The sequence below is a fragment of the Arthrobacter sp. YAF17 genome, assembly GCF_052113365.1.
Taxonomy (GTDB): Bacteria; Actinomycetota; Actinomycetes; order Actinomycetales; family Micrococcaceae; genus Arthrobacter.
Genome location: NZ_JBFRDB010000024.1, coordinates 1 through 57,149 on the forward strand (window position 1 = coordinate 1; position 57,149 = coordinate 57,149).

At 67.7% G+C, this 57,149-nt stretch carries 52 protein-coding genes and 1 tRNA gene (1 of these 53 running past the window's edge); 26 read left to right on the top strand and 27 right to left on the bottom strand.

The genetic code is table 11. From position 1 onward, the window contains the following. Positions 1–290 precede the first annotated feature (290 nt). Entirely contained in the window at positions 291–1,292 is a 1,002-nt protein-coding gene (locus AB4Y67_RS16585) for a DNA topoisomerase IB (RefSeq protein WP_441406856.1), read from the top strand. Positions 1,293–1,310: 18 nt separating this feature from the next. Here the strand turns inward: AB4Y67_RS16585 and AB4Y67_RS16590 are convergent, their stop codons facing one another. Further along, entirely contained in the window at positions 1,311–2,210 is a 900-nt protein-coding gene (locus tag AB4Y67_RS16590) for a DUF1206 domain-containing protein (protein ID WP_441406857.1), read from the bottom strand. A 137-nt stretch (positions 2,211–2,347) separates the two neighbouring features. Between AB4Y67_RS16590 and AB4Y67_RS16595 the strand changes: the two genes are divergently transcribed. After that, on the top strand, positions 2,348–2,884 hold the full coding sequence (locus tag AB4Y67_RS16595; RefSeq protein ID WP_441406858.1) for a hypothetical protein: 537 nt from the start codon (positions 2,348–2,350) through the stop codon (positions 2,882–2,884). A gap of 16 nt (positions 2,885–2,900) precedes the next feature. Here the strand turns inward: AB4Y67_RS16595 and AB4Y67_RS16600 are convergent, their stop codons facing one another. The 12 genes from AB4Y67_RS16600 to AB4Y67_RS16655 form a co-directional block, all read right to left on the bottom strand. Continuing rightward, the gene (locus tag AB4Y67_RS16600; protein ID WP_441406859.1) at positions 2,901–3,476 is read right to left on the bottom strand and encodes a hypothetical protein; all 576 of its coding nucleotides are present in this window, start codon (positions 3,474–3,476) and stop codon (positions 2,901–2,903) included. A 148-nt stretch (positions 3,477–3,624) separates the two neighbouring features. Further along, the gene (locus AB4Y67_RS16605; RefSeq protein ID WP_441406860.1) at positions 3,625–4,305 is read right to left on the bottom strand and encodes a FadR/GntR family transcriptional regulator; all 681 of its coding nucleotides are present in this window, start codon (positions 4,303–4,305) and stop codon (positions 3,625–3,627) included. Further along, a complete protein-coding gene (locus AB4Y67_RS16610) occupies positions 4,302–5,621 on the bottom strand; it encodes an MFS transporter (protein ID WP_441406861.1) in 1,320 nt (439 codons plus the stop codon). Before AB4Y67_RS16610 ends, AB4Y67_RS16605 begins: the two co-directional genes overlap by 4 nt. Positions 5,622–5,652: 31 nt before the next feature. Continuing rightward, a complete protein-coding gene (locus AB4Y67_RS16615; RefSeq protein ID WP_441406862.1) occupies positions 5,653–6,432 on the bottom strand; it encodes a 4'-phosphopantetheinyl transferase family protein in 780 nt (259 codons plus the stop codon). Between the two features lie 41 nt (positions 6,433–6,473). After that, positions 6,474–7,274 carry an ABC transporter permease gene (locus AB4Y67_RS16620; RefSeq protein WP_441406863.1) on the bottom strand — a complete coding sequence of 267 codons (801 nt, stop codon included), beginning with the start codon at positions 7,272–7,274 and terminating at the stop codon, positions 6,474–6,476. Further along, the gene (locus tag AB4Y67_RS16625; RefSeq protein WP_441406864.1) at positions 7,271–8,269 is read right to left on the bottom strand and encodes an ATP-binding cassette domain-containing protein; all 999 of its coding nucleotides are present in this window, start codon (positions 8,267–8,269) and stop codon (positions 7,271–7,273) included. Before AB4Y67_RS16625 ends, AB4Y67_RS16620 begins: the two co-directional genes overlap by 4 nt. Continuing rightward, the gene (locus tag AB4Y67_RS16630) at positions 8,266–8,478 is read right to left on the bottom strand and encodes an MbtH family protein (RefSeq protein ID WP_441406865.1); all 213 of its coding nucleotides are present in this window, start codon (positions 8,476–8,478) and stop codon (positions 8,266–8,268) included. The genes AB4Y67_RS16625 and AB4Y67_RS16630 overlap by 4 nt, the downstream gene beginning before the upstream one ends. Before the next feature lie 64 nt (positions 8,479–8,542). Further along, positions 8,543–19,282: an amino acid adenylation domain-containing protein gene (locus AB4Y67_RS16635; protein ID WP_441406866.1), complete on the bottom strand. Its 10,740-nt coding sequence runs from the start codon at positions 19,280–19,282 to the stop codon at positions 8,543–8,545. 135 nt (positions 19,283–19,417) lie between these two features. Then, positions 19,418–19,690 (bottom strand): hypothetical protein, encoded by a 273-nt coding sequence (locus tag AB4Y67_RS16640; protein WP_441406867.1) that lies wholly within the window; start codon positions 19,688–19,690, stop codon positions 19,418–19,420. 96 nt (positions 19,691–19,786) lie between these two features. Further along, positions 19,787–22,555: a cation-translocating P-type ATPase gene (locus tag AB4Y67_RS16645; RefSeq protein ID WP_441406868.1), complete on the bottom strand. Its 2,769-nt coding sequence runs from the start codon at positions 22,553–22,555 to the stop codon at positions 19,787–19,789. A 25-nt stretch (positions 22,556–22,580) separates the two neighbouring features. Further along, positions 22,581–23,417 carry a polyphosphate kinase 2 gene (ppk2, locus tag AB4Y67_RS16650; protein WP_441406869.1) on the bottom strand — a complete coding sequence of 279 codons (837 nt, stop codon included), beginning with the start codon at positions 23,415–23,417 and terminating at the stop codon, positions 22,581–22,583. Between the two features lie 265 nt (positions 23,418–23,682). Then, entirely contained in the window at positions 23,683–25,125 is a 1,443-nt protein-coding gene (locus AB4Y67_RS16655; RefSeq protein WP_441406870.1) for a PucR family transcriptional regulator, read from the bottom strand. 145 nt (positions 25,126–25,270) lie between these two features. Between AB4Y67_RS16655 and AB4Y67_RS16660 the strand changes: the two genes are divergently transcribed. The 3 genes from AB4Y67_RS16660 (at position 25,271) to AB4Y67_RS16670 (ending at position 29,290) form a co-directional block, all read left to right on the top strand. Then, positions 25,271–26,701 carry a gamma-aminobutyraldehyde dehydrogenase gene (locus tag AB4Y67_RS16660; RefSeq protein ID WP_441406871.1) on the top strand — a complete coding sequence of 477 codons (1,431 nt, stop codon included), beginning with the start codon at positions 25,271–25,273 and terminating at the stop codon, positions 26,699–26,701. A gap of 61 nt (positions 26,702–26,762) precedes the next feature. Next, positions 26,763–28,118, top strand: coding sequence for a 4-aminobutyrate--2-oxoglutarate transaminase (gene gabT / locus AB4Y67_RS16665; RefSeq protein ID WP_441406872.1), 1,356 nt, complete (start codon positions 26,763–26,765; stop codon positions 28,116–28,118). A 299-nt stretch (positions 28,119–28,417) separates the two neighbouring features. Beyond that, positions 28,418–29,290 (top strand): universal stress protein, encoded by an 873-nt coding sequence (locus AB4Y67_RS16670; protein ID WP_441406873.1) that lies wholly within the window; start codon positions 28,418–28,420, stop codon positions 29,288–29,290. A 32-nt stretch (positions 29,291–29,322) separates the two neighbouring features. Here the strand turns inward: AB4Y67_RS16670 and rarD are convergent, their stop codons facing one another. Further along, positions 29,323–30,357: an EamA family transporter RarD gene (rarD, locus tag AB4Y67_RS16675; RefSeq protein ID WP_441406915.1), complete on the bottom strand. Its 1,035-nt coding sequence runs from the start codon at positions 30,355–30,357 to the stop codon at positions 29,323–29,325. Positions 30,358–30,534: 177 nt separating this feature from the next. On the opposite strand from rarD, the gene AB4Y67_RS16680 reads away from it, so the two are divergent. Continuing rightward, positions 30,535–31,983 carry an FAD-dependent oxidoreductase gene (locus tag AB4Y67_RS16680; protein ID WP_441406874.1) on the top strand — a complete coding sequence of 483 codons (1,449 nt, stop codon included), beginning with the start codon at positions 30,535–30,537 and terminating at the stop codon, positions 31,981–31,983. Here AB4Y67_RS16680 and AB4Y67_RS16685 read toward each other — a convergent pair. Beyond that, on the bottom strand, positions 31,980–32,930 hold the full coding sequence (locus AB4Y67_RS16685) for a sigma-70 family RNA polymerase sigma factor (protein WP_441406875.1): 951 nt from the start codon (positions 32,928–32,930) through the stop codon (positions 31,980–31,982). The two genes, AB4Y67_RS16680 and AB4Y67_RS16685, sit on opposite strands and share 4 nt — an antisense overlap. Before the next feature lie 207 nt (positions 32,931–33,137). Here AB4Y67_RS16685 and AB4Y67_RS16690 point away from each other — a divergent pair, with 207 nt between their 5' ends. The 5 genes from AB4Y67_RS16690 (at position 33,138) to AB4Y67_RS16710 (ending at position 39,151) form a co-directional block, all read left to right on the top strand. Further along, on the top strand, positions 33,138–34,520 hold the full coding sequence (locus tag AB4Y67_RS16690; protein ID WP_441406876.1) for a GAF domain-containing protein: 1,383 nt from the start codon (positions 33,138–33,140) through the stop codon (positions 34,518–34,520). Positions 34,521–34,653: 133 nt separating this feature from the next. After that, on the top strand, positions 34,654–36,180 hold the full coding sequence (gene exaC / locus AB4Y67_RS16695) for an acetaldehyde dehydrogenase ExaC (protein ID WP_441406877.1): 1,527 nt from the start codon (positions 34,654–34,656) through the stop codon (positions 36,178–36,180). Positions 36,181–36,214: 34 nt separating this feature from the next. Next, positions 36,215–36,625, top strand: coding sequence for a DUF779 domain-containing protein (locus AB4Y67_RS16700; protein ID WP_441406916.1), 411 nt, complete (start codon positions 36,215–36,217; stop codon positions 36,623–36,625). Positions 36,626–36,779: 154 nt separating this feature from the next. Beyond that, positions 36,780–38,390: an amino acid permease gene (locus tag AB4Y67_RS16705; RefSeq protein ID WP_441406878.1), complete on the top strand. Its 1,611-nt coding sequence runs from the start codon at positions 36,780–36,782 to the stop codon at positions 38,388–38,390. Between the two features lie 155 nt (positions 38,391–38,545). Beyond that, complete coding sequence (locus tag AB4Y67_RS16710; protein WP_441406879.1) at positions 38,546–39,151, top strand: TetR/AcrR family transcriptional regulator; 606 nt, start codon at positions 38,546–38,548, stop codon at positions 39,149–39,151. An 83-nt stretch (positions 39,152–39,234) separates the two neighbouring features. Here AB4Y67_RS16710 and AB4Y67_RS16715 read toward each other — a convergent pair whose 3' ends face one another. After that, a complete protein-coding gene (locus AB4Y67_RS16715; protein WP_441406880.1) occupies positions 39,235–39,870 on the bottom strand; it encodes a DUF2461 domain-containing protein in 636 nt (211 codons plus the stop codon). Between the two features lie 294 nt (positions 39,871–40,164). Between AB4Y67_RS16715 and AB4Y67_RS16720 the strand changes: the two genes are divergently transcribed. From AB4Y67_RS16720 to AB4Y67_RS16735, 4 genes are read left to right on the top strand one after another with little or no spacing between them, the layout of a single operon-like run. Further along, positions 40,165–41,151: an ABC transporter substrate-binding protein gene (locus tag AB4Y67_RS16720; RefSeq protein WP_441406881.1), complete on the top strand. Its 987-nt coding sequence runs from the start codon at positions 40,165–40,167 to the stop codon at positions 41,149–41,151. Continuing rightward, positions 41,148–41,990, top strand: coding sequence for an ABC transporter permease (locus AB4Y67_RS16725; RefSeq protein ID WP_441406882.1), 843 nt, complete (start codon positions 41,148–41,150; stop codon positions 41,988–41,990). The genes AB4Y67_RS16720 and AB4Y67_RS16725 overlap by 4 nt, the downstream gene beginning before the upstream one ends. Then, the gene (locus AB4Y67_RS16730) at positions 41,987–42,760 is read left to right on the top strand and encodes an ABC transporter permease (RefSeq protein ID WP_441406883.1); all 774 of its coding nucleotides are present in this window, start codon (positions 41,987–41,989) and stop codon (positions 42,758–42,760) included. Before AB4Y67_RS16725 ends, AB4Y67_RS16730 begins: the two co-directional genes overlap by 4 nt. After that, on the top strand, positions 42,750–43,625 hold the full coding sequence (locus AB4Y67_RS16735) for an ABC transporter ATP-binding protein (protein ID WP_441406884.1): 876 nt from the start codon (positions 42,750–42,752) through the stop codon (positions 43,623–43,625). The genes AB4Y67_RS16730 and AB4Y67_RS16735 overlap by 11 nt, the downstream gene beginning before the upstream one ends. Positions 43,626–43,698: 73 nt before the next feature. Here AB4Y67_RS16735 and AB4Y67_RS16740 read toward each other — a convergent pair whose 3' ends face one another. Together AB4Y67_RS16740 and AB4Y67_RS16745 are read right to left on the bottom strand one after the other, a co-directional pair. Beyond that, positions 43,699–45,198, bottom strand: a complete 1,500-nt coding sequence (locus tag AB4Y67_RS16740; protein WP_441406885.1) for a catalase — start codon at positions 45,196–45,198, stop codon at positions 43,699–43,701. Positions 45,199–45,223: 25 nt separating this feature from the next. After that, a complete protein-coding gene (locus AB4Y67_RS16745) occupies positions 45,224–45,691 on the bottom strand; it encodes a Fur family transcriptional regulator (RefSeq protein WP_441406886.1) in 468 nt (155 codons plus the stop codon). A 128-nt stretch (positions 45,692–45,819) separates the two neighbouring features. Between AB4Y67_RS16745 and AB4Y67_RS16750 the strand changes: the two genes are divergently transcribed. Both AB4Y67_RS16750 and htpX read left to right on the top strand, forming a co-directional pair. Next, positions 45,820–47,091 carry an MFS transporter gene (locus AB4Y67_RS16750; protein ID WP_441406887.1) on the top strand — a complete coding sequence of 424 codons (1,272 nt, stop codon included), beginning with the start codon at positions 45,820–45,822 and terminating at the stop codon, positions 47,089–47,091. Between the two features lie 49 nt (positions 47,092–47,140). Beyond that, a complete protein-coding gene (htpX, locus tag AB4Y67_RS16755) occupies positions 47,141–48,013 on the top strand; it encodes a zinc metalloprotease HtpX (protein WP_441406888.1) in 873 nt (290 codons plus the stop codon). Positions 48,014–48,330: 317 nt separating this feature from the next. Here the strand turns inward: htpX and AB4Y67_RS16760 are convergent, their stop codons facing one another. Next, positions 48,331–48,822, bottom strand: coding sequence for a YajQ family cyclic di-GMP-binding protein (locus AB4Y67_RS16760; protein WP_441406889.1), 492 nt, complete (start codon positions 48,820–48,822; stop codon positions 48,331–48,333). A gap of 201 nt (positions 48,823–49,023) precedes the next feature. Here AB4Y67_RS16760 and AB4Y67_RS16765 point away from each other — a divergent pair, with 201 nt between their 5' ends. Both AB4Y67_RS16765 and AB4Y67_RS16770 read left to right on the top strand, forming a co-directional pair. Continuing rightward, positions 49,024–49,278 (top strand): hypothetical protein, encoded by a 255-nt coding sequence (locus AB4Y67_RS16765; protein ID WP_441406890.1) that lies wholly within the window; start codon positions 49,024–49,026, stop codon positions 49,276–49,278. Between the two features lie 150 nt (positions 49,279–49,428). Further along, positions 49,429–49,510, top strand: a tRNA-Tyr gene (locus AB4Y67_RS16770). 303 nt (positions 49,511–49,813) lie between these two features. Here the strand turns inward: AB4Y67_RS16770 and AB4Y67_RS16775 are convergent. Continuing rightward, positions 49,814–50,299 (bottom strand): tetratricopeptide repeat protein, encoded by a 486-nt coding sequence (locus AB4Y67_RS16775; protein WP_441406891.1) that lies wholly within the window; start codon positions 50,297–50,299, stop codon positions 49,814–49,816. A 153-nt stretch (positions 50,300–50,452) separates the two neighbouring features. Between AB4Y67_RS16775 and AB4Y67_RS16780 the strand changes: the two genes are divergently transcribed. The 3 genes from AB4Y67_RS16780 to AB4Y67_RS16790 all read left to right on the top strand — a co-directional run bounded on the left by AB4Y67_RS16780 (position 50,453) and on the right by AB4Y67_RS16790 (position 51,782). Beyond that, positions 50,453–50,698, top strand: coding sequence for a hypothetical protein (locus tag AB4Y67_RS16780; protein ID WP_441406892.1), 246 nt, complete (start codon positions 50,453–50,455; stop codon positions 50,696–50,698). A 275-nt stretch (positions 50,699–50,973) separates the two neighbouring features. Continuing rightward, positions 50,974–51,429 carry a DUF6325 family protein gene (locus tag AB4Y67_RS16785; RefSeq protein WP_441406893.1) on the top strand — a complete coding sequence of 152 codons (456 nt, stop codon included), beginning with the start codon at positions 50,974–50,976 and terminating at the stop codon, positions 51,427–51,429. A gap of 32 nt (positions 51,430–51,461) precedes the next feature. Then, positions 51,462–51,782, top strand: a complete 321-nt coding sequence (locus AB4Y67_RS16790; RefSeq protein WP_441406894.1) for an SHOCT domain-containing protein — start codon at positions 51,462–51,464, stop codon at positions 51,780–51,782. A gap of 108 nt (positions 51,783–51,890) precedes the next feature. Here AB4Y67_RS16790 and AB4Y67_RS16795 read toward each other — a convergent pair whose 3' ends face one another. From AB4Y67_RS16795 to AB4Y67_RS16810, 4 genes are all read right to left on the bottom strand, one after another. Beyond that, positions 51,891–52,388, bottom strand: a complete 498-nt coding sequence (locus tag AB4Y67_RS16795) for an SRPBCC family protein (RefSeq protein ID WP_441406895.1) — start codon at positions 52,386–52,388, stop codon at positions 51,891–51,893. A gap of 13 nt (positions 52,389–52,401) precedes the next feature. Continuing rightward, a complete protein-coding gene (locus AB4Y67_RS16800) occupies positions 52,402–52,734 on the bottom strand; it encodes an ArsR/SmtB family transcription factor (protein ID WP_441406896.1) in 333 nt (110 codons plus the stop codon). A 52-nt stretch (positions 52,735–52,786) separates the two neighbouring features. Further along, on the bottom strand, positions 52,787–53,053 hold the full coding sequence (locus tag AB4Y67_RS16805; RefSeq protein ID WP_441406897.1) for a hypothetical protein: 267 nt from the start codon (positions 53,051–53,053) through the stop codon (positions 52,787–52,789). Between the two features lie 122 nt (positions 53,054–53,175). Beyond that, positions 53,176–53,364 (bottom strand): hypothetical protein, encoded by a 189-nt coding sequence (locus tag AB4Y67_RS16810; RefSeq protein ID WP_441406898.1) that lies wholly within the window; start codon positions 53,362–53,364, stop codon positions 53,176–53,178. A gap of 131 nt (positions 53,365–53,495) precedes the next feature. Between AB4Y67_RS16810 and AB4Y67_RS16815 the strand changes: the two genes are divergently transcribed. Together AB4Y67_RS16815 and AB4Y67_RS16820 are read left to right on the top strand one after the other, a co-directional pair. After that, positions 53,496–53,789, top strand: a complete 294-nt coding sequence (locus AB4Y67_RS16815) for a hypothetical protein (RefSeq protein WP_441406899.1) — start codon at positions 53,496–53,498, stop codon at positions 53,787–53,789. Between the two features lie 57 nt (positions 53,790–53,846). After that, positions 53,847–54,440, top strand: a complete 594-nt coding sequence (locus tag AB4Y67_RS16820; protein ID WP_441406900.1) for a DinB family protein — start codon at positions 53,847–53,849, stop codon at positions 54,438–54,440. Between the two features lie 9 nt (positions 54,441–54,449). Here the strand turns inward: AB4Y67_RS16820 and AB4Y67_RS16825 are convergent, their stop codons facing one another. Next, on the bottom strand, positions 54,450–54,809 hold the full coding sequence (locus AB4Y67_RS16825; RefSeq protein WP_441406901.1) for a VOC family protein: 360 nt from the start codon (positions 54,807–54,809) through the stop codon (positions 54,450–54,452). A gap of 123 nt (positions 54,810–54,932) precedes the next feature. Between AB4Y67_RS16825 and AB4Y67_RS16830 the strand changes: the two genes are divergently transcribed. Beyond that, on the top strand, positions 54,933–55,109 hold the full coding sequence (locus tag AB4Y67_RS16830) for a DUF1059 domain-containing protein (protein ID WP_441406902.1): 177 nt from the start codon (positions 54,933–54,935) through the stop codon (positions 55,107–55,109). A gap of 68 nt (positions 55,110–55,177) precedes the next feature. Next, positions 55,178–56,260 carry an EAL domain-containing protein gene (locus AB4Y67_RS16835; protein ID WP_441406903.1) on the top strand — a complete coding sequence of 361 codons (1,083 nt, stop codon included), beginning with the start codon at positions 55,178–55,180 and terminating at the stop codon, positions 56,258–56,260. A gap of 6 nt (positions 56,261–56,266) precedes the next feature. Here AB4Y67_RS16835 and AB4Y67_RS16840 read toward each other — a convergent pair whose 3' ends face one another. Both AB4Y67_RS16840 and AB4Y67_RS16845 read right to left on the bottom strand, forming a co-directional pair. Further along, positions 56,267–56,704 carry a DUF1810 domain-containing protein gene (locus AB4Y67_RS16840; protein WP_441406904.1) on the bottom strand — a complete coding sequence of 146 codons (438 nt, stop codon included), beginning with the start codon at positions 56,702–56,704 and terminating at the stop codon, positions 56,267–56,269. Positions 56,705–56,708: 4 nt separating this feature from the next. Next, a protein-coding gene (locus tag AB4Y67_RS16845; RefSeq protein ID WP_441406905.1) for an ANTAR domain-containing response regulator crosses the window boundary here: on the bottom strand, positions 56,709–57,149 show its 3' portion. It continues 177 nt past the right edge of the window; 441 of the gene's 618 nt are visible here — the last part of the coding sequence; its start codon lies off the right edge, out of view; the stop codon is at positions 56,709–56,711.

Genomic DNA, 57,149 nt, shown 5'->3' on the forward strand with positions numbered 1-57,149 from the left:
CACCGCCGAGGACCTCGAGATCATCGCCGACAAACTCAACAACCGGCCCCGTCCCACGCTCAACCTCGAGACCCCCAAACAACGCATGCGCCAACTCATTGCCACCGCGGCCTAAACCCAGTTGTTGCAACGACCAATTGACTTTGAGAGGGGGTTTTGGGCCGTAGGTGACCCCGCGTTGCTGTGTTTTGTGCGCGATTCGGGGCAGTAGTCAGTAGGCTTACCGTCATGGACACGACCAGCCGGGCCACAAACCCCGCACCGCCGTCTCACGGGCCAGGAAGCCTCGGATGAGACTCCGCCACAGCAACGCGTCCGGCCGCGGCTACCGCCGGGTCGCGGCCGGGACCGGCTTCAGCTACAAGGACCTGGACGGCTCCACCCTGGCGCCCGGGCCGGTGCGGGAGCGGCTCGAAAGCATCGGCATCCCGCCGGCATGGACGGATGTCTGGATTGCGCCCTACGACAACGGGCACATCCAGGCCACCGGGCTCGACGCCGTCGGCCGGCGCCAGTACATCTACCACCCGGGCTGGCGCGAGAAAAAGGACCGGCTGAAGTTCAACCGCTCACTCCAGCTCGCGGAAACCCTGCCGTCCGCGCGCAGGCTCGTCACCATGGACCTGCGCTCCGAGGGCCTCACCCGGGAGCGGGTGCTGGCCGCCGCCTTCAGGATGCTGGACAGCGGCTCGCTGCGCGTCGGCTCCGAGCGCTACACGAACGAAAACGGCAGCCACGGCCTCGCCACGCTGCTCTGCGCCCACGTCCGTGTGCGCAAGGACGAGCTCCGGCTCAGCTTCCCCGCCAAGAGCGGCAAGACCTGGGAGTCGCGGATCGACGACGCCGACCTTGCCGCCGTCGTCCGCCTGCTCAAGCGCCGCTGCGGCAACGCCCGCCTGCTGGCCTACAAGGACGGACGGAGCTGGCACCCGGTGTCCAGCCAGGACATCAACCAGTACGTCAAGGATCGCACCGGTCAGGACTTCACGGCCAAGGACTTCCGGACCCTGCGGGGGACGGTGGCCGCGGCGGCCAGCCTGGCGCAGACCGGACCGCAGCCCAAGGTTTCAGCCCGGAAGAGGGCGGTGAACCGCGCAATGCTGGACGCGTCCGAGATCCTCGGCAACACGCCGTCGATCGCCCGGAAGAGCTATGTGGATCCCCGGCTCGTGGACCACTTTGCCGCGGGCGAGACCATCGACCCGAAGCGGCTGGACTCCGCCGAATCCGAGGTCCGGGCCCTGCTTTATCAGGAGGGCGACGTGGTCCCGCTGCGGCAGGCGGCGGGTTAGGCGCCAGCCCGGAGCCGGTTACATCCGCCCGAAGCGTGCCCGGAGCAGCGCGAACGCCCCGTAGGCGATGAAGCCGACTCCGATCGCCAGGAGCAGGGCGGGCCCGAAGGGGTGGTCCTGCAGGGCCTTGAGGCTGCCGTCCAGTCCGGTGGACGACGCGGGATCGTTGGTGGCCGCGGCGATCACGAACAGGAGTCCCGTCAGGATCAGCGCCAGTCCTTTGGCGATGTGTCCGGCCACGCCCAGGCTGCTGATGAGGTGGCCCCGGCGGGTCCCCTCAAAATGGGCCAGCTCCTCCTTGAACTTTTTTCCCGCGCCCTTGACGATGAAGTACACGCCGATCCCGATGATGGTCAGGCCCAGGGCGACCAGCGCCGGCACTCCGTAGGGGCTGTGCACCAGAACGGTGCTGAAGTCCCGCGTGGAGTCGCCGGAATCTCCCCGGTTCCCCAGTGCGAACCCCGCGAAGCTCAGCCCCACACTCCCGTACGCGATGCTGAGGAAGCCGGAAGACACGAGTTTGCCGAGGCGCTCCCCGCGGGGAAGGTGCCTGGCGCGGAGCGTCGCCTCGCTCAACTGCCACAGCGAGAGCCCGGTGCAGGCAATGAACCCCGCCCACATGACCGCCGGGCCCCACGGGTTGGCCGCGAGCTGTTCGATGGCTCCGGTGGGCTCGGCCTGGCCCGGTGCGCCGAAGACCAGCGCCACCGCAATCGCGCCGATCACGACGTGCAGCAGGGCCATGACGGCAAAACCGGAACGGGCGACGACGTCGAGCGCCGCGCTGTCCGACGCGGCCTCAGCGGCGTCGGCGGCGCCGCCAACGGCCGCACCGAGGGACTCGCCGGTGGCCTCCTCGGTGTCGTCGCCGGCGGTTTCGCCGGACGAGGGCTGGCCGTTCGGCCCCGGTGATTCCATGGTCTCGAGTCTACGCAGGGGTGACTCCCCGCCTCGGAGTATCAAGTTGTTCATAAGTGTGCTTACTATAACCGGGTCACCGCCGTTCGCGGCAGTCGGCATTTCCGGATTCGAACTCAGACGATAGGAAGCTCAACATGGCAGGTAATCTCGTTGCCCGATCCATTCACGACCTGACGGCGGGCGCCTGGTTCGGCGGCTCGCTGATGGGAGCCATTGGGCTGAACGGGGCGGCCGCGGAAGCCAAGGATCCGGCCGAACGCACCCGGCTGTCGAGCATGGGCTGGAAGATGTGGGCACCGGTCCAGACGTCGGCCTTCGGTGCGCACTTCCTCTCCGGCCTCGCAATCATGTGGGAGAACAAGGGCCGGATGGCCAAGCAGGACGGCGTCGCCCGCCTCACGGTCGTGAAGTCCGCCGTCACCCTTGCCGGTGCCGCCGTGAGCCTGTACGCCGGGCTTCAGGGTGCCAAAGTGGACAAGCTGGCCGGCGAAGGTGCTGACGGAGCCACCGAGCCCAAGCCTGGCGCCTCCGCGGAACTCCGCTCCGCGCAGCAGCAGTTGAAGATCCTGCAGTGGGCCATCCCGGTCTTCGCCGGCCTGGTGATCGTCCTCGGCGCCAAGCACGGCGAAATGCAGCGTCCCAAGAACGTCTTCAAGGGCCTCACGCGCTAGCTGCTGGAACGGGCCATCAAAATTCGGCATTGACGAACCCGATGATGATGGCCGCCCACCAGCTCACTTGGGAGATGGCCAGGCAAGTCAGCATGTGTATCCGGTGGCCCACCGTGAGTCCCGCGAACGACGTCGTCGGCGGCATCACCACGAGCCGGCGCATGAGGGGCAGCAGCATGATGCCGTTGAGGATCAGCACAAGGACGGCCACGAGCTTGACCACCGTCAGGGGATTGCCCAGATCCGGGTTCAGGAACGCCCCGGTGGTGAGCATCGCCGCAATGCCAATCCAGATCAGCGGGGTGGCGGCACCGTCCAGCCGGATTGTCTCGGAAAGTTCACGGCGGCCCAGCAGCCACAGGAAGCCGTGCCAGTCCACGAGCATGATCGCGCCGAACGCCAGGACCATGGCCAGGATGTGCACGATCAGCGCAAACGTGTGGACCGGTCCCTCGACGCGCAGGGTGGTTGCCAGCAGGAGCGCCAGGGACCAGGCAACCACGGCGCTGACACTCAGGACGGCCACCAGCCGCCGCGATGAGTCATGGACGGCCGGTTGTTCCGAGCTCGTGCCTGCTGTGCTTTGACTCAAGGCATACCTCCAGTGGCTTGAAGGACAGAATCCGCGAATCCACGCCGGCGGAGTCCGGCGGACGCCGCGGAAGCTGAGCATCATCCCGAAGCCTTGGGAAAAGCCTGTGAACCGGCTGGCGAGGCCCTGCTCCCATGGGCAGGGGGCCTTACTGCTGGATCCACTCCGCGCAGGAGTTCAGGTTCCGGTTCACGCTGTCGACGGCGGCCGTTTCGTCATGCGCGGTGATGGCGTCCACGAGCTCGTCGTGGCCTTCGTACGGGAGGCCGTTGAAGCCGGCGCGGCCCTGCTGTCGGAGGAGGTCGGCGTGGAAGACGGCGCCGAAGCTGACGTACAGCTCGTGGAGCAGCGGATTGCCCGACGCCTGCGCCACCAGCACGTGGAAGTCCCAGTCGGCCCGCGCCCAGCCGGCGTAGTCCCCGGCCAGCCACGCGGCACGGCGCGCCTCCAGCAGCGCGCGCATCGCGGCGACGTCGTCGGCAGTGGCGTGGCGGGCGGCGAGCCGGGCCGCCTGGGTGTCCAGGCCGACGCGGACCTCCAGGATGTGGACCTGCGAGTGGTCCCGGTACATGCGCTGGGCGGCTCCGGCGATTTCGCTGGTGGCGCGGACGTAGGTGCCGTCCCCGCGCCGGACCTCCAGCATGCCGCTGTGGGCCAGGGCTTTGACCGCCTCGCGCAGGGTGCCGCGCGAGACTCCGAGGGCAGCCATAAGTTCAGGTTCGGCGGGGATCCGCTGCTGCAGCGGCCACTTGCCCGAATGGATCAGCTCCCGCAGCTTCGCGGTGACCTCCTCCACGAGCGGCGGCCGGTGGGACGTGGTGAGTGTCATGACTGTCCCTCTTCCGTGGATGTGCCGGCGAACGCAGCGGCTGCCTGCGGTTCCGGCGGGTGCGGTTCCGGCGGGTGCGGTTCCGCCCGCTGGGGAGCCTTGGGCCGGGCGGTGAGCAGGTGCCCGACGGCGATCTGGCCCAGGGCCACCGCCAGCAGCAGGATCACAGGCAGCGTCCAGGAGTTGGTGGCGCTGTGCAGCAGCCCCATGCCGAAGGGGCCGAGCGTCGCCAGCAGGTAGCCCGCGGACTGCGCGACCGTGGACAGGGCGGTGGTTTCGGCGGTAGTGCGGCCGCTGCGGCTGATCATGACCATCACGAGCGGGAAGATGCCGAGCCCGAAACCGAGGAGCACCGCCGTCAACGGGGCCCAGGAGACGGGCAGGACCAGCAGGGCCAGGACGCCCGCGGCCATCGTGACAGTGGCCAGGTAGAAGGCCGTGCGCTGCATCCGGGGGCGTGAGCCGATGGCGACCAGCACCATGCCGGCCGGGACGGAGACCAGCTGCATCAGGCCGAACATCAGCCCGCCCTCGGCGGCGGTCAGGCCCAGCGTGACCAGCATGTAGGGGAACCAGCTGAGCACGGCATAGGCCAGCAGCGCCTGGACGGTGAAGCCGAGGGTAATCAACATACCGGTGCGGGTCCGCAGCAGGGGCCAGGGGGATACCCGCCCGGCCTTCACGGCGGGCGCGTTGCGGTGGGCGTGCAGGGCGATCGGCAGGAAGCCGAGGCACGCGCCCAGCGCCAGGAAACCGATCGCTCCGACCCCGGCGGAGGGCGAGCCGAGCTGCTGCGCCACGGGGACGATCAGCACGGCGACCACGGTCGCGCCCGTCGTCATGGTCACCGTGTACAGGGCGGTCATCAGCGACGTCCGGTGCGCGAAATGCACCCGGATGAAGGACGGCATCGCCACGTTGCAGATCGCCAGCCCGGACATCCCGACGACGGTGCCCGCCAGCAGCATGCCGGTGGACGGGATGCCGCGGACCAGCAGCCCTGCCGCCAGCAGCACAAGCGAGAGCAGGATGGCCTTCTCCAGCCCCAGAATCCGGGTGAGCCACGAGGTGGCGGCGCCGGCCACGGCGAAGCACAGCGTGGGGATCGACGGGATGATGGCGGCGATCAGCGGCCCGTAACCCAGGACCTGCTGCAGGTCGTGCAGGAGAGCGGCGGCGCCGGTAATGCCGGCGCGCAGGTTGAGGCCGATCAGCACGATCGCAACGACGCCGGCGATGATCACTCCGCGCGGCGCGCGCACGGCGGCGGAAGTTGCTGTCTCGGGAAGCGCGGACACCGCGATGCTGCTAGCCATACCTAAAGGTTAGACGTTTGACGTTTGCGCGCTAGTGTTTAGTGGCGAATATCTCGGCAAGTGACACGGCCCGCGCGGGAAAGCCGGCGGAGGCGGCGACGGCGGCGGCGTAGCCGTCGGGTGCCGGGACCGGAGTGACGACGAGGCCGTGGACCGCGGCATTGCCCGCGCATTCCGCCAGGAGGGTGCCGGCCACCGGGCCCGCGGAGCCCGTCATGCCCGCAGTCCCTGCGGAACGCGCCGGGACCAGCCGCACGCTGGAGGGATCCACGGCCAGGCCGACGCCTGCGGCTTTCAGTGCGGCTTCCTTCGCCACCCACCATCGGATCCGCCCGGCGTCCGTCAGGTTAGGGCCGGCCAGTCCTTGACCGTCCTGCCCCGGGCGTTCCTCCGGCGCGAGGGTAAAGTCGTCGAACCCGGCGAACACCTGGGCGGGAACCTTTTCGATGTCCGCGCCAAGGCTGGTTCCCGCCGGAGCAACGGCCGCCATGACGACTCCGTGGCTGCGGGACATGCTCAATGCGACGCCCCCGATCGAGGGTTTGCCGTGGTCCGTGCTGCCGCAGCCTGCGCACAGCCGCCGGATGTCCAGCCCGGCGGCATCGGCGGGCGACATCCCCAGCCGCCGCGCTGCCAGCAGCCGGAACAGGGCATGGGACGCGGGATAGTCCAGCCGGTCCGCAGGGCGCCTGAACCGGAGTGACGCGTCGCGTTCCCGCGGCGACAGGAACGCCCCCAGGCCGCCGAACAGCCCGCCGTACCCTCCCGGGCCGGCCGCGGCCGCGGCGTTCCGGACGGCGGCGGACGGCACGGCGACATACTCAATGCCGGAGTCAGGGCGGCCCGGCGCCGTCACCGTTTGCTGATCCGGCGGTACTGCGCGATCGCCAGCGGGGCAAAGACGGCGATGATGCCGACGCTGCACAGGACCGAGTAGAGGACGGCGTTTTCCGCGGGCCAGCCGCCCGGTACACCGAAGCCGGCCGGGGCCGCGTTGCCGAAGAGTTCGCGGGCGGCGGTGGCGACGGCGGTGACGGGATTCCATTCCGCAATCACGCTGAGCGGTCCGGGGAGGGAGCTGACGGACACGAAGGCGCCGGAGACGAAGGTGACGGGGAACAGCCACACCAGGCCCAGGCTCTGCGCGACTTCAACACTCCTGGCCGTCAGGGCAATGACGGCCCCGATCCAGGAGACCGCGAAGGCAAACAGCAGCAGCAGGGCCAGCGCGGCCAGGGCGGAGACCGGACCGGTGGTGATCCGCCAGCCGATGGCCAGTCCGCACAGCAGTGTCACGGCGACGGACAGCACACTCGTGGACAAGTCCGAGGAGGTGCGGCCCAGGATGACGGCCACGCGGGACATCGGCAGCGACCGGAATCGGTCGATCAGCCCGAGCTGGAGGTCCTTGGCCAGGTAGACGGCCGTGAATGAGGCGTTGAACGTCAGGGTCTGCGCCAGGATGCCGCCGATCAGGTAGCTGCGGTACTGGTCGCCGCCGAGCGTGCCGCCGAAGACGAAGCCCAGCAGCAGCACGAACATCACCGGCTGCACGATGCCGGTGACCAGCGCGCCGGGAGTGCGCAGGACATTGATGAGGTTGCGCCGGGCAATGACGGAGCTGTCCCGGGCGGCCGCGGAGATGGCGCTCATGCGGGCACCTCGACTTTCTCCGGAGCCTGGACATCCGGTGTTTCAGCCTCCGGTGCGGTCGCCGCGGCGTGGCCCGTGAGCCGCAGGAACACGTCGTCCAGCGTGGGGCGGCGCAGCGAGGCCTCGTCCACCGGCAGGGCACGCGCGTCCAGTTCGGACAGGACCCGGACCAGCAGCCGGTGGCCTTCCGGGGCGGCGATGGACACACGCAGGTTAGGCGGATCCTGTTCGGCCCGGGAACCCGGACCTGCGGCCCGCTCCAGCACGCCGGCGGCCGCGGTGAGGTCCGCGGCGTCGCGCATGACGACGTCGATCCGTTCCGTACCGGCGCTTTGTTTCAGTTCCGTCGCGGTCCCCTCGGCAATGACGCGGCCGTGGTTGATGACGGCGATGTGGTCCGCCAGCCGGTCGGCCTCCTCGAGGTACTGGGTGGTCAGGAGGACTGTGGTGCCGTCCGCTACGAGGCTGGAAACCACGTCCCAGGTGTCGAGCCGGCCGCGTGGGTCAAGCCCGGTGGTGGGCTCGTCCAGGACCACCACCTTGGGCCGGGCCACGATGGCCCCGGCGAGGTCCAGACGCCGGCGCATGCCGCCGGAAAAGGTTCCGGAGCGTTTGCCGGCGACGTCGGTGAGGCGGAAGCTCTCGAGCAGTTCGTTAGCCCGGGCCGCGGCGGTCCGCCGGTTCATGCCGTACAGCCGGCCCACCATGTGCAGGTTTTCGAACGCCGTGAGCTTCTCATCCACGGCGGCGTACTGCCCGGACAAGCCCAGGTTCCGCCGCACCCGGTCCGGATCGCTCAGGACGGAGTGGCCGGCGATCCGGGCGTCACCGCTGTCCGGGGACAACAGGGTGGTGAGCACTTTGACGGTGGTGGTCTTTCCGGAACCGTTCGGTCCCAGCAGGCCCAGGACGGTCCCTTCGCCTGCGTGCAGGGAGAGCCCGTCCAGGGCCTTGAACGTGCCGAAACTCTTGCTGACGTTCTCGACCCGGATCACTGCGAAGCGGCGAGTTCGGCGACCTTGCGCGGAGCCATGTCCGTCCACGTCCGGGACACGTAGTCGAGGCAGGCGTCACGGGTGTCCGGGCCGAACATCGTCACCCAGCCCTGTGGCACAGCCGCGAAGGCGGGCCAGAGGGAGTGCTGCTGATACTCGTTCACGAGCACGGAGAACGTTGCGGACTTGTCATCGAATGGATTCGTCACGTTGACCTTTCCTGTCGGTTCTGGCGTTCGGAAAGCCCCTCTTGGAAATCAGAGGCATCACTGGTTATTCGTCTCCGCCGCCCAGTTGGATGGCCAGCGCAGGCATAATTGCGCTGAGAGCCCGGTCACTTAACATCTGGGAGTGCCGGTCCTCCACGGGAATGTCGGTGATGGCCCCGGTGATGAACGGCTGCCACGCATCGCTGCCGGGAGTGCCGGCGGGCACCTCCCGGGTGGCCCGGAAGAACAGCAGCCCGCCGTCGAACACCTGCGGCTGCTCGTCGCGGATCAGCCGGGCCAGTTCGGGGAAGTTCCCCACCATGGCGTTGACGGAGTCCAGCGGAACGGTGCCCAGCGGGTTGTGGTGTTCGCGCAGGATTTCCTGGGCGCGCTGCCCGTCCAGTCCGTCTTTGTCCTCGTCAGGCAGCTCGTAGCCCTGGGCGTCGAGATAACTGGCCCACAGCCCCGGGCCGGTCCCGACGTCGGCGTTGTCCTCCTGGTTGCCGGGGAAGGCATCGAAGATGGCCAGGAACGCCACTTCCTCGCCGAGTTCCTGCAACCGGGTGGCCAGCCGGTGGACCAGGTGACCGCCGAAGGACCAGCCCATCAGGTGGTACGGGCCCTCCGGCTGCACGGAACGAAGCTGGGCAATGTAGTCATCCGCCAGTTCGGTCAGGGTTGTGGCCCCGACCGGGTGGGTCCGGCCCGGTTCCATCCCGGGCATCTGCAGCCCGATCAGGGGCCGTTCCGGATCCAGCTTGCCCAGCATGGAGGCGTAGCCCCAGCTGATGCCGGAGGCCGGGTGCACGGCGAAGATCGGTTGTTTGGTTCCCGTGGCCCGCAGCGGCAGCAACTGCCGCAGGCTGTCCGCGGCGCTTTCGTTCGCGCCCTTGGCAGCCTCGCGGAGCAGGGACTCGACGGTGGGCGCCCGGAACAGCGACTGGACCGTCAGGTCCGTGCCCAGAGCCGCGTTGACCTTGGCGATCAGCGGCTGGGCCAGGAACGAGTGCCCGCCGAGCTCAAAGAACGATTCGTCCACGCCGGCCCGGTCCAGGGACAGCACCTCGGCGAAGATCCCGGCGACTGCCTTTTCCAGGGGCGTCCGCGGGCCCCGCCCGGCGCGGCGGGCCGTGCTGCCGGGATCCGGCAGCGCAGCCGCGTCCACCTTGCCGTGCGGTGTCAGAGGCACCTCGGCGATGACGACGACGGCGGCCGGCACCATGTAGTCCGGCAGCAGCCCGCGGACGTGGCTGCGGACGGCGTCGGACAGGGTTCCGGCGCCGGTTTCGTCTTCGCGTCCGGCTCCGGGGTCCGACGCCCCGCCGGTTGCGGCCGGTACGACGTAACCGATCAGGCGGGTGCCGCCGTCGTTCCCGACAGGGCGCACCACGGCGGCGCGGACGCCGGGGGCGCTGCGCAGGGCCTGCTCCACCTCGCCGGGCTCCACCCGGAAGCCGCGGATCTTCAGCTGGTCGTCGTTGCGGCCGGCGAAAACCAGCCGGCCGTCGGCGTGCCGGTGGACCACATCGCCGGTGCGGTACATCCGTTCGCCGCCGCCGGCGAAGGGATCCGCGATGAACCGCTCGGCCGTCAGCTCCGGCCGGCTGCGGTAGCCGCGGGCCAGCTGCCGGCCGGCGACGTAAAGTTCGCCGGCCGCGCCGGGCAGCGAGTGCTGGAGCCTGCTGTCTAGGACATAGAGCCGGGTGCCCGCGGTGGGTGTTCCCAGCACGGGTTCGCCGGTATCGCGGACGCGGGCCAGTACGGTGTCCACGGTGGCCTCGGTGGGTCCGTAGAGGTTCCAGGCCTGGACGCCGGAGTGCGCCGAGACCGTGTCCCAGAGCCCGGCGTCGAACGCTTCCCCGCCGAGGGCCAGGCTGAAGCGTCCGGCCTGGCCGCCGTCGGCGGCGTGTGCGTCGAGCAGCCCGGTGAACCCGGGCTCGGTCAGGAGCTGCCGCAGGTAGCCGGGGGTGGTTTCCCAGCTGCTGATGCCGTGTTCCGTGAAGTAGGCGGCGAGCTGCCGGGAGTCGCGGCGGGTCTCATCGCCGATCAGGTGCAGCTCGTGGCCCGCCACCATCCAGAGGATCGGGTCCCAGGAGGCATCGAAGCCGACGCCCGTCGTGTGGGCGACCCGGCGGTGTCCGACGCCGGCCAGCAGGGTCTCGCGGTGCGAGCCGAGCAGCGCGGCAAGGGCACCGTGGCTGACCTCGACGCCCTTGGGCCGGCCGGTGGAGCCCGATGTGAACATGACGTAGGCCAGCTCGCGCGGGTCCGGCGCGGTGACGGCTGTCAGGCCGGCGGCCGCAGCGTCCCCGTCCCGTTCCTGATTCGTTGCCCGGCCGTCTTCTGCCGGTACCGCAAGGTCTTCCAGGACCAGTACGCGGGGCCGGACCGTCAGCTCCGTGAGGAGCCGGTCCAACCGGGCGGCCACGGCACGGCTGGTAAGGATCACAGCCGGGGCGGCGTCCTCGATGATGGCCGAGGCCCGCTCGTCCGGGTATTCGGTATCGATCGGGTTGTAGACGCCGCCTGCGGCGAGCACGCCGAACATGCTCTCCACCGTTCCCAGGGAACGGGGAAGCAGGACGGACACCACATCGCCGCGGCTGACTCCCGCCCCGGCCAGGGCGGCTGCGATCCGGGACGCCGACGCGGCGAGCCCGGCAAAGCTCAGGGTCCCGTCCTCCGCGACCAGCGCGGTGCCGTCAGGGGTGGCGCGGACCGTGGCGGCGAGGGCGGCCAAGATGCCGGGCTCCGCGTCTGCCGCTGCCGCACGGGCCGTTGCGTCCGAGCGGGGTCCGGCGGTGGCTGCCATCAGCGTGCGGGCCTCCTGTTCCCCGAGCAGGGGGAGCAGGGAAACCGGGGTGTCGGGGGCAGCAGCGGCGAGTTCAAGGAACCGGCCGAAGCTGTCCGCGAGCCGCCGGGCGGTTGCCTCCTCGAACATCGCCGAGTTGTAGTCGACTGTGCCGGCCAGCCCGCCGCCGCCGTCGCTTTCGCCGCTGCCGCCGTCGGGACGGAAGGTGAAGGAGAGGTCGAATTTGGCCTCGCCCGACCCCGTCTCCGGCTCGGGCTCCACCCGGACGCCGGGGAGTTGCGGGACAGCAGGCGCGTCGCTATCCACAGTGAGCATGGTCTGGAACAGCGGGTGCCGGCCCAGTTCACGGTCGGGGTTCACGGCTTCGACCAGCCGCTCGAAGGGCACGTCGTCATGGTCAAAGGCCGCCAGGATGCTCTCCCGGGAGCGGCCGAGCATGGTCCGCAGGCTGGGGTCGCCGGCGGCGTGCACGCGCAGGGGCAGTGTGTTCACAAAGAAGCCGACCAGTTCGCGCAGCGCCGGGTCGGTCCGTCCGGCGGTCGGGGAGCCGATGACCAGGTCGTCGCCGGCGCCGCTGCGGTGCAGGAAAGCGGCCAGGGCCGCGTGGAGTGCCATGAACAAGCTCGCGTTCGACGCGGAGGCCAGGCCGTTGAGCGCCGTGACGCTGGCGGGATCCAGCCGGAAGGCCAGCTGCCGTCCGGGCTGGCGTGATTCGCGGGGCCGGCGGTGATCCGCCGGCAGCATGAGCTCGGCGGGGATGCCGGACAGCGTGCTGCGCCAGTGCTCCAGCTTGGCGCTGAGCGCCGTCCCGTCGAGCTGCTGCCGCTGCCAGTTGGCATAGTCGGCGTACTGCAGAGGCAGCGGCGCCGGACCGGCAGCCGGGTTCTGGCCAACGTCCTGGCCGACCTCCGTGCCGACAGCGGCCGCGTAGGCGGCGGACAGGTCCCGCGCCAGCGGGGCGAGGGAAGCGCCGTCGCTCGCGATGTGGTGCATCACAAGGTGCAGGACCCACTCCGGCGCGTCCCCGGAAGCGACCGGGATCAGCCTCGCCCGCAGCGGCAGCTCGGAACGGAGATCGAAGCCGCGTTCGGCGTCGTCCCGCAGCAGCGCGGGAATCCCGGCCGGGGCCGCGGCGGCGCTGACAACCAGGCGCATGCCGGCGCCGTGGGCGGTGTCGGCCGGCTCCAGGACCAGCTGTTCCGGCACTCCGGCGGTCTCGGGGTAGATGGTCCGGAGGACTTCGTGGCGCTGGAACAGGGCGGCGACGGCGGCGGCCAGCGCCTGCTCGTCCAGCCCGCCGGTGAGGCGCACGGCGAGGGAGATGTTGTATTCGGCCGAGCCCGGGTCCAGCTGGTTGAGGAACCACATCCGGGACTGGGCGAAGGAGAGGGCCAGACGGGCGGGCCGGACGGAATCGGCGCCGGCCAGCCAGTCCGTGAGGGCGGCCGGCTCTGCGGCGGGGTCCCGCTGCGCAGCGTCCGGGTCGGTTGCCGGCGCCGCCGCGGAAGCCGTGGAACCGGCGTTGCCCGTCTGCCGGTGCACCGCTGCGAGCAGCCCCGCGGGTGTGGGCTCGTCGAAGAGCCTGCGCAGCGGCAGTTCGGTGCCGAAGGCTTCGCGGATGCCGCCCATCATCGATACCGCGAGCAGGGAATGCCCGCCCAGGACAAAGAAGTCATCGCCCATCGCGACCTCGTCCACGCCCAGGACGGTGGCGAAGATCCCGCACATGGTGCGCTCGTCCGCGGTCGCCGGGGCGGCACCGGTGCCGGCGCCGGCGGACGGCGCCGGAAGGGCCTTCCGGTCCAGCTTGCCGTGGGGCGTCAGGGGGATGGCGGGCAGCTGCATCAGAATGGCCGGGACCATGTAGTCGGGCAGCCTGGCGGCGGCCAGGGCACGCAGCTCCTCGGTCCCGGCGGCGCCCGTGTAGTAGGCCACCACGCGGTGGGCCGGGTCGCCGTCGGCCACGGCCACGGCACGGTCAACCTGCGGATGTGAGGACAGCGCGGCCTCGATCTCGCCGAGTTCGATCCGGAAGCCGCGGACCTTGACCTGCTCGTCCGTGCGGGAGAGGAACTCGAGCGAGCCGTCAGGTGTCCGGCGGACCAGGTCTCCGGTGCGGTACATCCGGCTGCCGTCGGCGGCGAAGGGGTTGGCCACGAAACGGGAGGACGTCTCGGCGGGGCGCCGGTCGTAGCCGCGCGCCATTCCGGGTCCGGCAAGGTACAGCTCGCCCGGGACGCCGGCCGGCGCCAGCGCCAGGTACTGGTCCAGGACGAAGGTGTCCGTGTTGGCGATGCCGCGGCCGATGGCCGGTGAACCGCCGCTGATCTTCGCGGTCACCGAGTCCACAGTGAATTCGGTGGGGCCGTAGAAGTTGTGCGCCGAGACCTCCGGCGCTTCAGCCAGCTGCGTCCACAGCCCGGCGGTCACGGCCTCGCCGCCGAGGGCCAGCAGCAGCGGCTGTTCCCGTGACGCGTCGAGCAGGCCGCTCTGCAGCAGCTGGCCGGCGTAGGACGGCGTCGTTTCCAGCACATCGATGCGGTGGCTCCGGCAGTAACCGGCGAGCGACTCGGCGTCTCCGCGGACCTCGTCGGCCACCATGTGGAGTTCCGCTCCGGCGACAAGCCACAGAATCGGGTCCCAGGCGGCGTCGAAGCCGAGGCCGGCGATGTGCGCCACGGAGACTGCTCCGTCCGGTCCGGCGGCCTCGAAGCGCGGGGCGTACAGCGTGCGTTGGTGGTGCCGGTAGAGGTTGGCGAGGGCGCCGTGCGGCACGGCCACCCCTTTGGGGCGTCCGGTGGACCCGGAGGTGTAGAGCACGTAGGCCAGGTCGCCCGCGGCCGGGCGGCGCTGTGCCAGGGCCGCGTCGGAGATGCCGGCACCCGCGGCCAGCAGGGTGCTGATGTCCAGCGTCCGCGGACCTTCGGAGCCGTGATCATCCGCCGCCGGTGCACCGGAGATCACGACGGCGGGAGCGCCGTCCTCGAGGATGACCCGGATCCGCTCCTCCGGGTAGGAGAGGTCCACGGGGATGTAGACCGCGCCCGCGGCCAGCACCGCCAGGGCGGCTGCGACGACGTCGGCCGTGCGCGGCAGGGCCACGGCGACCCGGTCGCCCGGTTCCACTCCGGAGGCCACCAGGCCCTTGGCGAGGGCCTGGACCCGGCCATGGAGCGAGCCGAAGCTGGCGCCGGCGTCGGGCCCCGAGTCGTCGATGAGCGCTGACGCGTCAGGAATCCGTGCCACGGTGGCCAGGAAGGCGTCGACGACGGTTTCCGGCCCGTCCCCGTCCGTCGCGGGGTCCCCGGCGTGAACGCTTTGCGCCAGGGCGAGCCGGTGCTGCTCCGGTGACTGGATCCGGAGCCGGTCCAGGGTGATCCCGGGATCCGCGGCGAACTGATCCGCCACGGCCAGGAAGCCGGCAACGAGCTGTTCGACGGTGGCCCGGGTGAACACGTCAGGGTTGTAGGCCAGCGAGCCGCGGATGCCGACGGCCGGTGCGGTGTCACCGTCGGCAGGGCCTTCGTCACCAGGGCCTTCTTCGACCAGGTCCAGCAGCAGGTCGAACTTGGCCCCGCCCGGTTCCTGGCTGAGGTCTGCGGTGGCCTCGAGACCGTCCATGGCGAGCCCGGCCGCGGCCGTGTTCTGCAGCGTGAGCATGACCTGGAAGAGCGGGTGGCGGTGCTGTGACCGGGCCGGATTGAGCTCCTCGACCACGCGCTCGAAGGGTGCGTCCTGGTTCGCGTAGGCGTGCAGGTTGGTGTACCTGACGCTCTCCACCAGCTCCGCCGCAGTGGGGTTGCCGGAGGTGTTGGTCCGGAGCACCAGGGTGTTGACGAAGAAGCCCACCAGCTCGTTGAGCTGGGTGTCCGTGCGGCCGGCCACCGGCGTGCCGAGGGGGATGTCCTCGCCCGCGCCGGACTTGGTGAGCAGCGCCGCGAGGGCGGCCTGCAGCACCATAAAGAGACTGGCGTTGTGTTCGCGTGCCAGCGCGTTGAGCCGGCCGCCGGTGTCCGGGCTGATGGTGAGGGGAACGGACGACGCCGGTTCGGCGGCGGCCTGCGCGCCGCGGATGAAGTCGAACGGCAGCCGCAGCTCCTCGGGGGCACCCCGCAGTTCGCGGGTCCAGAACTCGAGCTGGCGGGAAATGGCGCTCGCCGGATCTCCCTCGCTGCCCAGTTCTTTGCGCTGCCACAGCGTGTAGTCGGCGTACTGCACCGGAAGCGGGGCCAAGGGGGTGTCCGTGCCGCCCGCCAGGGCGTTGTAGTCGAGTGAGAGATCCCGTGCGAGCGGGGCGAGGGACCAGCCATCCGCGGCGATGTGGTGCAGCGTAATAGCCAGCACATGGTGGTCCGGGGCCAGCTGGAACAGGACGGCGCGCAGCGGCAGTTCGTGGGTGACGTCGAAGCCGCGCCGGGTTTCAGCCGCGAGGGCGCCGGGCAGCGCCTCGGCGGTGCACTGGACAGCCAGCAGGTCCACGGGGCGCCCGGACAGGATCCGCTGGGCGGGTTCGCCGTCGACCAGCGGGAAAACCGTCCGCAGGGATTCGTGGCGGTCCGCCACCTGATTGATCGCACCACGCAGCGCCGGGACGTCCAGGGTGCCCTTGAGCTCCAGCACCACGGGGATGTTGTAGGCGCCGGACCCTGGGTCGAAGCGGTTCAGGAACCAGAGCCGGCGCTGGGCGAAGGAAAGCGGAATGACGGACGGGCGTTCCACCGGGCCCAGCGGGTTCGCGTTGCCGGCTCCCAGCTCAAGCGTCTCAGCGAGTGCCGCCACGGTGGCCTGTTCAAACACGGTGCGCAGGGCCGGGGCGACGCCGGTCCGGTCCCGCAGCAGGGCCACGAGCCGGGTTGCCAGCAGGGAGTGTCCGCCGAGGTCGAAGAAGTCATCGTCCAGCCCCACGGCGTCGAGCCCGAGGACTTCCTTGAAGGCCTCGGCCACGATCCGTTCCCGCTCGTTGCGGGGCGCGGAGACGGCTGTTTCCTGCTCCGGTGCGGGAAGCGCGCGGGTATCCAGCTTGCCGTTTGCGGTCAGCGGGATGGCCGCGATCTGCTGCACGGCGGCGGGCACCATGTAATCGGGCAGCTGCCGGCGGAGGAGCTGGCGGAGCTCCGCCGTATCCAGGCCGGAGCCGTCCGGTTTGGCACCGTCCAGGCCGGAGCCCTCAGTCCCGGCAGCGGTCACGTAGCCGAGCAGCTGGTCGTAGCCGGCCCGGTTCTTCGTGACGGCGACGGCGGCGTGCTCCACGCCGTCGAGGCCGCGGAGGACCTCCTCGATTTCGGCGAGCTCGATCCGGAAGCCCCGGATCTTGACCTGGGCGTCCATCCGCCCGCGGAACTCGAGCGTCCCGTCAGCAAGGCGCCGGACGACGTCGCCCGTCCGGTACATGCGGGAGCCGTCCGGGACGAACGGGTCCGCGACGAACCGTTCGGAACTGAGCCCGGGCTGGTCCAGGTAACCGCGGGCCAGGTTAATGCCGGCGACGTACAGCTCGCCGATGGCGTTGACGGGGACCGGGTTCAGGCCGAAGTCCAGGATGTAGTGCCGGCTGTTGGCCACGGAGTCCCCGAGGGTCGGTTCGGTGCCTGGCTGCATCACTGCAGTGAGGGAATCGACCGTCGTCTCGGTAGGCCCGTAGAAGTTGTAGGCCACCAGCCCGTCCTTCTCCGCGAGGGCATTCCACAGCGGGGGATCCACGGCCTCGCCGCCGAGTGCCACCACCGACGGGTGGCTGTCCTGATCGAACAGGCCGCCGGCGAGGAGGACCTTGGCGAAAGACGGGGTGGTCTCGATTGAGTCGATGCCCGTGCCGGCCAGGTAGCTGCTCAGCGCTTCCGGGTCGCGGCGGGTCTGGTTGTCCACTAGGTGGAGTTCATGGCCGGCGATGAGCCAGAGGATAGGGTCCCAGGAGGCGTCGAAAGAGAGCCCGGCGGTGTGCGCGACCCGCAGCTTCCGCCCGAGCCGCTCTTCCGCGGGCAGGAAGATGCTGTCCCGGTGCGAGGTGTAGAGGTTCAGCAGGGCGAGGTGCTCGACGCCGACGCCTTTGGGCCGGCCGGTGGAGCCGGACGTGAAGATGACGTACGCGAGATCCTGTTGCCCGGCCGGGCATTCCAGCGCCGACCCGTCCTTGCCTTCGAGGCAGGACACCATCAGCGCTGCATCCAGCACGGTGACGGGGACGTCCGTGGCGAGATCGGCATGGCCCGAGTCCGCGCCGGTGAACGCGGCGGACGTCAGCAGGCGGACCGGGGCAGCGTCTTCGAGCATTCCCTCGACCCTGCCCGCGGGGTAGTCCGGGTCCAGCGGCAGGTACGCGGCCCCGGACTTCAGGACCGCCAGGAGCGCGACGGGCAGCAGGACGCTGCGGTCCAGCCGGACGGCAACGGTCTGCCCGGGGCCGGCCCCGTGGCTGCTCAGGAACCTGGCCAGCTGGTTCGACCGGGTTTCCAGCTCGCCGAAGGTGAGTTCGCCGTCGGGCGCGACGACGGCGGTCCGGGAACCGGACTCCCGGGCGCTCAGCCGGAATTCCTCAACGATGGTGTGCCGGGGGAGGGCCGTGTCGCCGGCGTCTCCGGCGGCCAGCAGGGAGCGTTCCTCGACCGCGGTGGTCACCGACAGGGAGGCCAGGAGGGCATCGGGCTGGGTGGCCACATCGGTAAGGAGCCGGACGAAACGGTCCAGGTGCTCCTCCAATTGGTGCTTGGTATAGAGGGCGGCGTTGGCTTCGAACTGGATTTTGGGTCCGGGTTTTGCCGGGTTTTTCCCAGCGCCGGCGGCCGGGTCGGCCGTGCCGGCGGCAGATCCGGCGTAGAGCCCGTGGACGATGATCGAGAGGTCGTCAATGGGGCCGGTGGACAGGATGTTCACCGTGCCCCGGGCCGCGCCGAAGCTGATGTCATCGAGGACGGGCAGGATATTGACCGAGGGGCCCCGGTAGCCGCTGTGGGCATTGAGGTCCTCGAAGCGGCCGCGCTGGTGGACCACGGCTCCGCGGAGGGTGGCGCCCGTGGCCGTGATGGTGTCGCGGACTGTCGCGCCGGGCTCGACGGCCATCCGGATCGGCACGATGTTGGAGAGCATCGACGGCGTGGACTTCGCCAGCTTGCCGCGGCGCGCGGTCACGGGCAGGGCTACGGAGACGTGGCGCTCGCCGGTGATCCGGTGCAGGTACAGGGCGGCGGTGGTGAGGACCAGGGCCGGCGCGGAGCCGGCGGCGGACTGAAGGGCGGCGGCGGCCGTGCCCGGGAGCGTCCTGGCGGCGCGGACCAGCGAACTGGCGGCGCCCGCGGGCCGGCCGGCAAGTCCTGCTGCGGCCGGGGCGTCCCGCAGCTGTGCTTCCCAATAGGCCCGGTCCGCGTCGGCGGTGTCGGACCCGGCGTATTCGTTCTCCGCGGCCAGGAGTTCGGCCAGGGAGCCGAAGGCCGGGGCGCTTCCGGGCTGGGTGTCTCCGGCGACAGCGCCGTGGGGTGCCGCGCTGTCCAGCGACCCCTGATAGAGCTCCGCCACGCGCTGAAGCACCAGCACGGCCGAGTAGCCGTCCATCATGAGGTGGTGGACCCGCTGGTAGAAGAAGTGCCGGTCGCCGGAGAGCCTGATGAGTTCGCTGTGGAGCAGTTCATCCGTGACAACGTCGCGGGCGAGGCCCAGGTCCGCGTCCATCAGCACCCGGGCTTCAGCCTCCGGGTCCTTGGCGCCGCTCAGGTCCGTGACCTCCAGCCCTGCCGGGTTGGGCCGGGGGATCTGGAACGGACCGGAATGGTCCTCGCCGAAGGCCATGTTGAGTGCGTCTGTCCCGGCCACGGCCTGCGCCACGGCGTCGGCAAGGATTGTTTCGTCGAGGGGGCCCTCGATCTCGAGGAATTGTCCGATCTGGTATATCGGGTTCTCCGGCGCCAGCTGCTGCGCATACCAGATGCCCCGCTGGGCGGGACTCAGGTCGAGCCGGCCGGCGGAGTTGTCGGGCTGGGMATTCAGGGGGTTCGGGGACATGTTCCTTCTCGGGTATCTCGAGGGGCAGTGTGGGCACGTTCAGGGGATACGTAAGGGACCCGCGCTGTGGGCGCAGACAGCATGATCCCCGGCGTGCCGGCCAGTGCGGCCGGGCTGCCGGGGATCAGGGGAGTGCTACTGGAACTGCCCGAACTGGAAGGGGCCGGTTCCTCCGGTGTTCACGAGGGGGCCGTCCACGAGGGGGCCGTTGACCAGCCCGCCGTTGATGAGCCCGCCGTCGATCAGCGGGCCAAAGGTGGCCTGGTTGTTGGATGCCGGGTCGCTGCTCACCGCGGTGGTGTCAGGGACGATGGCGGCCTGGGCCGGCATGGAGCTCACGGCGAGGGCAGAGAATGCCAGGGCTGATCCGGCAACGATCCGGGCGGTGGTCTTCAGGGTCTTAGTCACGTTTATCTCCAGTTAGGTAGCCGTACAGTTTCCACGCACCAAAAAGGTGTCATAGGACTATTCGGACCTGTGTGGAACCCGGATGGGTCGGCGCAGTCAGGCGGGGACCGGGGAAGTCGGGACTGTGGCTGTGGTCTTTGCCCGACGGGCCCGCAGGATCACCTTGAACAGCTCGCCGAGGACCAGCAGCACCACGGCCGGAACCAGGCAGGCCAGCCACTGCTGGCCGTTGAGCTGGACGGTGCCGAACAGGTCCTGCATTACCCGCATCTGGGTGATCAGCATGGATCCGACGAAGGCCCATGCGAACGCCCAGAGCAGCTTCGGGTTGGAGATGGTGGAGGGCCCGAAAGCGCTCTCTTCGGGGAAACGCAGGTTAAGGGCGACCGTGATGTTCATCAGCCCCAGGCCCACGATGGCCATGCTCTGGCCGATCTCAAGGGATCCGTAGGAGGTCTTGCCGATTTCGACGAGTATCAGCGTCGCGGCCGCCATGAACAGCCCGACGACGAACAGGCGCACCATCATCGACCGGACGATGATCGGTTGGTCGAACGGCCGGGGCTTGCGGTCCATGATGCCCGGCGTCGCGAGGTCCAGGCCCATCACGGCACCGATGGGCGCGACGATCGCCATGTGGATCCACAGCACCTGGGCCGGGCTGAGCAGTGCGGTGCCGGCGATCGCGAAGGCGGAGGACCCGATGAACGCGAGGATGAACATAAACAGGTTGGCGACCTGGATCCGGATGAACTTCTGCAGGTTGTCGTACACCAGCCGGCCCTGCTCGACCGCGGCGACGATCGTGGCGAAGTTGTCGTCCGCCAGGATCATCTTGGCCGCACCCTTGGCGACGTCGGTGCCCGTGATGCCCATAGCGATCCCGATGTCCGCCGCGGCGATGGCGGGCGCGTCGTTCACGCCGTCGCCGGTCATCGCGACGATGTTGCCTTTGCGCTTGAGCACCTCGACCAGCCGGACCTTGTGTTCGGGGGCCACCCGGGCGATCACGCCGATGCCGTCCACCTGGCTGTCGGCCTCCGCATCACTCATCGCGGCGAACTCGGCACCGGTGACAGCCCGTCCCCGGATGCCCAGCTCGTCGGCGATCGCGGCCGCGGTGATGGCGTGGTCACCGGTGATCATCCGGACCCGGATGCCGGCGTGTTTGGCTTTGGCGATCGCGGCCACCGCTTCGGCCCGGGGAGGGTCCACTTCACCGATCAGAGCACAAATCTCCAGGTCCTGCATGAGCGCCATCAGGTCGCCCGAGGGCTGGAACGTCGCCGGGTCGAACTCGCGCTGCGCCAGGGCGAGCACGCGCCGGCCCTTGCTGGCAATGCCCTCGTTCGCGGCGAGCACTTTCGCCCGCATCTCGTCGGTGAGCGGCTCGGCGCGGCCGCCCGGCATCCGCCCGGACGACGATCTGTTGAGCACGACGTCGGGCGCGCCCTTCACGTAGGCGCGGATCACGGTCCGGCCGTCGGCCCCCGGCATCCGGTGGAAGGTGGCCATGAACTTGTAGTCGGAGTCGAAGGGTACCGACGCGACACGCGGGTTGTTCCGGCGGAACTCCGTGACGTCTACGCCGCCCTTCTGGGCGAGCACGTACAGCGCCGCCTCGGTGGGGTCGCCGATGACCTCGCCGTCCTGGATGTCCGAGTCGTTGCACAGCGCGCACGGGAACATCACATAGTCCAGGTCCTGCTCGGCGTCGCCGGTGGTCCGCTGGACCTGGCCGTCGAAGCTGTAGCCCTCACCGCTCACCGTGTAGTGGTGCTGCACTGTCACGAACTCGCGCACCGTCATCTGGTTCAGGGTGAGGGTGCCGGTCTTGTCCGAGTTGATCGCGGAGGTGGAGCCCAGGGTCTCGACGGCGGGAAGGACCTTCATGATGGCGTTCTTCTTGGCCATGTTGACCGAGCCCACGGACAGGATGGTCGTGACGACGGCCGGCAGCGCATCCGGGATGGAGCCGACGGCCAGCGCCACGCCGATCCCGAAGAGCACAGCGAAGGAGTCGCCCGCGGCCAGTCCCATCACCACAATGGCGACGAAGGCGAAGAGGGCCGCGATGATGATGAAGATCGTCAGCCGGTCCACCTGCTTGGTGAGCGGGGTCTTCTCCTCTTTCTGCCCGGACAGCATGTGCGCGATGTGGCCCACCTCCGAGCCCATCCCCGTGGTGGTGACGAGGATTTCGCCGTGGCCCCGGGTCACGTTGGTGTTCATGAACGCCATGTTCAAGCGGTCACCGATGCCGACGTCGTGCCGGCCGATGACGGCGGTGTCCTTCTCGACCGCGACGCTCTCACCGGTCAGGGCGCCCTCCTCGATCTGCAGTGTCGCCGCCAGGATGATCCTGCCGTCGGCGGGGACGCGGTCACCGGCGTCGACCACCACAATGTCGCCGGGCACGATCTGCTCGGCGGGAACCTCCGCCATGACGCCGTCGCGACGCACCTTGGCCATTGACTTCATCATCTGCCCCAGGGAAGCTGCCGCCGCTTCGGCTTTGCCTTCCTGGTGATAGCCCAGCCACGCGTTGAACAGCGTCAGGACGGCGAGCCCGATCGCGGTCCCGTATTCCTCGATCAACAGGCTGACCAGCGCGGCGACTACGAGCACGATCTGCATGTAGTCCCGGTAGTGCTTGAAGAAGCGCTTCCAGACCGGTTCCTGCTTCGCTGCGGCCAGGGCGTTCGGACCGTACTCCTGCAGCCGCTGCTCCGCCTCGGCGGTGCTCAACCCGCTGGCGGGATCAACGCCCAGCCGGCCCGAGACCTCCCCGGGCGCCAGCGTGTACCAGGCAGCGTCCGCCTCGGCCGGGGCCACTCCTGCCGCTGCTCCGGGATTGTCGTTCATGGCTTCCTCCTCATCGCGGCTCTGCTTAGAACGGGGTCGGGACGCGCCGCACCGCGAGGGTCGGCTCGCGGTAGTTGCCGGCCTTCTGGCGCTTCGGGAGTTCCACGTCGAGCCCCGGGTACGGCTCGTACGGAACCTGGCTCAGCAGGTGGCTGATGATGTTGAGCCGGCCGCGCTTCTTGACGTCGTTGTTCGCGACGAACCAGGGCGCCCAGGCGGTATCGGTCGCCGTGAACATGGCGTCCCTGGCCCGGGAGTAGTCGTACCAGCGCTTGTACGACTTCAGATCCATGGGCGACAGCTTCCACGTCTTGCGCGGATCGTCCATCCGGCTCTTCAGCCGGCGGGTCTGTTCGTCCGCGCTGACCTCAAGCCAATACTTGAGCAGGATGATGCCCGAGTCCACCATCGCCTTCTCAACCAGCGGAACCATGTTGAGGAACCTCTGGGTCTGTTCGGGGGTGCAGAACCCCATCACGCGCTCCACGCCCGCACGGTTGTACCAGCTTCGATCAAAGATGACCACCTCGCCGGCCGCCGGGAAGTGCGCCATATAGCGCTGGAGATACATCTGGGACTTCTCCCGGTTCGTTGGGGTGGGAAGGGCCACCACCCTGAAGACCCGGGGGCTCACCCGCTCGACGATGCGCTTGATGGTGCCGCCCTTGCCGGCCGTGTCGCGTCCCTCGAACACGATGCAGATCTTGGCTCCGGTGGACTTCACCCATTCCTGCAAAGCGACCAGTTCGCCTTGCAGGACGGCCATCTCCGCCTCGTACTCCTTGCGGGGCATCTTGGTTCTGGGCTGCCCGTCCGGCCCCGCTTCTTCGTCGCCGCGCTTCTTGTTCTTCTTCTTGCCCACGATCGGCCTCCTGGACTGGTACTTCCTAGGGCGAGTCAGGCAACCGAACTGCGACGCCGAGGGGCCGGCTCCATCGTCCGTGCAGATGGTGCGGAAAGGTGCAAAACCCTTTTTTGGGCACTCCTGTGCAGTGTGCTGCCTCTCCCAGTCTCACCAGCGGCTTCAGCCCGGTCTACGGCCCTAAGACCCTATTCGGCAACGCGGCGCCACCACGTTGAGGCTTCGGAGGGCCGGAAGTGGCCCCGCGTTGCTCCGTGGCGGAGGGTCAGTGCGGGTGCCGGGCGCCCAGCCGCTGAACGGCCAGCGCGAGCCAGAGCTGCACCCGGTCCGACGTCTGGGCCGGGTCGTAGCCGGTCAGCTCGGTGATCTGGGCGAGCCGGTAGCGGACCGTGTTCCGGTGCAGCGTGAGCTCTTCGGCCACGGCCGCCACGGAGCCGTTGTTGGTCAGGTAGCTCTCCAGCGTGGTCATCAGTTCGGCGCCGTGGGTCGCATCGAAGGTCCGGAGCGGGTTCAGCGACTCGTTTGCCATGTCCGCCAGCGGCACGTCCTCGCTGGCCAGCAGCAGCGACGTCAGGCTCAGCCGCTCCGGTTCATTCACGGGCAGGCCGTGGCTTGCCGCGTCGCGGGCCTCGAAATAGCTCCACCGCAGCCCGTTCGGTTTCGTGTACGCTCCGCCGATTCCGATCGTGGCGTGGATCCCCGCCTCGGCCAGGTGGTCGCTGAGGCTCCGGGCCAGCGCGCTGGCGCCGCTTCCGTCGTCGGGGAGCACCGCCACCAGGTCCTTGCCGACGACGGCGCTCACCGACTTCTCCAGCGGCTGCGGCAGGGAGGACGTCCCGAGCTGTTTGAAGTGCGCGGCGGACTCGGCCAGCAGGACCACGTTCCTGCGGGTGCTGTTGACGCCGATGCCGGCGAGCCGCCGGGTGGCCTCGCTGGGGTCCAGGGTCCCGTGGATCACGTCCTCCAGGACCTGCCCGGCCAGGGCGCGCTGGGACTGGCGCTGCTTGACCATGTTGTTGAGCTCGACACTGATCAGGTTCTGGGCGTAGCCCACAATTCCCGAGTCCTCGAACGGCTGCTTCACCCACAGGGTGCATGCGTCGCGGCGGCCGGTGGGAATCGGAAATGACGCCCAGCCGTCGGCGCTCGGCGCGGGATTGCCCGCGGCACTGTTGTAGAGCTGGGCCGTGAACTGGGTCAGCACGATTTCCGTCCGCAGCATGGAGCCGAGGTGCTTGAGGAGTTCGGTCAGGCCGCCGCCGGTGAGCAGGGCGCGGGCCAGGATCTGGTGCCCGGCGATGAGCCGCTCCAGCTTGGTGAAGTGGTCCGCCGACTGGGCGTCCGCGACGAGCTTGCCGATCGCGATGAACGGCGTCTCATACGGCACCTCGACCACCGGCAGCCCCCAGCGGTTGGCCTCCGCGATCAGGGCGGGCGGCACGGCGTCGTGGGTCAGGCCGATCCCGAAGCCGATCCCCACCGCCCCGGCGCGCTGGACCTGGCGGACGAAGCGGCGCTGTTCCGGGGCGCTCTTGAGCCGCATTCCGGTGGTGAGGACAAGTTCGCCGCCGTTGAGGAAGCGCTGCGGGTCCTCCTGCTCGGTGACGGCCACCCAGAGAATGTCCTGGTGCCAGGTGGTCTCGGCGAGGCCTGACTTGGCGAGTTTGAGGGACGGAACCCCCAACAGGGCAGCGAGTGAAATGGCCATGGATTCAGGATAACCGGGGGCTGGTCAAGCGCACTAAAACATGGCGACAACGGTGTGCAGGTGACTATTCCCGGGGGTTGACCGGCTGGCATAGGCTCGGAGCAGTCTCATTGGGTCCTTTTCAGCGTGAAAGAGGTTGTACACCGTGGTTCAAACCTTGCAGAACTTCATCAACGGCGAGTTTGTCACCCCCGCCGGAACCGGCGTGCTGGACATCGTCAATCCCACCAACGGCGAGGTCGTCGCCACCTCACCGGTCTCAGTGGGGGCCGACGTCGACGCCGCCATGACGGCCGCGCAGGACGCCTTCAAAACCTGGAAGCACACGACGCCGGGGCAGCGCCAGCTGATGCTGCTCAAGCTCGCCGACGCCGTCGAGGCCAACAGCGACGAACTCGTCGAGGCCCAGCACCGCAACACCGGCCAGGTCCGTTCCCTGATCGCGTCCGAGGAGGTTGCCGCCGGCGCCGACCAGCTGCGCTTCTTCGCCGGCGCCGCCCGCATCATGGAGGGCAAGTCCGCCGGAGAATACTTCGAGGGCCACACCTCCTACGTCCGGCGCGAACCGATCGGCGTCGTCGCGCAGGTCGCACCCTGGAACTACCCGTTCCTCATGGCCATCTGGAAGATCGGCCCCGCCCTCGCCGCGGGAAACACCGTGGTGCTCAAGCCCTCGGACACCACCCCGGAATCCACCCTCGTCCTGGCCCGTCTCGCCGGCGAGATCTTTCCTGCCGGCGTGCTCAACGTCGTCCTGGGTACCGGGGAGACCGGCGCCCTGATGGTGGAGCACAAGGTCCCCGGCCTCGTCTCCATCACCGGCTCCGTCCGGGCCGGCATCGCAGTGGCGTCCGGCGCCGCGAAGGGCCTCAAGCGCGCGCACCTCGAGCTTGGCGGCAAAGCCCCCGCCATCGTGTTCAAGGACGCGGACATCAAGAAGAGCGCGGCGGCCATCGCCGAATTCGCCTTCTTCAACGCCGGCCAGGACTGCACCGCGATCACCCGCGTCCTGGTCCAGGACGAAGTCCACGACGACGTCGTCGCAGCCATGGTGGAACACACGAAAACCCTGCACACCGGTTCACAGAACGACGAGGACAACTACTTCGGCCCGCTCAACAACGTGAACCACTTCAACGCCGTGACCTCGGTGGTGGAGCACCTCCCGGAGAACTGCAGGATCGAAACCGGCGGCCACCGCGCCGGGGAGAAGGGCTTCTTCTTCGAACCCACCATCATCACCGGGGCCAAGCAGAGCGACGACATCGTGCAGAAGGAAACGTTTGGCCCCGTCATCACGGTGCAGAAGTTCAGCACCGAGGACGAAGCCGTGGAACTGGCCAACGACGTCGACTACGCCCTCGCCTCCAGCGTCTGGACCACCGACCACGGCACGGCCATGCGCGTCAGCCGCGACCTGGACTTCGGCGCCGTGTGGATCAACACCCACATCCTCCTCACCGCCGAGATGCCGCACGGAGGCTTCAAGCAGTCCGGCTACGGCAAGGACCTTTCCATGTACGGCGTCGAGGACTACACCCGCATCAAGCACGTCATGAGTGCGCTGGACGCCTAAGCCGGTTTCAAGACCAGAAGCACAGCTCCGCGCACAACCAGCACGCAAGAAAGGCTCTCCCATGACCACCACCGCCCATGACATCACCTACCGTCTTGAGCAGAAGCGCCGCGTCCAGGCCGATTTCCCGGGCCCCAAGTCCGTCGCCCTGACCGAACGCCGCAAGGCTGTCGTCGCGGCCGGCGTCGCGTCCACCGTACCCGTTTACGTCGCCGACGCCGACGGCGGCATCATCCACGACGTCGACGGCAACTCCTTCATCGACCTTGGCTCCGGCATTGCCGTGACCAGCGTCGGTGCCTCCGACCCGGCCGTCGTCGGCGCCGTCAAGGAAGCTGTGGAGCACTTCACCCACACCTGCTTCATGGTCACGCCCTACGAAGGCTACGTCGCCGTCGCCGAGCAGTTGAACCGCCTCACCCCGGGTGACCACGAGAAGCGCACCGTGCTGTTCAACTCCGGCGCCGAAGCCGTGGAGAACGCCGTCAAGGTGGCCCGCCTGGCCACCGGCCGGGACGCCGTCGTCGCTTTCGACCACGCCTACCACGGCCGCACCAACCTGACCATGGCGCTGACCGCCAAGGCCATGCCCTACAAGACCAACTTCGGCCCGTTCGCGCCCGAGGTGTACCGCATGCCGATGAGCTACCCCTACCGCGAGGAAAACCCGGAGATCACCGGTGCCGAGGCCGCCAAGCGCGCCATCACCATGATCGAGAAGCAGCTCGGCGGCGACCAGGTGGCCGCGATCATCATCGAACCGATCCAGGGCGAGGGCGGCTTCATTGTTCCCGCCGAGGGTTTCCTGCCGGCGCTGGCGGCCTGGGCCAAGGACAAGGGCGTCGTCTTCATCGCCGACGAGGTCCAGTCCGGTTTCTGCCGCACCGGTGAGTGGTTCGCCGTGGACCACGAGGGCGTCGTCCCGGACATCATCACCATGGCCAAGGGCATCGCCGGCGGCATGCCGCTCTCCGCCATCACCGGCCGCGCCGACCTGCTCGACGCCGTCCACCCGGGCGGCCTCGGCGGCACCTACGGCGGCAACCCGGTCGCGTGTGCCGCGGCCCTGGCGTCCATCGGCTCGATGGAGCAGTACGGCCTCAACGCCCGCGCCAGGCACATCGAGGAGCTGGCCCTCGGCAAGCTTCGCGAACTGGCCGCTGAGCAGACTGTGATCGGCGACRTCCGCGGCCGCGGTGCGATGCTGGCCATCGAACTGGTCCAGGCCGGATCGAAGGAACCGAACCCGGAGCTGACCAAGGCCGTAGCCGCCGCCTGCCTCAAGGAGGGCGTCATCATCCTCACCTGCGGCACCTACGGCAACGTCATCCGGCTGCTGCCGCCGCTGGTCATCAGCGACGAACTGCTGCTGGACGGGCTCCAGGTCCTGGCCGCGGCCATCAAGGCCAACGCCTGAGCCATCCGGACACCGGAGATTCCGGACTCAGAAATTCCGGAAACAGCAGAGCCGCGGACGTACGGTCCACGGCTCTGCTGAGTTAATTCGCTCGCCGGCACCGGTTCCATCGGCCGGCCGACGCCGATCCCATATTGGTTGCCCAGCTCAGGGCCGAAGGTAACGGACTATGCAGGCCATTTCCGGGTCCCGCTGGGCTAGAGTCGTTCCTACCACTGCAGGAACGCAGACCGGCCGACGTCGCCCGGAATCCCCGGAACAAAGCTGGCTTCTGCCACAGACCCAAAAGGGGTTCATACATGCGATACGTAGTTGGCTATACCCCCAGCGACCGCGGCGCCGACGCCGTTGCACTGGCCTCCGCCATGGCCCGGGCCCAAGGCGCGCACCTTGACCTGGTCTACGTGGTGGACCGGCGCACGCCCTACGTCGCGATGAACCCGGAGGGAAACCGTGTCAGCGCCGCGGAGCAAAAGGTGCTCACCGCGGAACGGGAAGGCATGGCCCTCGTCCCAAAGGACCTCGAGGCCCGGTTCCACGTCCGCCAGGCAGATTCGCACGCCGCCGGCCTCATCGATGCCGCCGTTGAATACAGGGCCGGTCTGATCGTGGTGGGCGCCGCCAGCGCCGGGCTGTTCAAGCGCTACACGATCGGAAGCGCGGCCAACGCGCTCCTGCATGCTTCGCCCGTTCCGGTGGCGCTGGCCCCCCGGGGTTACCGGCACACGGAGCCGATGACTCGGATGACCCTCGCAGTGGGCGAGCGCACGGGCGCGGAGGCGGCGATYGACGTCGCGGTCGAGGCCGCCGAACGCCACGGTGTCCCGCTGCGGCTGGTTTCGCTGGTGGAACTTGACGCAGAAGGGGACAGCGGAGAGAACATCAACGCCGCGCACATCCACGCCAATACCGTCCTCGCGGCGGCCGCCCACCGGCTTCCGGCCGGCCATCAGGTCACGGTGGAAGTTGCGCACGGCCGCACCATTGAGGAAGCGATCGACGACCTCGAATGGGACGAGGGCGAGATCATGATCGTAGGCTCGTCGCGCCTGGCGGAGAAAAACAAACTGTTCGTCGGCAGGACGGCCAACAAGGTGCTACTTGCCCTGCCCGTACCCATGGTGGTGGTCCCGCGCGACTACGAGCGGTTCGATACCATCCCCGAGGACTGACAGCGTGGTGCCGTTCCGCAGCCTGGACAGATTCAGGCGGCGGAGCGGGCCAGCCTGCGCGTCACGGAGTTCTTCCGGGCAGTGAGCAGCATGTCCACGGTGAGGACCAGCAGCGCCAGCCAGACGACGCCGAAGCCGATCCAGCGGTCTGTCGTCATGGGCTCGTGGAACACGGCCAGCGCCACGATGAACTGCAGCACGGGGGCGAAGTACTGCAGCAGGCCAATCGTTGTCATCGGCAGCCGCCGGGCTGAGGCGCCGAAGAACAGCAGCGGCACGGCGGTGATGATGCCGGAGGCCGCGAGAAGCCAGAAGTGCGCGGCGCCGTTAGTGGCCAGCGTCGCGGTTCCGGTGAGTGCCAGGACGATCATCGTGGCGCCGGCAACCGGCGCCAGCACCATCGTCTCGACGGTAAGGCTGGTGGCCGCATCAGCGCGCGGGCCGACGCGCTTCTTGACGAAGCCATAGAGGCCGAAGCTCAGCGCCAGGGTCAGGGCGATCAAGGGAAGTTTGCCGTAGGACACCGTCAGGACGCCCACGGCAACGAAGCCGATGCCGACGGCGGTCCACTGCAGCGGCCGCAGTTTCTCCTTCAGCACCACCACCCCCAGCAGGACCGATACGAGGGGATTGATGAAGTAGCCCAGCGAGGCTTCCACGGCCTGACCGGTGGTCACCCCGTAGACATAGGTCAGCCAGTTCACGGCGATCAGGACCGCGGCGATGATCAGCGGAAAGATGACCGCGCGGTTCCGGAAGGCGGCTCCCAGGACCCTCCAGGAGCGGGTGACGGTGATCAGCAGGACGCAGAAAATGAGCGACCAGAGCACCCGGTTGGCCACGATTTCGATCGCGCCGGCCGGTTGCAGCAGGATGAAGTAGAGGGGCATCAGCCCCCACAGGCCGTACGCGCCGATCCCGAAGATGATGCCGGCAGTCGTGTCCGTGTCCACTGCCTTGAGCACGGCCGGCGGACGCTTCGACGGGCTTCCGCCGGGCGACGCAGCGCCCGGGGACGTCAGCGTGGCTGGGGAGAGGGATCCGTCGGGGGTAGGCACAAAGTCAATAACACCACCCGCAGGGCGCCTATTCCTGCCTTTGGAATCCGCTGCCGCCCGCGCCGGGGGCGCGGTTCCCTGCGATGTCGGTCACCGGCGCGCCTATACATTGTCGCGGACATTTAGAATAGGGGGATTGTGCGCTGCTTGAACTGGCGCAGCCGCCAAGACTCAGAAGGGCTCCCGGTGTCCAACTCGGCCGAAAGTTCGCCTCAAAGAACGTCCAAACGTCCGCTCCGCGTTGCGATTGTCGGCGCCGGACCGGCAGGCGTCTACGCCGCGGACATCCTGACCAAGTCCAACGAAGTCAAAGACGGCGACTTCGAGGTCAGCATCGACCTCTTCGAGGCGTACCCGGCCCCGTACGGCCTCATCCGCTACGGCGTGGCCCCGGACCATCCGCGGATCAAGGGAATCGTCAACGCGCTGCACAAAGTCCTTGACCGCGGTGATATCCGCTTCCTCGGCAACGTCACCTACGGCCGCGACCTGACCCTGCATGACTTCCGCGCCTTCTACGACGCCGTGATCTTCTCCACCGGCGCCATCAACGACGCGGAACTGGACGTCCCCGGCGTCGGACTCCAGGGCTCCTTCGGCGGGGCAGATTTCGTCTCCTGGTACGACGGTCACCCCGACGTGCCCCGGGACTGGCCGCTGGAGGCGAAGGAAATCGCGGTGATCGGCAACGGTAACGTGGCCCTCGACGTTGCCCGGATGCTGGTCAAGCACGCCGACGACCTGCTGGTGACGGAAATCCCGGACAACGTCTACCGGGCGCTGAAGAACTCCCCGGTCACGGACGTGCACGTTTTTGGCCGCCGCGGCCCCGCCCAGGTCAAGTTCACGCCGCTGGAACTGCGCGAACTTTCCCACGCCCGGGACGTCGACATCGTCCTCTATCCGGAGGACTTCGAGTTCGACGAGGCCTCGGATGAGGCCATCCGTAGCAACAACCAGATCCGCACCATGGTCAACACCCTGACCAACTGGCTTGTCGAGGAGCACGCCGAGGCCGAGGAACCGTCCTCCCGCCGGCTGCATCTGCACTTCCTGCACAGCCCCGTCGAGATTCATGACGACGCCGATCACCCCGGCAAGGTCACGGGCATCAAGTTTGAGCGCATGCAGCTGGACGGCACCGGCAACGCCAAGGGCACGGGGGAATTCCTTGACTACCCGGTCCAGGCCGTCTACCGGGCGATCGGCTACCACGGCTCGCCCCTGGACGAGCTGGAATACGATGCCCGCCGCGGCGTGATTCCGAACGAGGGCGGCCGGGTGCTCGACGCCGACGGCAATCCCGTCCCGGGCATCTACGCCACCGGCTGGATCAAACGCGGCCCCGTGGGCCTGATCGGCCACACCAAGGGCGACGCGCTGGAGACCATCGGCTTCCTGCTCGAGGACCGGCTGAGCCTCCCCCCGGCGCAGAACCCCGATCCGCAGGCGATCATCGACCTCCTCGACGAGCGCGGGATCGAATATACGACCTGGGAGGGCTGGAACAAGCTCGACGCCCACGAACTGGCCCTCGGCGCGGAGTGGTCCGCTTCCGCTGACGCCAACGGCATTGTGCGGGAACGCGTCAAGGTGGTTCCGCGCGAGGACATGGTGCAGATCTCCCGCGACTAGTCCTGCGGCATGCCTCCGGCACCCGGGTACTCGATGCGGAGCCCCGCGAGCACCTCAGGATCGGCCAGGAGATCGATCCGGATGACCCTGCCGCCCAGCACGGAGAACCCGAATACCACGCGCGGTCTCCCGCCCGGCGCCCAGACTGCTCCCGCCGACCCGTCCACCAGGGCCGGCCGGGCCACCTGGGCGCGGCCGGAGAAGGTGCGTGCCACCGCCTCCGCGCCAATGACTTCCGCCTCCGCCCCCATTCCGGCCGCGGCGCCGTCTGCGCGGAGGACGACGTCGGGATCCAGCAGGGCGAGCAGCGCGGCAAAGTCTCCTCCCCGGGCGGCCGCCAGGAAGGCGTCCACAATTTCCCGCTGGCGGTCACGGGAGTGCCGGACGAAGGATTCCGGAGTGCCGGCCCGGCGCGTGTTTCCTGCAGCCCTTGCCTGCACGCGGCGGCGGGCGCGGCTGGCAAGCTGCCTCGCCGCCGCCGGCGAGTTCCCCAGCACGGCGGCGACCGCCTCGAAAGGCACCGAGAACAGATCGTGGAGCACGAAGGCCACACGCTCGCCCGGCCCCAGCGTGTCCAGCACCACCAGCAGGGCGGTCCCCACGTCGTCGGACAGCACGGCCTGCCGCTCCGGATCGCCGTCCTCGCGGAGCCGGTGCTCCTGGGCGTCGGCGCGGCCGGTCTCCGGATGCGGGGACGCCTCACCGGCCGGTTCTTCGCGGCGGGAGCGGCGCGAGCGCAGCATATCCAGGCAGATCCGCCCCACCACCGTGGTCAGCCAGCCGCCAAGGTTCGTGATGGCGGCCGCATCGGAACGGCTGAGCCGGAGCCACGACTCCTGCACGGCGTCCTCGGCTTCGCTGAACGAACCCAGCATCCGGTAGGCCACCGCCCGCAGGTGCGCCCGGTGCGCCTCGAAGCCGTCGACCAGCAGTTCAGGATCAACCATGGCCCACTGTCCCGCCCCATGGCCTGTCCGTGCAACGGGTGTCCGTAAAGAGTCCGCCGATGGAGCGGCCTGCCGGGGAGCGGCGCGGCGGCCGGCCGGACCGGACCGCGGCGGCGGCCCGGCTCTGGCGGGCGCCCGGAACGCCCACTAGACTGGCCGGACGTGGCTGCCACCGGCATGCCGTCGCGCCCTTGATGTGGGAGTTCAATGAGGAATTCGGTCCATCCGGCTGGCCTGGTCCAACCTGGCGCCGGGATCACCGCGGAGCTGCGCCAGCACTACGCCAGTGCCGGCCATGAACAGCTGGACTCTCGGGGGCACGGGCTTCCGGACGACCTGCAACTTCCGGGCCTCAGCAGCCTGATCCAGGAGTCCTGGCGGCGCTCCGCCGAGCTGCAGGCCAACCCGGACAATCCCGAGGCCCCGCTGGCGATGGACCGGGACGAACTTGAAGAGTACCGGCGGCAGCATCCGCTGGCGGCCATCATGCCGGTCATCCACAAGCTGCTGGTCCTGCCCAGCCACGACAGTGGAATGCTGGTGGCCGTGGGGGACGAGGTGGGCAGGCTCCTCTGGGTCGAAGGCGACGCCGCCATGCAGCGCCGGGCCGAAGGCATGATGTTCGTTCCCGGGGCCGACTGGTCCGAAGCCACCGTGGGCACCAGCGCCCCCGGCACCGCCCTGGCCCTGGGCCGGGGCATCCAAATCTCCGGAGCGGAACACTACAAACGCTCCGTCCACCCCTGGAGCTGCACTGCGGTCCCCTTCCACGATCCGGATTCCGGCGCCCTCCTGGGCGTCGTGGATATCACCGGCACCGAGTCCGCGGTGGCCCCGCACACGCTGTCGCTGGTCGAGGCCACCGTGGCCGCCGCCCAGGCGCACCTGCGGGTGGAGCGGCTGCAGCTCGCCGCGGCGCGCCAGTCCTCGCCGGCCCGGCGCCGGAGCCCGGCTGCACCGAAAGCGGCGTACGCGCCGGCCGCCAACAGCCTGTACCGCAACAGCCTCCAGCTCCTGGGCCGGGACCAGGCGCTGCTCAGCATCGACGGCCGCACCGTGGCGCTTTCCGCGAGGCACAGCGAGATCCTGGCCCTGCTCAGCACCCACCCGGAAGGGCTCAACGCAGAGGAACTCTGCAACCTCCTGTACCCGGGCGATGCTTCCACCATGACCCTGCGGGCCGAGATGGTGCGCCTGCGTAAAGTCCTCCAGCAGCTCAACCCGGGTGCCGTTCCGGCGTCCCGCCCCTACCGGCTGCCCCTGGACCTGATGCCGGATGCCGGGCAGGTCCTGAACTGCCTGCAGCGCGGTGCCCACCGGATCGCGTTGGAAATCTACCGCGGCGCCGTCCTGCCCCGCTCCGAAGCCCCCGGCATCACCGAGCTGCGGAACCGGGTTTCCTCCCTGCTCCGCGAAGCGGTCCTGACTGACGGCAGCGCCGAGTCGCTCCTGAGGTACGCCGAACTGCCCGAGGCGAGGGACGACGTCGAGATCCGGCTCGCGGCCCTGAAACTGCTGCCGCCGCGGTCGCCCAGACGGGCCGCCCTTGTCGCCGATTTGGAACGGCTCGACGCCGAGCTCAGCGCCTGATCCGCCACTGACGCACGCAAGTGACCCCGGTTACGCCGGTTGCAACCTGACTGCAACCTTCATGCTCCTAGGCTGAGCGCAACGGCGGCGCCGATATTTGCCGCCATCAATCTTGCACAGCAAAGGAGCTGCAATGACTGTCTACGCACAGCCCGGTACCGAGGGCTCGAAGGTCACCTTCAAGGACCGCTACGAGAACTGGATCGGCGGCGAGTGGGTCGCCCCGGTCAAGGGCCAGTACTTCGAGAACATCACCCCCGTCACCGGCAAGGTCTTCTGCGAGGTCGCCCGCGGCACCGCCGAGGACATTGAGCTGGCGCTGGACGCCGCCCACAAGGCTGCCCCGTCCTGGGGCAAGACCTCCGTCGCCGAGCGCGCCGCCATCCTGAACAAGATTGCCGACCGGATCGACGAGAACGTAGAGATGCTGGCCGTCGCCGAATCCTGGGACAACGGCAAGCCGATCCGCGAAACCCTCAACGCGGACATCCCGCTCGCCTCCGACCACTTCCGCTACTTCGCCTCCGCCGTCCGCGCCCAGGAGGGACGGCTGTCCCAGCTCGACGACGACACCACCGCCTACCACTACCACGAGCCGCTCGGCGTCGTCGGCCAGATCATCCCCTGGAACTTCCCGATCCTGATGGCCGTATGGAAGCTCGCCCCGGCCCTCGCCGCAGGCAACGCCGTCGTCCTGAAGCCCGCCGAGCAGACCCCGTCCTCGATTCTGGTCCTCATGGAACTCATCGGCGACCTGCTGCCGGCCGGCGTCCTCAACGTGGTCAACGGCTTCGGCGTCGAAGCCGGCAAGCCGCTCGCCTCCAGCCCCCGGATCCGCAAGATCGCGTTCACCGGCGAAACCTCCACGGGCCGCCTGATCAGCCAGTACGCCAGCCAGAACCTGATCCCGGTCACGCTGGAACTGGGCGGCAAGAGCCCCAATATTTTCTTCAACGACGTTGCAGAGAGCACTGACGACGCGTTCTACGACAAGGCACAGGAAGGTTTCACCCTCTTTGCCTTCAACCAGGGTGAAGTGTGCACCTGCCCCTCCCGCGCCCTGATCCAGGAAGACATCTATGATTCCTTCATGGCGGACGCCGTGGCCCGCGTCGAGAAGATCATCCAGGGCAACCCGCTGGACACCGAGACCCAGCTCGGCGCCCAGGCCTCCAACGACCAGCTCGAAAAGATCCTCTCCTACATCGACATCGGAAAGCAGGAAGGCGCCAAGGTGCTCACCGGCGGCGGCCGCGCCGACATGCCCGGAGATCTGGCCGGCGGCTACTACGTCCAGCCGACCATCTTCGAGGGCCACAACAAGATGCGGATCTTCCAGGAGGAAATCTTCGGCCCGGTGGTGTCCGTGACCCGCTTCAGCGACTACAACGACGCGATGGGCATCGCCAACGACACCCTCTACGGCCTTGGCGCCGGCGTCTGGTCCCGCAACGGCAACGTCGCCTACCGTGCCGGCCGCGAGATCCAGGCCGGCCGCGTGTGGGTGAACAATTACCACGCCTACCCGGCGGGCGCTGCGTTCGGCGGCTACAAGTCCTCCGGCATCGGCCGCGAGAACCACTCGATGATGCTGGACCACTACCAGCAGACCAAGAACCTCCTGGTCAGCTACAACGAGAACAAACTCGGCTTCTTCTAAGCCGCAACACACCCGGGCGGGCGGATCAGGACTGATCCGCCCGCCCCCCAGGCTCGACGCCGCCGTCACCCGCCCCGGCGAGGATTTCTCCCGGGTGGCGCTCACAGCGGAGGCCGTGGAACTGCTGCGCAAGCTTTGGCTGCAACACGGACCGCTGATGTTCCACCAGTCCGGCGGCTGCTGCGACGGCTCTTCGCCAATGTGCTACCCGGCAGGGGAGTTCATCACGGGGGACTCGGATGTCCAGCTGGGCCTGTTCGACATTTCCGACGGCCTGCAGCCGCAGCCGATTGACTTCTGGATGTCGAAGGAACAATTCAACTACTGGAGCCACACGCATCTGACCGTGGACGTGGTGCCGGGCCGGGGGAGCGGATTCTCGGTGGAAGCACCTGAAGGAAAAAGGTTCCTGATCCGGTCCACCCTGATGGATTGGCCGGTCTGAACCGGACCTGGAAAAGCGCTGGCGGGCTGTGCGGGGGAACCTGCGCAGCCCGCTTTTGCGTCTCACAATGTGGGACAAATCTGGCCGTCCAGTGGATGGACACTACGATAGATAGGTCTGTTTCCAACAAGTTACCGAGATTGTGGACTTTCCTATGAACCTTTTCCGGACCAAATCGATCGAGCAGTCCATGTCGGACGCCGAAGAACCCGGACGCAAGCTGAAGCGCTCGCTCAGCTCCTGGGATTTGATGATCATGGGCGTCGCCGTTGCTGTCGGCGCCGGAATCTTCTCGGTCGGCGCCAAGGCTGCAGCGAACTTCGCCGGCCCGGCCGTGACCCTCTCGTTCGCCATTGCCGCCGTCACCTGTGCGCTGGCGATCATGTGTTACGCCGAGTTCGCCACCGCGATTCCCGTTGCCGGCTCCGCATACGTCTTCACGTACGCCACCATGGGCGAGCTGCTGGCCTGGATCATCGGCTGGAACCTCATCCTCGAGCTGTTCACCGCCGGCGCTGTGATCGCCAAGTACTGGGGCATCTACCTCAGCAAGGTGTTCGCGCTGATGGGCGTGGACATTCCGCCGTCGATCTCCCTCGGCGGGGTGGACCTGTACTGGGGCGCCTTCCTGATCGTCGCCGTGTTCACGGTGCTGCTGGTGCTGGGGACAAAGCTGTCCGCCCGCGTCGGCAACATCTTCACGCTGGTCAAGATCGGCGTCGTGCTCTTTGTGATCGTGGTGGGCTTCACCTACGTGAAGTTCGAGAACTACGCCCCGTTCGTTCCGACCTCCGTGCCCACCGGCGGCACCGGCGCCTCCGACGTCATGAAGCAGTCCTTCTTTGCCTTCCTTACCGGCGCCGCCCCGGCACAGTACGGCACGCTGGGCATCTTCGCGGGAGCGGCCCTCGTCTTCTTCGCCTTCATCGGTTTCGACGTCGTGGCGACGTCGGCCGAGGAGGTCAAGAACCCGCAGAAGACGCTGCCCCGCGGCATCTTCGGCGGCCTCGCCGTCGTCACGGTGCTCTACATCCTGGTGTCCCTGGCACTGACCGGCATGGTGTCCTACACCGAGCTTGCCGAGGCCGAGAACCCGACCCTCACCACCGCGTTTGAGGCCGTCGGCAACACCGACGCCGCGAAGATCATCGCCTTCGGCTCCCTCGTGGGCCTGACCACGGTGATCATGGTGCTGCTGATGGGCCTCTCCCGCGTGGTGCTGGCCATGAGCCGCGACGGCCTGCTGCCGCGCTCACTGTCCAAGACCAGCACCATCCGCGCGACGCCGGTCCGGCTCCAGATCATCTGCGGTGCGGCCGTGGCGGTTGTCGCCGGACTCACCAACGTGGACCTGCTGGAGGAAATGATCAACATCGGCACGCTGTCCGCGTTCGTGACGGTGAGCATCGGCGTGCTGGTGCTGCGGAAAAAGCGCCCGGACCTGAAGCCGGCGTTCCGGGTGCCGCTGGGGAAGGTGCTCCCGATCGTTTCGGCCGTCCTGTGCCTCTACCTCATGACGAACCTCGCCGTGGAGACGTGGATCTTCTTCGCCATCTGGCTCGTGATCGGCGTGGCCATCTACTTCTCCTACGGCCAGCGGCACTCCAGGCTGAACGAGAAGTTCGCCGAGGCCAAGGCCTCCGTGAACGGGCCCGGCGGGAAGAGCGCCGCCGTTGCCGACGCCAAGGAACCCGCCGCGGCACACACGTCGGCCGATGCCGATGCCGCGGCCACCAAAGACAAGGCCACGCGCACCCGCCCCTAACCCGGGAGTGCTCTACAACCCGAAATCGCCGGAGACGTGCGAAGTCGCTGGAAATTTCCGGCGAATGGACACGGTTCCGGCGATTTCGGCGTTTGGCGCCCGGATCGGGATGCCTCGGGTGCGGAGGAGCCCGGGCGGCTCCTTATGATTGTTTTATGGCCCGCCCAGCTCGACCGGAACGCAAGGCAGAGCTGCTGGCCGCCATTCTGGACTACCTCATGGACAAGACCCTCGCGGAGCTCACCTTCCGGAGCCTTGCCGAAGGTCTCGGCGTCAGCAGCTATGTGCTGGTCTACCACTTCGGCCACCGCGAGCAGTTGGTGAATGAGATCATCCGCGGCATCGAGTCCCGGCTGGACAGCATCCGGGCCACCGACGTGCGGGACATTGACCGCGAAGCCTGGCGTGCCTTCCTGCTGGAGTCCTGGCGCTGGACCATGGCGCAGCGCAACCGCCATCTGGCCAGGCTTGAGTTCGAGGCGACCGCGCAGGACATCGTGGCTGCGTCACCCCGGGGAACTGCGCAGGAACATTTCAGGATGCTGCACAACAAGACCCGGGACTGGCTGATGCTTCAGGGCATTCTTGAGGAGTTCGCCGACACCGACGCCAGACTGTTCACCGCCGCCTTCTACGGGCTCCAGTTCGACTTCGTCGTGAACAACCAGCCCGAGGAAGCCAGCAAGGCCTTTGACTTGATGATGCTGGTCTTCTTTAACAACCTCGACCGGCGCCTGGCCGCCGAGGGCGAGCACATCTGACGGGCGGTTCCGACCATGCGCTCCGGCCGGCACCATTGGCAGGCGCACGGCTAGCGGGCGCCCGCGGGGGCAACTGCTCCGTCTCAGGGAGCGGCGTAGCGGCCTATCCACTCAACAAGGGGCCGAAGCTCCTCCCAGCGCCGGGCCACCTCCCCGGCCGCGTCCGGCGTTGAGATCCAGCCCGGCCGTCCCACGTGCATGCCGGCGGCGAGCGACTTGTGCTTCAGTAGCTCCGCGCGGGGGTGGTCCTTGGCGAACCCCCGCGGAACCGTCTTCAGGGATTCGCCTTCCACGGCGAAGCCCAGCGCCGCGACCTGCGCGACAATCCGCTGCAGGGCGCCGCCGCTGGAGGGGGCGTCCACGGCGCTGCGGAAGCGGGCCAGCTGGGCCGGTGTGTGCGTGTGGTATCCGCCGCCGATGAGCAGGCCGTCGGCGTCGAGCTGGACGTAGAAGCCCGTCCCTTCGGCAACGGCAGCGAGCGCTCCCTGCGCCGTTTTGTAAGGCGACTTGTCCACGGAGAAGTGGATATCCCGGTTGGGGCGGAACAGCTTGGCTTCGCCGAACTCCGGTTCCAGCTTTGCCAGCAGCCCGGTCAGCGGTTCCTTGACCGCAGAGTCGTAGGTGGACTTGTGTTCCAGCCACCAGTCGCGGTTGTTGTTGTGTTCCAGTTCCGCGTAGAACTCGAAGGCGGCCTCAGGGATGCCTGCAAAGGGGGTCATGCATGAATCCTAGGGACAAGGGAGGCCTCACCGCGAGCGTCACAGCCCGTATGTGGACAGACGCGATGACCCCGCAGCGGCAATCCCTGAGGGGGTGTTTCAGCCGGCGCAAACGACGGCTTGCGCCCCGCCGGGAACCCGGCACGCCTGTCTCAGAGCTGTAACGATGCGCCCGTGGTGGTTGACGCCCCAGCATGCCTGAATCAGACTTTATTTTGAACGTCTGTTCGAACAGCGAACATTTTGGGCATGGGGGCCTAATCACTCCCATGTCATGTGCACATAGGAGTGAACATGAAAAGTCGTATTATCGCCGCTCTGGCCGCCGCGTCGGTCCTCGGCCTCTCGGCCTGCGGAAGCGGTTCACCGAGTTCCACCGGCGCTGGCGCCGCTTCCGCCGGAGCCACGGGCAATGCCGGGCTGACTAAAGTCACCGTTGGAGTCATTCCGATCGTCGACTGTGCACCGATCTACCTCGGCGACAAGCAGGGCTTCTTCAAGGAAGAGGGCCTGCAGCTGGACATCCAGACGGCCACCGGTGGTGCCGCGATCGTCCCCGGCGTCGTCAGCGGAAGCTTCGACTTCGCCTTCTCGAACCTGATCTCGGTCACGGTCGCCAAGGACAAGGGCCTCGATTTGAAGTTCGTTGCGAACGGCGCGTCAACCACCGGTGAGGCGGGCAAGGACGTCGGCGGCGTCGTCGTCCCGGCCGGCTCCAGCATCCAGTCCCCGAAGGACCTCGCCGGAAAGACCGTCTCTGTCAACAACCTGTCCAACATCGGTGACACCACCATCAAGTCGGTCATCGAAAAGGACGGCGGCGATGCCAAAAGCGTGAAGTTCGTTGAGGTTGCGTTCCCGGATGCCCCGGCCGCACTGGCCAACAAGCAGGTCGATGCAGCCTGGATCCTCGAGCCCTTCCTCTCCAAGGCAGTGGCAGAAGGCGGCAAGATCGTCTCCTCGAACTTCGTGGGTATGAGCCCGGAACTGGACATTGCCGGCTACTTCACCAAGGCGGACACGATCAAGGGCAAGGCCGAGCTGGCCCAGAAGTTCACCCGCGCCATGAACAAGTCCCTCGAATACGCCCAGGCACACCCGCAGGAAGTCCGGGACATCGTCGGCACGTACACCAAGATCGACGATGCCACCCGCGCCAAGATGATCCTTCCCCGGTACCGCGTTGAATTCAACAAGGACGCCTTCGAAACCCTCGGTGCCGCGGCCGCCAAGTACGGCACGCTGACCAAGGCTCCGAGCGCCGGCGATCTCCTCCCGTGACCTCGGAAACCCTGACCGTCAGCGGTCCCGCCCCCGGCACGGGGCGGGACCGCGGGCGGGTCCGCACACTGCCTGCCAAGCAGCTCCTCGGTGTGGCGGGAATCCTTGGGTTCCTGGCCACCTGGGAGCTGATTCCCCGGGCCGGCATCATCGATGAACGCTATCTCCCGCCGGCCAGCGAAGTCATCGTCGCTCTCCTGCGCGACTTCGGCCTGACGGCATTCTGGGTCTCCGTAGGCGAGACCATGTTCGCCTGGTTCCTGGGCCTGATCATCGCCGTGGCCGCCGCCGTGCTGCTCGGCTTCATCATCGGCTCCAGTGACTTCCTGCGGAAGGCCACAAATTCTACGGTCGAGTTCCTGCGCCCCATCCCTTCGGTGGCGCTGATCCCGCTGGCCGTGCTGCTCTTCGGCGTGAAGATCGAGTCGTCACTGCTCCTGATCGTTTACGCCTCTTTCTGGCAGGTCCTGATCCAGGTCCTGTACGGTGTGGCCGACGTGGACATGGTCGCCAACAACACAGCGAAGACCTACGGCCTGGGCCGGATGGCGCGAATCCGGTACGTCGTATTCCCCACCGCCCTGCCATACCTGATGACCGGAGTCCGGCTCGCCGGCGCCGTTGCCTTGGTCCTGGCCATCACCGCGGAACTCGTGATCGGGTCCCCTGGGCTCGGGCGCGAGATCGCGCTGGCGCAGTCCGGCGGCGCCATTTCCGGCATGTACGCATTGGTCCTGGCCACCGGGCTGATCGGCGTGCTCATCAACATGCTGATGCGCTTCATCGAGAAGAAGACACTGGCCTGGCACTCGTCCGTCCGTTCCGAGGTGATTGTATGAAAGCCCTGAAGAATCTCGGCTACGTCGCGGCGCTGCCCGTCGTGCTGGTCCTGCTCTGGTGGGCCTCCACCCTGGGCGCGGTTAACTTCTTCGTCCCGACCCCGGCCGCGCTGGTCAACAAGTTCGGCGAGGTCTGGTTTAGCCAGCGCTTTTTCACGGATGTGCTGCCCAGCCTCGGCCGTCTGGTGGTCGGCGTGGCCGCGGCGATCGTGATCGGCGTTGTCGGCGGCGTCCTGATCGGCTCGATCAAATGGCTCCGCGCACTGCTGGAGCCCACATTGGAGTTCTTCCGCGCCATTCCGCCGCCGGTGCTGGTGCCGGTGCTGATGCTCCTGATGGGGATCACCGATTCGATGAAGGTCGTCGTCATCATCTCGGGCTGCGTCTGGCCCGTGCTGCTGAACACCATCGAGGGGGTCCGGGCCGTGGATCCGGTTCTCTCCGACTCCAGCCACACCTACGGCATCGACGGCTGGGCGCGCGTCCGGTACTTGGTGCTTCCGTCAGCCAGCCCGCAGATCATGGCCGGCGTGCGCCAGTCCATGTCCTTGGGGCTGATCCTGATGGTCATCTCCGAAATGTTTGCCTCGTCCTCAGGGCTGGGCTTCACCATCGTCCAGTTCCAGCGTTCCTTCGCCATCCCGGAAATGTGGTCAGGCATCGTGGTGCTCGGCCTGCTTGGTGTGGGCACGTCATTCATCTTCCAGTGGGCCGAGCGGAATATCCTGCGCTGGTACCACGGCCAGAAAGAGGTAGAAAATGCAGCCTGACTCAACTCATGAGGCCCCCACGGCGATGCTTTCCGTGCGGGGGCTGAAAAAGGTTTACCAGACCGACGGCGGCGGCGTCGAGGCGGTCCGGGACCTCACCTTCGACCTGCGCGCGGGGGAGTTGGCCTGCCTGGTTGGCCCCTCCGGTTCCGGAAAGACCACGCTCCTGAAGTGCATCTCCGGACTGATGGCCCCGACCGAGGGCGAAGTCCTCCTGAACGGCAATCGGGTGTCCGGCCCGCCGAAGAAGATGGCCGTGGTGTTTCAGGAATACGGCCGCTCGCTCTTCCCATGGATGCGGGTCCGGGACAATGTCGAGTTGCCGCTGAAAAACCAGGGTGTGCCGAAGGCCGAGCGTGACAGGCTGGTCGACGAGGCCCTCGAGGCTGTGGGCCTGTCCCACGTGCCGCGGTCCTACCCCTGGCAGCTCTCGGGAGGAATGCAGCAGCGTGTTGCGATTGCCCGCGCCATTGCCTACCAGCCCGAGGTGCTGCTGATGGACGAGCCGTTCGCGGCGGTGGACGCCCAGACCCGTGCGGATCTGGAAGACCTGATCCGGACAGTTTGGAAGAAGCTGGGCATCACGGTGCTCTTCGTGACCCACGACATCGACGAATCCGTCTACCTCGGTGAGCGCGTCATCATCCTCTCCAGTTCCCCGACAGTGGTGCAGGAGGACGTCGTGATCGACCTCCCGGAGGATCGTGACCAGCTGAATACCCGTTCGCTGCCGCGCTTCACCGAGCTCAGGCACCATGTCTATGAGCAGATCCAGCTCGCCAAAAAGGGCCACCGTCCCGCGGCGGCAGTGGCCCCGGTGCCAGGCTCGACGACGGCCGCGCGCTCAGGCGCCGCGGTCAGCTAGCCACTCTCGGTACGACAAAAGGAACACCCCGCACGGAAATCCGTGCGGGGTGTTCTTTTGCCGCGCCTAGGAATTAGACCTTGTTGGCGGCCTCGGCGTCGGACTCGACCTGGCCGGCACCGAGGTTGGCGCGCAGCTTGGCGCCGAACTCGGCGTCGACGTTGGTCCAGTACTGGATGGCGCGTTCCTTGATGCCGGCGTCCTTGACGCCGCTGACGGCACCGGTGACGGTGTCCAGCAGGCGGGCCTTCTCGCCGTCGTTGAAGACCTCGCGGTACAGCGTGCCGGCCTGGCCGAAGTCGCCGTCCTCGGCGCGCAGGGAGTGCGCGGAGAGGGTGAGCTCGCCGTCGTTCTCCCAGCCGCCGGCGGGGTTCTGCGGCTCGACGGCGGCCGGGCCGCCGACGGAGTTCGGTGCGTAGACCGGAACGGACGGGGCGTTGAAGTGGTAGCGCCCCTGGCCGTCCTGGCTGTAGTTGTTGACCTGGTTCTTGGGCAGGTTGACCGGCAGCTGGGCGTGGTTGGTGCCCACGCGGTAGCGGTGCGCGTCCGCGTAGGAGAAGATGCGGGCCTGCAGCATCTTGTCCGGGGAAGCGGCGATGCCCGGCACGAAGTTCGACGGCGCGAAGGCGGCCTGCTCGATCTGCGCGAAGTAGTTTTCCGGGTTCCGGTTCAGCTCCATGGTGCCGACCTTGATCAGCGGGTAGTCCGCGTGCGGCCACACCTTGGTGAGGTCGAACGGGTTGAAGCGGTACGTCTTGGCGTCCTCGTACGGCATGACCTGAACGTGCAGATCCCAAGACGGGAAGTTGCCGGCGGCAATGTTTTCCTGGAGGTCGCGGATGTAGAAGTCGCCATCAGCGCCGGCCAGGGCCTCGGCCTCGTCGCCGGACATGGACTTGACGCCCTGGTTGGACTTGAAGTGGTACTTGACCCAGAAGCGCTCGCCCTCGGCGTTGATCCACTGGTAGGTGTGCGAGCCGTAGCCCTGCATTTCACGCCAGGAGGCCGGCAGGCCGCGGTCGCCCATGAGCCAGGTGACCTGGTGCGCGGACTCGGGGGACAGGGTCCAGAAGTCCCACTGCATGTCGGCGTCGCGCAGGTGGGTGCCCGGCAGGCGCTTCTGCGAGTGGATGAAGTCCGGGAACTTGATGCCGTCGCGGATGAAGAACACCGGGGTGTTGTTGCCGACGAGGTCGTAGTTGCCCTCGGTGGTGTAGAACTTCACGGCGAAACCGCGGGGGTCGCGCCAGGTGTCGGGGGAGCCTGCCTCGCCGGCGACGGAGGAGAAGCGGATGAGCATCTCCGTCTCGGTGCCCGGCTGGAACAGTGCGGCCTTGGTGTACTTCGAGACGTCCTCGGAGGTGGTGAAGGTACCGAAGGCGCCGCCGCCCTTGGCGTGGACCACGCGCTCCGGCACACGCTCGCGGTTGAACTGCGCCAGCTTTTCGATCAGGTAGTGGTCGGTGAGGATGATCGCGCCGTCGGCGCCGACGGACTGCGAGTGGGCATCGGAAGTGACCGGGGCACCGGACTGTGTCGTGGACACGGCGGGCGCAGAGATGTGCTGAGTCATCTTTCTCCTAATTTGTTGTTTCTACTTAATTACGTTCGGCGGGAAGTTTTTGCGTGCGCTGGCAGTCCTGGCAGATGCCCTGGTACAGCACGTCCGCGATCTGGATGGTCATCGGCCTGGAGTCCTGGTCCCAGTGCGGGGTCAGGCACGGAGCGTGGCCGACGGCGCATTCGACGTCCTCCACCCTGCCGCAGCTGATGCAGACAGCATGGTGGTGGTTGTCGCCCACCCTCGTCTCGTACAGGGCGGGGGAGTGCGGCGGCTCAAAGCGGCGCAGCATTTGCAGATCGGTCAGATCGTTCAGGACCACATAGACGGACTGCGCCGTCAGTTCGGGAAGATCCCGGCGGGCGGTGGCGAGGATGTGCTCGGCGGGGGAATGCGGCTGGTGCTCGACGGCGGCCAGCACCGCCAGCCGCTGTTTCGTCACCCGGCGGCCGTGGGCACGCAGGGCCGCAGCCCATGCTTCGTGAGTGCCCGTCGAATCCGTCATGCACCCATTCAAGCACTTATTGTGAGTCAATCATAATAAGGTCCGGCTAATGACACCGCCGCAATGCTGCCGGGTCTGCGCGCCACCTGCGTCTCATCAGGCCCACACGCCCCACTAGAGTGTCCCGGGTGGGGAAATATCTGGCGGACATCACGCCCTTGCGCGAGAGTCCGGCATTCCGCCGCCTGTGGCTGGGGTCCGCTGTCGCCGCCCTGGGCAGCCAGCTGACCCTGGTCGCCGTGAGCCTGGAGGTCTACCGGCTCACCCAGGACAGCCTCTATGTGGGCCTGTTGAGCATTTTCGCCCTCGTCCCGCTGGTCTTCGGCGGCCTGCTGGGCGGCTCGATCGCGGACGCCCACGACCGCCGCAAAGTGGCGCTCCTGGCTTCCTCGGTGCTGTGGCTGACCACCGCCTGCCTCGCCCTGCAGGCCTGGCTGCAGCTGGGCAACGTCTGGGTGCTGTACGTCCTGGTTGCGGTGCAGAGCGGCGCGCAGGCCATCAACCAGCCGGCCCGCAGCGCCATCATCCCGCTGCTGGTCCGCAAGGAGCTCCTGCCGGCCGCCAACGCCCTGAGCATGATCAGTTTCGGCCTTACGCTGACCGCAGGTCCGCTGCTGGCGGGGCTGCTGGTGGCCACGGTCGGGTTCGCCTGGACCTACACGATCGACGTCGGCACCTTCGCGTTCGCGTTGTGGGCGCTGCTGAAGCTTCCCCCCATGCCGCCGGGGGAACATGCGCGGCCGGCGGGACTGCGGTCCGTCGTCGAAGGCTTCCGCTTCCTCGGCACGCGCCCCAACCTGCGGATGACCTTCATCATCGACCTCGTCGCGATGATCTTCGCCCAGCCCCGGGCGCTGCTGCCCGCGATCGGCGCGGTGATGATCGGCGGCGGCGAGGCCACAGTGGGGATCCTGCTCGCCTCCACCGCCGTCGGCGCGTTCCTGGCAGGGCTTTTCTCGGGGCCGCTGGGGGCGGTCCGGCGGCAGGGGACCGCCGTCGTCTGGTCCGTGATGGGCTGGGGCGCCTCGATCGCCGGCCTCGGCCTCGTCGTTGTGCTCGCGGGGAAATCCGGGGCCGACGGCGTCACGTGGTGGCTGCTGCCCGCCGCCGTGTGTTGCGGGCTGGCCGGAATCGCCGACTCCGTCAGTGCCGTCTTCCGCACCACGATCCTGCAGGCCTCCACGCCGGACCATCTTCGCGGCCGCCTGCAGGGCGTGTTCATCGTGGTGGTGGCCGGCGGACCCAGAGTGGGGGACATGCTCGCCGGTGGTGGGACTAAAATTCTGAGTGAAGGCTGGGTCCTGCTATTGGGCGGTCTTTTGTGCATCGCGGTGGCCTGGGCCGTGGCGCACTGGCAGTCGGGCTTCCTGAAGTACGACGCGCGGAACCCGGTGCCGTAGCGGAACGTTTTCCGGGTGTGGGTCCACAGCGGGACGACTTGGAGGAACAGTGCATCAGCATCACAACGGACTGAAGACCGCGGCCCTTTTCGGAGTGCTGTGGGCAGTGCTCCTGGGCCTCGGCGCGCTGATGGCCTCCAGCCTGGGCAGTTCCGCGCCGATCTGGATCATGGCGCTGGTCGGCGTCGCCACCACTGCCTACGGCTACTGGAACAGTGACAAGATCGCCATCCGGTCCATGCAGGCTTATCCGGTGACAGAGGCCGAAGCGCCCCAGCTCCACCAGATCGTCCGGGAGCTCTCCGCCACGGCGCAGCAGCCGATGCCGCGGATCTACCTCTCACCCACGATGGCCCCGAACGCCTTCGCCACCGGCCGGAACCCGCAGAACGCCGCCGTGTGCTGCACCGAGGGCATCCTCCGGCTGCTCGACGCCCGGGAACTCCGCGGCGTGCTGGGTCACGAGCTGATGCACGTCTACAACCGGGACATCCTGACCTCGTCCGTCGCTGCCGCCGTCGCCGGCGTCATCACCTCGGTGGCGCAGATGTTCCTGATCTTCGGCGGCGGCGGGGACCGGCGCAACGCCAACCCGATCGCCGCGATTGCCATGGCGCTGCTGGCGCCGTTTGCCGCCTCGCTGATCCAGATGGCGATCTCCCGGACCAGGGAGTTCGACGCCGACGAGGACGGTTCCAAGCTCACGGGGGACCCGCTGGCGCTCGCCTCAGCCCTGCGCAAGATCGAGCAGGGCGTGCAGCTCGCGCCGCTGCCGCAGGACCAGCGGCTGGTCAACGCCTCGCATCTGATGATCGCGAACCCGTTCCGCGCCGGCGGTGTCGCGAAAATGTTCTCGACGCATCCGCCGATGAGTGAGCGCATCGGCAGGCTGGAGCGGATGGCCGGCCGGCCGCTGGGGTAGCTCGGCGGTTACGGGGTGCATCCGTCCGGGGGCGCTTTCTGCCCGGCTTTCGACGACGGCGCCTCAGCTGACGGCGTGTCCGCGCCAATGTGCCCCCGGAGCGCAGTCGCGGCCGCGGTGGCTGCCCTGGATCTGGGCTCCCAGGTAGTGCGCGGGCTGGAAGATGCCCGGGTGCGGCGTCGTGGGTGGCGCGGCGACCCGGCAGTTCCCCGACGCGCAGGTGGATTCATGACACGCAAAAGGGCTGCCGACGCGGGTATCCCCGGTGCGACAGCCCTTTAGTGCAGCGTCAGGAAATCTGAGCCGCGGAGGCGGGGCTAGCTGCGGAAGTTCACGAACTGGAGGTCGGCCTCGTCGAAGCCCTTCAGCAGGTTCATGGTCTCCTGGAGATCGTCGCGGGACTTGGACGTCACGCGGAGTTCGTCGCCCTGGATCTGCGACTTGACGGACTTGGGCCCTTCGTCGCGGATGAGCTTGTTGATCTTCTTGGCGAGGTCCTGGGCGATGCCCTCCTTGATGGTGGCCTCGAGCCGGAACTCCTTGCCGGACGGGTAAGGCTCGCCCGTGTCCAGGGACTTCAGGGAGATGCCGCGGCGGATGAGCTTGGACTGCAGCACGTCCAGGACGGCGAGCACCCGCTCCTCGGAGTTGGCCTTCATGAGGATCTTCTCGCCGCTGAAATCGACCTCGGCGCCGACGCCCTTGAAGTCGTAACGCTGGACCAGCTCCTTCTGCGCCTGGTTCAGTGCGTTGGCGACTTCCTGCTTGTCTACCTTGCTGACGACGTCGAATGTGGATTCGCCTGCCATGACTGTCCTCCTGATGGTTGGGGGTGTGCCCGGTGAAGGGCCATCGTGTCTGCAATCCAGCCTAGTACGGATGCCCTGGTTGTGAAGGTCGGCGGGACGTTGTCGCGTTCACAGTCCGCTCAAAGCTGAGTCAGGGCGGGAACGAAGATTCGCCCGGCAGAGTTGCAGGAGTTGGAAGAGTCACTCGAAAGGTACAAATCCATGCAGCACAAGGCCGTCCGTTATGTCATCCGTTCCACCGCTGCCGCCGCAGGCGGATTCGCGACGGCCGCGACGTCTGTGGCGGCGGCAACGCTGGCGGCCTCGATCATCTTCAGCCCCGCCGCTGATGCCTCCTCGAGGCTGGACGGGGTCCACGCCGATCTGGCGCGCGCCGTGCAGCTGAACCAGATCACGGAGGAGCAAGCCGCGAAGTTCGAGTCCAAACTTGCCGGCCGCATCCTTGGGGATGCCTGAATTTCCGGGCTTTTTGATGCCACAGAGCGCCGATTCGATTCTTCGGCGGAAGTTCTGTAAAGTTGTCTTGCCCGCGGTTACTGGAAGCGGAACGGACTGGAAACAGGCGTTCTGAAGATGGAAGCCGCGAGTGATCTTCTTTTGAAGTTCGGCAGATTACCCGAGCGGCCAAAGGGGGCTGACTGTAAATCAGCTGGCAACGCCTACGGGGGTTCGAATCCCTCATCTGCCACCCTTGGAAAAGCCTCCGGAACCACCATGTTCCGGAGGCTTTTTCTTTGCCCGCTGGAGGGTTGCGCATGCAGGTCAGTGCGGATCGGCGCCGCACAACATGCGCCCGGATCTGCCCTTAGGCATCGCGTGAGTCACCCCGCGCGCTTTGGCCACCGGTGCGCTATGCAAACGGCTGCGGGCGGGGGCACGTTGACACGGACACTCCGCGGACACAGAACCCTAAGGCCGGAACGGTGTTCAATCCCGCCCCGGACGGCGGACGGCGGGCGGCGTTGTTCGGAGCCCCGGTCGGTTCCGAGCCCTAGTCTTCAGTCAGGAGTCTCGCGTAGTTCGCCATGGAGCGCTGATACCGGGGCAGGTGGGGGATGAGGGCTTCGAGCGCGACACGGAGGGCCTCATCGTGCCGTCCGGCGTCCCGGAGGGCCAGGGCCCTTACTGCGCTGGGTGCCCCGCCCAGCGCGTGTGGATCGGCGCGGGAGAGAATTTTCAGCGCCTCGTCGGGATGGCCGAGTGCCCGCTGCGAGCTGGCCATCTGCACATGGGCGCGGGTGTGCCGGACGGGGTCCAGCCCGGCAGCCAGCCCCGCCTCGTAAAACGCGACAGCGCTGGCGGTCCGGCCGGTGGAATCGCGGATGCAGGCGCGTTCAAAATGTGCCCGGCCGTCCGACGCGGGCGAGGCGGCTGCGAGCCCGTCAAGCTCGTCAAGGATGTCCTCCCCATCCCCCGGCGATGCTTCGAAAGCCGTCCAGAAGTCGGCGATACGGCGTTCCCACTCGTCAATCGTCATGTGCAGATCCTACGTGGGCCCAGTGACCGGACCAGCCGGCTCCTGGCACCGTCCTTGGTCTGGTCGAATCCGGGCGGTTGCCTCCCTAACTCTGTGCCACGTGCTTAGCTGGAATCTCAGCGTAATGGCCGAGCGGGCCACCGATGACTCACCGTGCCCGGCGCAATCACCCATCTGCGGCATGACGACTACTGGCGCAACCGCACCGTGGCCGCACTCGCAGACTCCGGACACCTGTCCGGCGACTACCTCACTACCGGATTGGTTGGGGCGGCTGTGGTGGCCGACCCCGCTGTGCGCCGGTCCCGCCAGCTCGCCGATCCGAGCGTCAAACCTGACTCTTGCCAGCCTGCCGGCACCGTCACGCCGGACGGTTGTGGGCTCACCCGAAAGGGATGATGCGGCGGACGTTCGTTGGCGATGTAGTGGTCCCAGGAACACCCTGCTGAGAATCACATCTGCCTGCTATTCGGCCGGGCGTGGGACAGGAAGTACAAGAAGCATCACCATGACCCGGCAGCAACGCACCCTGAAGGGAGGCCGTCCAGGGCACGACAGGACCGGCTGCCCGCCGCGGGAATCACCCGACGGGGGTGGTTACCGCCCAGCACACAAAGTCCAGACTAAGACGAGCGCGCCGGACAGTGCGCTCGAACCAGAACGGAGGAATGCCAGTGACAACCACACCGGAAACCGAGGCCCACGGGCCGGTCGACTTCGTGCTCCTCGAGTTCCCCATGGCAGGGCTGACGGGCCGGGCAAGTGAGGAACTCATACGGCTCGTCGAGGAGGGTGTGATCAGGCTCTTCGATCTGCTCGTCGTCATGAAGAACGAGGACGGCACCGTGGAGGTGCTTGAGCTCACTGACCCAGGCGGTCCCGCGGAGGCGTTCTCATACTTCGACGGCGCGCACTCCGGAATTCTCGGCGACGAGGAAATCGCGGAAGCGGCAGACGCGATCCTCCCCGGGAGCCTCGCCGCGCTCATCGTTTACGAGAACATCTGGGCGGCACCTTTTGTGGCGGCTGTTCGCGAGAGCGGGGGCGAGCTCGTCGCGAGCACGCGGATCCCTGCCCCAGACGTGATGGCGGCGCTGGAGGCCCTCGAGGCCGAGTCACCCGTTGCCTGACCCACAAGACGCCACGCGAGAGGAGAAAGATTATGGGACTGCTTAGGGGTATGGCCCGGACAGCAGTGGTTGCCGGGACGGCATCTGCCGTCAGCGGCCGCGTCCAGCGCAGGCAGGCTTCCAAGTTCGCCGAGAAGGATGCCGCGACCGCGGCCAAGCAGCAGGAGGCCTACGATGCCCAGATGGCCCAGCAGCAACCCGTTTACGAGCAGCCGGCTCCACCCCCGCCCGCCGGCGGAGGTATCTCAAACGACGCCATCCAGCAGCTCAAAGAGCTCGCCGCGCTGAAGGAGCAGGGCATTCTCACGGAACAGGAGTTCGGGGCGCAGAAGGCGAAGATTCTCGCCGGGTAGTCACGTCGGGTAGTGCTATGACCCGAGAAAACACCCCCGCACCGGCCAGGGAAGGCACGTGCGGGGGTGTTTCCTCGCGAGTCTGCAGCCGGCACGGACCGGCTGCATTCAGCGGACGTTGGACCCGGCGAGGATGGCGTCGATCTGGCCCAGGGCCTGCTTTATCCCCTCTTCCATGCCCATGGCGAGGACCTGCTCCAGCGCATCGGCGGAGTCAAAGGTCGACACCATGGTCATCCGGGTGCGGTCGCCCACCGCCTCGAGCCTCATCACGGCATGGCTCGTGCCCATCGCGGGAATCGGATCGCCGTTCTCGTCGGCGAAACCGTCGTCGAACTCCAGGCGGTGTGGCGCCTCGATGGCGGTAAACCGCCACCAGCCCCGGCTCTTCTCGCCTTCGGGCCCGGTCATGTAGTAGCTGGCCTTGCCTCCGGACACGAAGTCGTGGCCGTCGAAGGTCGCGGGCCAGGTGGGTGGCCCCCACCAGCGCTCAAGCTGGCGCGGATCTTCCCAGACCTGCCAGACGCGCTCGACTCCCGCGTCGAACTCGGCGACGACGGTGAGGCTCAGGGTCTCGGCGTTTTTCTGCGAACTGATAACGGTCATAACGGAACTCTTCCTATCCCTCTGCGAGAATGTCGGCGATCCGGTCGGCCCGCTGCCGCCAGATCGTTTCGTAGTCATCGAGCAGCCGTCGGGCGCGTTGTAGGCCATCGTGGTGGGCCCGCACGATCTGCTCCCGTCCGCGCTTCTCCTTCGTAACGAGGGAGGCACGCTCCAGCACCGCCACGTGCTTTTGTACGGCGGCGAAACTCATGGCGTAGTGCTCTGCCAGCCCTGACACCGAATACTCGCCGGCAGTCACCCGCGTGACAATGTCCCGGCGGGTGGCGTCGGCGAACGCCTGGAACAGGCGGTCAATGTCGGCATCCCTCAACTGATCTACAACCATTTGGTTGTAGAATAATCCGCCCGTTCCGCCGTGTCAATGGGCTGCTGAGAGGCTATTTGCCCATGCCGGGGTGCACAGCAACGAACTCGATCTTGTTCGTGGGCTGCACCGTCTTTTTCGGCGCCCGGGAGAATCCCTTTGCGTCCAAGTGATTCCCTGCCCGGTACACGGCCATGGCCTCGTCATAGATCGCGTTGAGCCGCTGGCCGGAGAACTCCTCCGAGGATCCGTCGTTAAAGGTGACGGAAACGACGGCGGTGCCGGGGAAGTGCCGCTTCATGCGAATGAAGCCTTCGTCGTCCTGCTGGAGACTGATCAATGTGGTCCTGCCTTCGCTGTGGGGGACTTCCAGTCTCCCCCACGTTCACCGGTGTGTCCGCAGGGCAGGTGGCCGGTCGCGCGGAAGGCCCCTCGTGGAGGAGCCTTCCGTTGGTTTCCGGGCTATACCCTCTCGCGGGTCCGGCCGGCCTGCGCCGGATCCTCGACCGTGAATTCCCTGCTGCGGCGGGGGAAGGCCCAGAACTTGAAGTCAGGCGTTTCCGCCCGGGGCTCCGGGCGCGCCTTCGGTTCCTTTGCTTCATCCTTCTTGATGTCCCGCCGGAATTCCCTGTTGTACTGATAGCACATCACTGACCTCCTTATCGTGACTGCCACTTAATCCTCCTCCCCATCCCGCCCGGCGTCGATACCTTGCCCGGGCCTTCCGCTTTGGCTGGGGAACCGGTTTACTGAACCCTGACCGACACAATGGAGGGGGAACCATGAAGTCCAAGGGAACATGGCAGATCGCGGTGGGAAGCGCAGCCCTGGCCGCCACACTTTTTGTCCTGCCGACGCCGCTGTTTCAGGTGACTTCCGGCGTGGCCGATGCCGGAGCGACGGGTCTTTTCATTCTCGGGCTGGCGCTGCTGGCAGGCGGGCTGGGAATTCTTGGCTACGGGTTGTTCCGGCGTTCCCGCAATCTGAACACGGCGCGGAGCTACGCCACCAGGGAGCCGTCTTCACTGGACGAGGACCGTCCCGTCAACCCGCATGCGCTCCCCAAGACATTCTGAGCGGTTCCTCCGCTGACGTGACCTGGTCCCGAACGATCCTTCGGTAGAGTGCGCGTCATGGATGACAAAGCGATTCTGCACAGCTACCTGCGCACCCGGCGCGCCGACCTGCTCGGCAAGCTCGACGGGCTCAGCGAATACGACGTCCGACGGCCGATGACGCCGACCGGGACCAACCTGCTGGGTCTGGTCAAGCACGTGGCAAGCGTTGAACTCGGATACTTCGGCGACGTCTTCGGCCGGCCCAGCGGTGTGGAACTGCCGTGGTTCGCTGATGACGCGGCACCGGATGCCGACCTGTGGGTGACCGCTGACGAAACGCGGGAACAGATCATCGGACTGCACCGGCTCTCGGCAGCGCACAGCGATGCGACGATCGACGCGCTCCCGCTCGACGCCCCCGGACAGGTCCCGTGGTGGGCAGGGGAGCGGCGGCACGTGACCCTGCAGCAGATTCTGGTGCACATGTGCGTCGAAACGGCCCATCACCTCGGCCACGCCGATATCCTGCGCGAACTCATTGACCGGACGGCCGGCCAGCGCCCCGACGACCCCAACCTCTCCCAGCGGACCCCGGACGAATGGGCAGCCCACTGCGCCGCCATTGAAACTGCGGCCCGGCAGGCTTCGACGCCGGGGGACCGGCCCTAGCCTGGCGGGCTACGGGCGCGCGGTGTCCACCACGCAGAAGCGGTTGCCCTCGGGATCGGCCAGGATGACGTAGTCCGCATCCGCGGGACGCTTGCTCCATTCCACGCGGGTCGCGCCCAGGCGCAGCAGCCGGTCCACATCGCGCGTCTGCTGCTCCGAATAGAGGTCGAGGTGGATTCGGGGCGGGATCTGGACCTGGGCGGGGACGCGGTCCAGGGAGACATTGGGGCCGGGCCCATCCCTTGGCCCGAGGACAACGAAGTCTTCTTCGGGAGGCCGCCGCGGCACGTAGTCCAGAGCAGCCGTCCAGAAGTCCAGTTGGCGCTGGAGGTCATCAACACGGATGACGATGGAGCCAATCCTGATCATGGAGTCAAAGTACACCGCCGCAGCCGCCCACAACACCCGGTGGCCGATGGGCGGATATCGCCGGATTCCAGCCGGTAGCGCAGTAGGGTGGTGCACGTTCGCCGTCGAATATAAGGAGCCTTAGTGAAATCGTTTGCATGTGGTGACGTAGTGCCCGGTTGTGAAGCCAAATGGGTTTGCAGCACGGAAGATGAAATCCTGGTCAATGTCGCCGCCCACGCTGCGTCCGTGCATGGCCTGGTGGAACTGCCGGCCGAAGTGGTCCAGTCAGTCCACAAAGCAATCGTTCCGGTTAGTTGAGCAGTCCCGCGGCAGGCGGGTCAGCGTCCAGCGCCGGAGTGCCTCCGGGCCCGGAATGGGAAGAGCGCTTGGCGGCCGCCTGCCGCGGTGAAGGCCTGGCCGCGGCCTACCAGCCGATCGTCGACACGGCTCGTGGCACGGTAGTGGGCTACGAAGCTCTGGCACGCTTCCCGGGCCACGCCGAGAAGAACCCAGAAGTGTGGTTCTCGGCTGCGCGGGCCCATGGGCGATCCGCGGAACTGGAATCGGCGGCTCTGCGGACTGCGCTCGCAGCCCGCTCCACCTTGCCGCCCAACTGCTTCCTGACCCTCAACGTCTCACCCGAACTGCTGGCCACCGAGGAGATCCGGAGCGTATGGCGGAACGAGGGGAGCCTGGGCGGGATCGTCGTCGAACTCACCGAGCAGACCCCCATCGATTCCTACGTTGGGCTGGAACCGGACCTAAACCAGCTGCGTGCCGCCGGGGCGCTGATTGCCGTCGACGACGCCGGGGCCGGCTATGCGGGACTGCGGCACCTACTGTCGTTGCGTCCCTCGCTGATCAAGATCGACCGTGAACTGATCCAGGATGTGGACCGCGACGAGGCCAAGCGCGCGCTGATCGAGATGCTCGGCACTTTTGCCGGCAGGGTCGATGCGTGGATCCTCGCCGAGGGCGTGGAGCGCGTGGAGGAACTCGATGCGCTGGTCTCCCTCGGGGTCCCGCTGGTGCAGGGCTACTACCTGGCCCGGCCCGCGCCGTCGTGGGCCGGCATTGACCTGGACCTGGCCCACCGGCTCGCCTCGAAACCGCCGGTGACCCACAAGGCCGTCATCCGCGACGTCCTCGAAACCGCGACGACGGCCACCACCGCCGCGCTCGCCGCGGAAGCCTTCGCCCGGAACGCGGCGCTCCAGTCGGTGGTTCTGATCGGAGACCATCTCCGGCCTGTTGCTGTGCTGGACCCCGTCGCCGCTGGCCTGGGCATGGTGAGCCCGGGGATGCGCGTGAACCTGGACACCCCGCTGAGCGAGGCGCTGGCCCGGTCCATGACCCGCGCCGCGTCCAGCCGGTTTGAGCCACTTTTGGTGACGGATAACGCCGGCCGCTACGCCGGCGTCGCCCGCATGGAGCGGATGATTACCGCGATTGCGGCGCCGGGCGGGTAGCCCGGGTCAGTCCGGTCCGGCAAGAAGCCGGTCTGTGGCCGCATCGGGCAGCCCCGCGAAGTACTTGGTGAGAACCGTCCCGAACATGCTCTGCTGCGGGTCCGCCCGGAGGAAGAGCGTCATTGAGGAGTGCAACTTCCGTTCGTCGATGCCACCGAATATCTGCCCCGCGGTGCTGCCCTCGAGTCCGGCCACGACCCCGGCGCATTCAACCAGCCGAGGACCCAGCACCGCGTGCCGCAGGTAGGCTTGCGCTTCATCCATTCCGGTGACGGCATACTTCCGGGCGGTGGGGCTTTGCCCGAGGCCGGCGATCTGGGGGAATACGAACCACATCCAGTGGGTGCGCTTGGCACCTCCCCGGAGTTCGTCGAGGGCGCGCTGGTAGGTTGCGCCTGCGTCCTGGGCCAGGACGAACCGTTCCAGATTGTAAATGTCATCCACTGTGTCACTCCTCGAAGCGTGCGGTGAAGTCCGTATCGCCGGCGATGGAGGCCACCATTGCTGCCGCGACGTCCCGAATCTTCATGTTTCTGTTGTTGGACGTATTCCGCAAAATCTTGAACGCGGCATCCCGCCCGCACCGGTTCTGGGCCATGATCGCCCCGATTGCCATGTCGATGATGGTCCGCGACTGCATCGCGGCGGCCAGGTCCTCGCGGGACTCCCTGAGTTGGGAGATCCGGAGCGCCAGGAGCAGGGGCCGGGCGGCATCGGCGGCGAACCGGCGCGCTTCCGCGGCGTCTTCGGGGGAGAAGGCTCCAGGCTGCGGAGAGTAGAGGTTCACGACGGCGGAGTACTCCTCGTCGAAGTCAAGCGGGATCCGCAGGTTGCTGACGGATCCCTCTCCGGCGCTGCCCGCGTATGACGGGGGCTGCTTGCGACGGGT

Coding starts and splice junctions, on each gene's coding strand:
- AB4Y67_RS16585 (WP_441406856.1), top strand. CDS start 291: ATGAGACTCCGCCACAGCAACGCGTCCGGCCGCGGCTACCGCCGGGTC.
- AB4Y67_RS16590 (WP_441406857.1), bottom strand. CDS start 2,210: ATGGAATCACCGGGGCCGAACGGCCAGCCCTCGTCCGGCGAAACCGCC.
- AB4Y67_RS16595 (WP_441406858.1), top strand. CDS start 2,348: ATGGCAGGTAATCTCGTTGCCCGATCCATTCACGACCTGACGGCGGGC.
- AB4Y67_RS16605 (WP_441406860.1), bottom strand. CDS start 4,305: ATGACACTCACCACGTCCCACCGGCCGCCGCTCGTGGAGGAGGTCACC.
- AB4Y67_RS16610 (WP_441406861.1), bottom strand. CDS start 5,621: ATGGCTAGCAGCATCGCGGTGTCCGCGCTTCCCGAGACAGCAACTTCC.
- AB4Y67_RS16620 (WP_441406863.1), bottom strand. CDS start 7,274: ATGAGCGCCATCTCCGCGGCCGCCCGGGACAGCTCCGTCATTGCCCGG.
- AB4Y67_RS16645 (WP_441406868.1), bottom strand. CDS start 22,555: ATGAACGACAATCCCGGAGCAGCGGCAGGAGTGGCCCCGGCCGAGGCG.
- AB4Y67_RS16655 (WP_441406870.1), bottom strand. CDS start 25,125: ATGGCCATTTCACTCGCTGCCCTGTTGGGGGTTCCGTCCCTCAAACTC.
- AB4Y67_RS16685 (WP_441406875.1), bottom strand. CDS start 32,930: ATGGTTGATCCTGAACTGCTGGTCGACGGCTTCGAGGCGCACCGGGCG.
- AB4Y67_RS16690 (WP_441406876.1), top strand. CDS start 33,138: ATGAGGAATTCGGTCCATCCGGCTGGCCTGGTCCAACCTGGCGCCGGG.
- exaC (WP_441406877.1), top strand. CDS start 34,654: ATGACTGTCTACGCACAGCCCGGTACCGAGGGCTCGAAGGTCACCTTC.
- AB4Y67_RS16705 (WP_441406878.1), top strand. CDS start 36,780: ATGAACCTTTTCCGGACCAAATCGATCGAGCAGTCCATGTCGGACGCC.
- AB4Y67_RS16710 (WP_441406879.1), top strand. CDS start 38,546: ATGGCCCGCCCAGCTCGACCGGAACGCAAGGCAGAGCTGCTGGCCGCC.
- AB4Y67_RS16715 (WP_441406880.1), bottom strand. CDS start 39,870: ATGACCCCCTTTGCAGGCATCCCTGAGGCCGCCTTCGAGTTCTACGCG.
- AB4Y67_RS16720 (WP_441406881.1), top strand. CDS start 40,165: ATGAAAAGTCGTATTATCGCCGCTCTGGCCGCCGCGTCGGTCCTCGGC.
- AB4Y67_RS16730 (WP_441406883.1), top strand. CDS start 41,987: ATGAAAGCCCTGAAGAATCTCGGCTACGTCGCGGCGCTGCCCGTCGTG.
- AB4Y67_RS16735 (WP_441406884.1), top strand. CDS start 42,750: ATGCAGCCTGACTCAACTCATGAGGCCCCCACGGCGATGCTTTCCGTG.
- AB4Y67_RS16740 (WP_441406885.1), bottom strand. CDS start 45,198: ATGACTCAGCACATCTCTGCGCCCGCCGTGTCCACGACACAGTCCGGT.
- AB4Y67_RS16745 (WP_441406886.1), bottom strand. CDS start 45,691: ATGACGGATTCGACGGGCACTCACGAAGCATGGGCTGCGGCCCTGCGT.
- AB4Y67_RS16760 (WP_441406889.1), bottom strand. CDS start 48,822: ATGGCAGGCGAATCCACATTCGACGTCGTCAGCAAGGTAGACAAGCAG.
- AB4Y67_RS16765 (WP_441406890.1), top strand. CDS start 49,024: ATGCAGCACAAGGCCGTCCGTTATGTCATCCGTTCCACCGCTGCCGCC.
- AB4Y67_RS16775 (WP_441406891.1), bottom strand. CDS start 50,299: ATGACGATTGACGAGTGGGAACGCCGTATCGCCGACTTCTGGACGGCT.
- AB4Y67_RS16790 (WP_441406894.1), top strand. CDS start 51,462: ATGGGACTGCTTAGGGGTATGGCCCGGACAGCAGTGGTTGCCGGGACG.
- AB4Y67_RS16795 (WP_441406895.1), bottom strand. CDS start 52,388: ATGACCGTTATCAGTTCGCAGAAAAACGCCGAGACCCTGAGCCTCACC.
- AB4Y67_RS16800 (WP_441406896.1), bottom strand. CDS start 52,734: ATGGTTGTAGATCAGTTGAGGGATGCCGACATTGACCGCCTGTTCCAG.
- AB4Y67_RS16815 (WP_441406899.1), top strand. CDS start 53,496: ATGAAGTCCAAGGGAACATGGCAGATCGCGGTGGGAAGCGCAGCCCTG.
- AB4Y67_RS16820 (WP_441406900.1), top strand. CDS start 53,847: ATGGATGACAAAGCGATTCTGCACAGCTACCTGCGCACCCGGCGCGCC.
- AB4Y67_RS16825 (WP_441406901.1), bottom strand. CDS start 54,809: ATGATCAGGATTGGCTCCATCGTCATCCGTGTTGATGACCTCCAGCGC.